Below are 57,111 nucleotides of genomic sequence, written 5' to 3' on the forward strand. Positions count from 1 at the left end.
CTGCCCGAAAGGGTGACACCGGTTATCAGCGAGACCCCGCTGGTAGCAGCAGTATTCGGTGGTGCGGTAGTTCAGTCGGTTAGAATACCGGCCTGTCACGCCGGGGGTCGCGGGTTCGAGTCCCGTCCGCACCGCCACCCTCTTTAGGGGCGTAGTTCAATTGGTAGAGCACCGGTCTCCAAAACCGGGTGTTGGGGGTTCGAGTCCCTCCGCCCCTGCCAGAAATAAGAATCCTTTGCTTCGGCAAAGGATTTTTTTTGGTTTTTATTCAGCAGAAAGATCAAAAAGGCCGAAAATATCAGCCTCTTCTCTCTCTTCCTTCCTGAAACCCTAGCGCGCCAGCACTGGAAACTTAAGCAGCTGTCGAATATGCGCCTGCTGGTCGCTGTTTTGCAGCCATACCGCGTATAAAGGACGCACCGCAACGGGCGTATCAGGGATCACCATCAGATCGCTATACAGGCTATGCCAGTAGTCGGGCAAAAATGCGCATGCGCCCGTGGTGTAAAGCAGCTCTCGCGTAACGTGCGCTGAGGTCGTCGTTAACACCGGCACATCGTCGCCACCCGACAGGTAGCTTTCATGCTGATGAAAGTCCGCGCCCCATTCCAGCTTGATGTAATCATACTTTTCTCGCTTTTCTGTTTTGCGCGCACGAAACAGCGCCAGCGAAATATGGCCGATCTGCTGGCTGGTAAGCTCATCCATTTTAGGCGCTTCTGTCGTGACCAGCAGATCCAGCTGTCGTTCGTGCAGCTGCTTGACCAGCAGGTGCCGCTGCGCCACACGCGCCTCAAGATGCAGGCTCTCACGGTTCTCATAAAGGGTCTGCAGCCACGGCGTCAGATAGGCCTCCCATAGCGACGCGCTGGCACCTATCGACAGCTCATGATGCTGCTGCGTATGCGAGACCTCTTTCTTGGCCATCATCCAGGTACTCATCAGGCTTTCCGCATAGGGCAGAAGACGTTCTCCTGCCGACGTCAGCCGTATGTTATTGCGATGACGGGTAAAAAGGTTAACGCCCAGCTGATTTTCCAGCTGACGGATGCGAAAGCTGACGGCGGACTGTGTGAGATAAAGTGCTTCTGCAGCACGCCCGAAATGGCGAGTTCTGCTCACTTCCAGGAAAGTTTTAAGTAATTCCGTATCCACAGCTTTCTCCCAAAAAATGTTTGTCGTATAGATTTAAATGTTTTGTTTTACACTCTGTCAAGCCTATCTAATACTCCGCGCCATTAATAGCTCGGCCATAAGAGAATCAGGAGCGTGTAAGATGGCGGAAAGCTTCTCAACCACAAATCGTTTCTTTGATAACAAACATTATCCGCGCGGTTTCTCGCGGCATGGTGATTTCACCATTAAAGAAGCCCAACTGCTGGAGCGTCATGGTTTTGCTTTTAATGAACTCGATTTAGCAAAGCGTGAGCCGATCACTGAAGAAGAGCGTCTCTTCTTAGAAGTATGTCGTGGTCTGCGTGAGCCGCAAACCGAAGCTGAGCGAGTATGGTCTAAATACACTGCCCGCATTAAGCGTCCTAAGCGTTTTCATACGCTCTCTGGCGGCAAGCCGCAGATGGATACGGTTGAAGATTACAGCGACAGTGATGACTAAGCGGAATGGGGCAATCAGCCCCATTTTTATTCCAGACTGCGGTGCAGATGTATCAGTAACCGATCAATAGTGCGATAACCTAGCGCCTCCTGAAGGTGAATACGTAAAATCCTCTCTTCACCCGCCAGATCGGCAATCGTGCGCGACACCTTTAAAATACGCTGCCACGCCCGTACGGATAAACCTAACTGGTTAAGCACCTCCTCCAGCCACTCAGCATCTTCCCTGGCTATATCACACCACAACCTGATATCGACATTATTCATATGCGCATTGATCTTGCCTGCCCGCGCCATTTGCAATCTACGCGCCTTTATCACGCGCTCGGCGACGCTTGCTGAGCTTTCACCAGCGTCAGGGCGCTTGCTCAGCATTCCGCCCGGTAGCAGCGGAACCTCAATTGACAGGTCGAAGCGATCGAGAAAAGGACCGGAGAGCTTGCTCAGGTAACGCAGCACCTGTTGCGGCGAGCAGCGGTTATGCTGACCCTGATAATGTCCGGTTGGGCTGGGATTCATTGCGGCGATGAGCTGAAAGCGCGCCGGATAGGTTACTTTCGCTCGGGCGCGGGAAATAGCGATTTCGCCCGACTCAAGGGGTTCCCGCAGCGCGTCCAGCGCTCGCCGGTCAAACTCCGGCAGCTCGTCCAGAAACAGCACGCCGTTATGCGCCAGCGAAATCTCGCCAGGGCGAGGTAACGAACCACCGCCAGTCAGCGCATAGATAGACGCGCTGTGGTGAGGCGAACGAAAAGGCCGCTTACGCCACTCTCGCTGTAACGTAACCTTATCCACCAGGCTGGCGATAGCAGCGCACTCCAGCGCCTCTGTGTCGCTGAGCGGCGGCATAATGCCGGGCAGGCGTGTCGCCAGCATAGTTTTGCCTGTGCCGGGAGGCCCAATCAACAGCAGGTTGTGTCCGCCAGCCGCCGTAATCTCCAGCGCGCGACGGCCTTGCTCCTGACCAATGATATCGCTCAGGTCTTCTGCAGTCTGTTGAGCGCCCTCTTGTTGAGCATGCGCGCATGCGAGTTCAGCCTGATTTTGCAGATACGCACAGATCTCCAGCAGATGAGCGGCAACCAGCGTATCGCCATGCTCTATCAGACCGACATCCTGCTCATTCTCTGTAGAGAGGATAAGGCGCCGTCCGGCCCGCATCGCCGCCAGCGCGGCTGGAATCGCGCCCTGAACGCCGCAGAGCGCGCCGTTGAGGGCAAGTTCGCCCACGAACTCATGTTGCGACAGTTTCGCTTCAGGAAGCTGTTCAGACGCCACGAGAATAGCCAGCGCCATTGGCAGATCATAACGTCCGCCCTCTTTAGGCAGATCGGCAGGCGCCAGATTGATGGTGATACGCCTGGCGGGAAAACTGAATCCGCTGTTAATAATGGCGCTGCGTACCCGCTCGCGCGCCTCCTTCACCGTTGTTTCGGGCAACCCGACCAGCGTCAGCGCGGGCAATCCGTTGCTGATATGCGCTTCGATAGTAACCTGCGGCGCTTCTACGCCTATCGCCGCTCGGGTAAAGATTCTGGACAATGTCATAACCGCTCCTTAAGGCGGCGATTATGGCGCGGCTGGGACGAGGTCACGAGCCGGAATAGCTCATCTGTCGAAAGGTGCCGCAATAAAGCGGACAGATTCCCGGCCCGCTGCAATTTTTCTGGAGCCGCTTAGCAAATCGTACGCTTAACTGTTGCGACACGGGCGTGATGAATATTTATCAATCAAAAAATAAAGCTTTAATTACAGTCTGATATCTCATCCTCGCGTTAGGAGGCATAAAAAAATCAGATGGAAAAAGTTGTCATCCAACCCATAACTGTGATAACTCTGTAGGTATTACTTCGAACAAACGAAAAAACAGACAACAGATGAAAGCCCTTCTACAAGTGATTAGCCTAGTCGTGATTAGCGTGGTGGTGATTATTAACCCACCGTGCGGGGCTGCGCTTGCAGGAAGAAAGGCTTAGAAATCAAGGCCGGAATTCGAAAAACCCCCGCACCGAAAGGTCCGGGGGTTTTTTTTGACCGGAGTAAATATCAGCTAATTACCGAGGAGCAAACAATGAGCAGTAGCATAAAATTCTGTTGTTCCCCTAAGGATACAGGAGAATAACCATGACAGGTGCACAGTGGGTAGTTCAGGCTTTACGCGCGCAGGGTGTCGACACAGTATTTGGCTATCCTGGCGGCGCCATCATGCCAGTGTACGATGCGCTCTACGATGGCGGCGTGGAACACCTACTGTGTCGTCATGAACAAGGCGCAGTGGTTGCGGCGATTGGCTATGCCCGCGCAACCGGCAAAACCGGCGTCTGCATTGCCACATCTGGCCCTGGCGCGACCAATTTAATCACTGGCCTGGCCGATGCGATGATGGATTCAGTGCCGGTAGTCGCGATCACCGGACAGGTCTCTTCGGCGTTTATCGGCACTGACGCCTTTCAGGAGATCGACGTATTAGGCTTGTCGCTGGCCTGCACCAAACACAGCTTTCTGGTTGAGTCGCTGGATGATTTGCCTTCCGTCATGGCGGAAGCGTTCGCCATCGCTCAGTCAGGCCGCCCTGGCCCGGTACTGGTTGATATTCCTAAAGATATTCAAATTGCCAGCGGTGAGCTGACGCCGCATCTGCTGCAGGTCGAAGAGCCAGCTTCGCATTCACCGCAGCATATCGAAGAGGCGCGCGCGCTGATGGCGCGGTCGCACAAGCCAATGCTCTATATCGGCGGCGGTGTGGGTATGGCGCAGGCCGTTCCCGCGCTGCGCGCCATGGCGCAGGAGACCGGCATTCCCATGGTCGCCACGCTGAAAGGTCTCGGCAGCGCATACAGCGAAAGCGATGTCTACCTCGGCATGCTGGGCATGCACGGCACCAAGGCCGCGAATCTCGCGGTTCAGTCCTGCGATTTGCTGATTGCCGTCGGCGCGCGTTTTGACGACCGCGTAACCGGCAAGCTCGACACCTTCGCGCCGCATGCCAGCGTGATCCATATCGATATCGACCCGGCCGAGCTGAATAAACTGCGTCGCGCGCACGTCTCGCTGCAGGGCGATCTGAATCAGGTACTGCCCGCGCTGAGCATGCCGTTGCAGATCGAGGCCTGGCGCGAAGAGGTGAAGGCGATGAAAGCGGCGTTCAGCTGGCCCTATGACCATCCCGGCGAGGCGATCTATGCGCCGCTGCTGCTGAAGCAGCTCTCCGATCGCAAGCCGGAAAGCGCCGTCATCACCACTGACGTCGGCCAGCATCAGATGTGGGCCGCGCAGCATATGGACTTCAGCGCGCCGGAGAATTTCATCACCTCGAGCGGCCTTGGCACTATGGGCTTCGGCCTGCCGGCTGCGGTAGGCGCCCAGGTCGCCCGCCCCGATGACACCGTGATCTGCGTAACCGGTGACGGCTCCATCATGATGAATATTCAGGAGCTGGGCACCATTAAACGTAAAAAATTGCCGGTGAAAATTCTGCTGCTGGATAACCAGCGCCTCGGCATGGTGCGCCAGTGGCAACAGCTCTTTTTCGACGGTCGCTATAGCGAAACTATTCTCACCGACAATCCCGATTTTCTGACGCTGGCCAGCGCGTTTGATATCCCAGGCCAGCGTATTAGCCGTAAAGATGAGGTCGACGCCGCACTTGATGCTCTGCTGAACAGCGAAGGTTCTTACTTCCTGCATGTTGCGATTGATGAGCATGAAAACGTCTGGCCACTGGTGCCGCCTGGTGCCAGCAATGCAAACATGATGGAGAAAACCGTATGAACCAGCACCAATTGTCTATCGAAGCTCGCTTCCGCCCTGAAATATTGGAGCGCATTTTACGCGTCGTCCGCCATCGCGGTTTTCAGGTCTGCGCCATGAATATGGGCGCAGTGGCTAACAGCGAAAACATCAATATCGAAATGACCGTTGCCAGTCAGCGCTCCGTCGATTTACTGTCTTCGCAGTTAAGCAAACTGATGGATGTCGCTTGCGTCCAGATCCAACAACATGCAACACAACAAATCCACGCCTGTTCGTGAAAGGAAAATAAGAATGAGTACCAAGAAAGCAGACTTTATTTGGTTCAATGGGGAGATGGTTAAATGGGAAGACGCCAAGGTCAGCGTCATGTCTCATGCGCTGCACTATGGTACTTCTGTGTTTGAAGGCGTGCGCTGCTACGACTCGCACAAAGGCCCGGTGGTGTTCCGTCACCGTGAACACATGCAGCGTCTGCACGACTCAGCCAAAATTTACCGTTTCCCGCTGAAGTACAGCGTAGAAGAGCTGATGGAAGCGACCCGTAAAGTCCTGCGCGACAATAATCTGAAAAGCGCCTATATCCGTCCGCTGGCCTTTGTCGGCGACGTCGGCCTGGGCGTGAACCCGCCAGACGGCTACACCACCGACGTCATCATCGCCGCCTTCCCGTGGGGCGCGTATCTGGGCGCCGAAGCGCTGGAGAACGGCATCAACGCGATGGTCTCCTCATGGAACCGCGTTGCGCCGAACACCCTGCCGACCGCAGCGAAAGCGGGCGGCAACTATCTCTCTTCTCTGCTGGTGGGCAGCGAAGCGCGTCGTCACGGTTATCAGGAAGGCATCGCGCTGGACACCAACGGCTATATCTCTGAAGGCGCGGGCGAAAACCTGTTTGAAGTGAAAGACGGCATTCTGTTTACCCCGCCGTTTACCTCATCTGCACTGCCGGGCATCACGCGCGACGCCATTATTAAGCTGGCGCAGGATCTGGGTATCGAAGTGCGCGAGCAGGTGCTGTCCCGCGAATCACTTTACCTGGCAGACGAGATCTTTATGTCCGGCACCGCCGCGGAGATCACGCCGGTGCGCAGCGTTGACGGCATCCAGGTGGGCGAGGGCAAACGCGGTCCGGTGACCACCCAAATCCAGAAAGCCTTCTTCGGCCTGTTTACTGGCGAAACCGAAGATAAATACGGCTGGCTGGATCAGGTTAACGCATAACAAGACAGTAACGCGGGCGCAGCAGTGCCCGCGTCATTTTTCAGACTGGAGTAAACAGAGCATGCCTAAGTACCGTTCCGCCACTACCACTCACGGCCGCAATATGGCGGGTGCCCGCGCCTTGTGGCGCGCGACAGGAATGACCGACGCCGACTTCGGCAAACCGATTATCGCCGTGGTCAACTCATTCACCCAGTTCGTGCCGGGCCATGTCCATCTGCGCGATCTCGGCAAGCTGGTCGCCGAGCAGATTGAAGCGGCGGGCGGCGTGGCTAAAGAGTTCAACACCATTGCGGTGGATGACGGTATCGCCATGGGCCATGGCGGCATGCTCTATTCGCTGCCGTCGCGCGAGCTGATCGCCGACTCAGTGGAATATATGGTTAACGCGCACTGCGCCGACGCCATGGTCTGCATCTCCAACTGCGACAAAATCACGCCGGGGATGCTGATGGCGTCGCTGCGCCTCAATATTCCGGTCATCTTCGTTTCCGGCGGCCCAATGGAAGCGGGGAAAACCAAACTTTCCGATAAAATCATCAAGCTCGATCTGGTCGATGCGATGATTCAGGGCGCGAACCCGAACGTCAGCGATGCCGACAGCGAGCAGATTGAACGTTCCGCCTGCCCAACCTGCGGCTCCTGTTCCGGCATGTTCACCGCCAACTCCATGAACTGCCTGACCGAAGCGCTGGGCCTGTCGCAGCCGGGTAACGGCTCGCTGCTGGCGACCCACGCCGACCGCAAGGATCTCTTTATCAATGCCGGCAAACGCATCGTTAACCTGACCAAACAGTATTACGAGCAGGATGATGCGCGCGTACTGCCGCGCAATATCGCTAACAAAGCCGCGTTCGAAAACGCCATGACGCTTGATATCGCCATGGGTGGTTCTACCAACACCGTTCTGCACCTGCTGGCCGCCGCGCAGGAAGGCGACATCGACTTCAATATCTCCGACATCGATCGTCTGTCGCGCAAAGTGCCGCATCTGTGCAAAGTCGCGCCGAGCACGCAGAAATACCATATGGAAGATGTGCACCGCGCCGGTGGCGTAATCGGCATTCTCGGCGAGCTGGATCGCGCTGGTCTGCTGCATACCGACGTGCGCAACGTGCTGGGCCTGAATCTGCGCGAAACGCTGGATCAGTACGACATCATGCTGACCCAGGACGAGGCGGTGAAAAAAATGTTCCGCGCCGGTCCGGCGGGCATTCGCACGACGCAGGCTTTCTCGCAGGATTGCCGCTGGGATACGCTGGATAACGATCGCCAGGAGGGCTGTATCCGCACGCGCGAATACGCTTTCTCGCAGGATGGCGGCCTGGCGGTGCTCTACGGCAATCTGGCCGAAGATGGCTGCATCGTAAAAACGGCTGGCGTGGACAAAGAGATCCTCACCTTTAAAGGCCCGGCTAAAGTCTACGAAAGTCAGGATGATGCGGTTGAGGCGATCCTCGGCGGCAAAGTGGTCGCGGGCGACGTCGTGGTGATCCGCTACGAAGGGCCGAAAGGCGGGCCGGGCATGCAGGAGATGCTCTATCCGACCACCTATCTGAAATCGATGGGCCTCGGCAAAAGCTGCGCGCTGATCACCGACGGTCGCTTCTCCGGCGGTACCTCTGGCCTGTCGATCGGCCACGCCTCGCCGGAAGCAGCCAGCGGCGGTACGATCGCGCTGGTTAAAGATGGCGACATCATCGAAATCGATATCCCGAACCGCGGTATTAAGCTGGCAGTGCCGGATAACGAACTGCATGCGCGCCGCGAAGAGGAAGAAGCGCGTGGCGATGCGGCCTACACGCCGCACGGTCGCGAGCGTCAGGTTTCATTCGCGCTGCGCGCCTACGCATCCCTCGCCACCAGCGCCGACAAGGGCGCGGTGCGAGACAAGAGTAAGCTGGGAGGCTAACCGATGGCTGAGGCTCAACCGCTACCTGCGTCGCCCTGCGGCGCGGAATATTTGCGCGCAGTGCTGCGCTCGCCCGTGTATGAAGTCGCACAGGTGACGCCGCTGCAAAAAATGGAAAAAATTTCATCGCGTCTCGGCAACACCATTCTGGTGAAGCGCGAGGATCGTCAGCCGGTGCACAGCTTCAAGCTGCGCGGCGCCTACGCGATGATCGCCGGACTGAACGAAGAGCAGAAAGCGCGCGGCGTGGTGACGGCATCGGCCGGCAACCATGCGCAGGGCGTGGCGCTCTCCGCCAGCCGGCTCGGCATTAAATCGCTGATTGTGATGCCGGTGACCACGGCGGACATCAAGGTTGATGCGGTGCGCGCATTTGGCGGTGAGGCTTATCTCTACGGCGCTAACTTCGACGAGGCGAAAGCCAAAGCGATCGAGCTGGCGGAGCAGCAGGGCTACACCTTCGTGCCACCGTTTGACCATCCGGCGGTGATCGCTGGTCAGGGCACGCTGGCGATGGAGCTGCTGCAGCAGGATGCGCATCTCGATCGCGTCTTTGTGCCGGTCGGCGGCGGCGGCCTGGCGGCGGGCGTGGCGGTGCTGATCAAACAGCTGATGCCGCAAATCAAGGTTATCGCGGTGGAGTCGCAAGACTCCGCCTGCCTGAAAGCGGCGCTGGAGGCTGGCGAGCCGGTGGATCTGCCGCGCGTCGGGCTGTTTGCCGAAGGCGTGGCGGTTAAGCGCATCGGTAACGAAACCTTCCGCCTGTGTCAGGAGTATCTCGACGACATCATTACCGTCGACAGCGATGCTATCTGCGCGGCGATGAAAGATCTGTTTGAAGATGTACGTGCGGTCGCGGAGCCTTCAGGCGCGCTGGCGCTGGCGGGCATGAAGAAATATATCCAGCAGCACAACATCAAAGGTGAACGTCTGGCCCATATTCTTTCGGGCGCCAACGTTAACTTCCACGGCCTGCGCTACGTTTCCGAGCGCTGTGAGCTGGGCGAGCAGCGTGAAGCGCTGCTGGCGGTCACCATCCCCGAACAACAGGGCAGCTTCCTGAAGTTCTGCCAGACGCTGGGCGGTCGTGCGGTCACCGAGTTCAACTACCGCTACGCCGATGCCGATAACGCCTGCATCTTCGTTGGCGTGCGCTTAACGCGCGGGTTAGAGGAGCGCAGCGAGATTATCAGCCAGCTGACGCAGGGCGGTTATCAGGTTATGGATCTCTCTGACGACGAGATGGCGAAGCTGCACGTGCGCTATATGGTGGGCGGACGTCCGTCGAAGCCGCTGCGCGAACGCCTCTACAGCTTTGAATTTCCGGAAGCGCCCGGCGCGCTGCTGAAGTTCCTGCAAACGCTCGGCACGCACTGGAATATTTCACTGTTCCACTATCGCAGCCACGGCACCGATTACGGCCGCGTGCTGGCAGCCTTTGAAATCGGCGACAATGAGCCACGCTTTGAATCGCATCTGACCGAGCTGGGTTATGAATGCCACGATGAGGCCAATAACCCGGCGTTCCGCTTCTTCCTCGCCGGTCAGTAATTACAGCAGGTGCCAGAAGGCATGAATCAGCGGCTCCCCGAGCCGCTTTTTTTGTACGCATACGCCCAGCTCCAGCGGCGCCACCGACTCCACATTCTCCAGCGTCAGCACGCGATTGCGCACCGGCTCCGGGCTGTTCTCCAGCACCACGTCCGGCAGCAGCGCGATGCCGCAGCCGAGCGCCACCATCGAGACAATCGCTTCATGCCCGGAGACAGTGGCGTAAATTTGCGGATTCGGGATGCGGTGGCGGCGAAACCAGAGATCGATGCCGCGCCGCGCAGGCCCTTGATCGGGCAGGATAAAGGGGATTTTCGCCCAGTCGGGCGACTCCTGCGTCGCCTGGCTGCGCACCGGACAGGGCAGCGCCGGGGCGATTAAGACCAGCGGGATCAGGCCCAGCGGCGTAAAATCGATGCTGGCAGGCAGCGACTCAGGACGCCCGGCGATCGCCAGATCCGCCTCACCGGACTGCACCATTTCAATGGCGTCCGCGGCGTCGCCGGTTGTCAGCTTGATCTCCACCTGCGGATGCTCGGCGCGAAAGCGATCCAGAATCGGCGGCAGATGGCTGTAGGCGGCCGTCACCGAACAGAACAGGCGGAGTTCGCCGCTCAGCGACGGCCCGTTGAGATCCATGACGTGGCGCAGCTGCTGATACTGCAGCAGGGTCTGCTGCGCGAACTGGCGCAGACGTTCACCCGCTTCGGTCAGGGTAACGGTGCGGTTATCGCGCAGAAACAGCGCATGCCCTACATCCTCTTCGAGACGCTGGATCTGACGCGAAAGCGTTGACGGGCTGACGTGCATAGCGCGCGCAGTACGGCCAAAGTGGCAGCTTTCGGCCAGATGAAGAAACAGCTTCAGATCGCGTAAATCCATACGGCTTAACCTCTCGCGTAGCGTTGCAAATCCTGCAATGTGGCCTTGCTAATATATCAATTTAAGCAACAGATTTCCTGTCATATGATGGGGTCATTCGCGGCGCTGCAGTCAGCAGCCGCTACCAGACAAAAACAAACACAACATCTGACCGGAGTGCCCATGGCTAACTACTTCAACACACTGAATCTGCGCAACCAGTTAGCGCAGTTAGGCAAATGTCGCTTTATGGCGCGCGATGAATTCGCCGATGGCGCCAGCTTCCTGAAAGGGAAAAAAGTGGTCATCGTGGGATGTGGCGCACAGGGCCTTAACCAGGGCCTGAACATGCGTGATTCCGGTCTGGACGTCTCTTATGCGCTGCGTGCCGAAGCGATCGCCGAGAAGCGCGCTTCCTGGCGCAAGGCTACCGAGAACGGTTTTAAAGTGGGCACCTATGAAGAGCTGATCCCGCAGGCCGATCTGGTGGTTAACCTGACGCCAGACAAACAGCACTCAGCTGTAGTGCAGGCCGTACAGCCGCTGATGAAAGAGGGCGCGGCGCTGGGCTACTCACACGGCTTTAATATCGTTGAAGTGGGCGAAACCATTCGTAAAGACATTACCGTCGTGATGGTTGCGCCGAAATGTCCGGGCACCGAAGTGCGTGAAGAGTACAAGCGCGGTTTTGGCGTACCGACCCTGATCGCCGTTCATCCGGAAAACGATCCGAAAGGCGAAGGCATGGCGATCGCCAAAGCCTGGGCGGCAGCAACCGGTGGCGACCGCGCGGGCGTGCTGGAATCTTCTTTCGTTGCAGAAGTGAAGTCTGACCTGATGGGCGAACAGACAATTCTGTGCGGCATGCTGCAGGCTGGTTCGCTGCTCTGCTTCGACAAGCTGGTGGCGGAAGGTCACGATCCGGCTTACACCGAAAAACTCATTCAGTTCGGCTGGGAAACCATTACCGAATCACTGAAGTTTGGCGGCATTACGCTGATGATGGATCGCCTCTCTAACCCGGCTAAACTGCGCGCTTACGCGCTGTCAGAGCAGCTGAAAGAGATTATGGCGCCGCTGTTCCAGAAGCATATGGACGATATCATCTCCGGCGAGTTCTCATCCGGCATGATGGCTGACTGGGCCAACGACGACAAAAACCTGCTGACCTGGCGTGAAGAGACCGGCAAAACCGCGTTTGAAACCGCGCCGCAGTTCGAAGGCAAAATCGAAGAGCAGGAGTACTATGATAAAGGCGTTCTGATGGTAGCGATGGTTAAAGCGGGCGTTGAGCTGGCGTTTGAAACCATGGTTGACGCGGGCATTATCGAAGAGTCTGCTTACTATGAATCACTGCACGAGCTGCCGCTGATCGCCAACACCATCGCGCGTAAGCGTCTGTATGAAATGAACGTGGTTATCTCCGATACCGCAGAGTACGGCAACTATCTCTTCTCCTTCGCTGCGGTGCCGCTGCTGAAAGAGTTTATGACTACGCTGCAGCCGGGCGACCTGGGCAAAGCAATCGAAGGCACGCAGGTTGATAACGCGCAGCTGCGCGACGTTAACGAAGCGATTCGTCAGCATCCGATCGAAGCGGTGGGCCGTAAACTGCGCGGCTACATGACCGACATGAAGCGTATCGCGGTCGCGGGCTAATTCACGCTCCCACACTTTTCAGCACAGAAAAACCCCGGCTTGCCGGGGTTTTTCACATCAGGCGTTTATGCCTTTCATGCCCTCTTCTGAATAGCGCTCGCCTTGCACCTGAATGCGCTGGCGGAGATCGTTCAGCAGCCTGACGTCCGCCTCGTCCAGCACCACCTCCGCCGCCATTGCGTTTTCGACCAGGTACTGAACGTGTTTAGTGCCCGGGATCGGCACCAGTTTGTCGTACTGCGCCAGCAGCCAGGCGAGCGCAATCTGACCTGGCGTACAGCGGTACTTCTCTGCCAGCGGGCGCACTGCGTTCAGCAAGGCGGCATTGTGATCGAGACTGGCCTGCTGGAAGCGCGCGCTGTTTTTGCGGAAGTCTCCCTCCGCGAAATCGCTGTTGCGGAGATATTTGCCGGTGAGGAAACCGCGGCCCAGCGGCGAATAGGCGACCAGCCCAATATCCAGCGCTTTAACCGCTGGCAGGATCTCCTCCTCAATGTCGCGCGTCCACAGCGAATACTCCGTTTGCAGGGCGGTAACAGGATGAACGGCGTGCGCGCGGCGTAAGGTTGCGGCTGAGACTTCGCACAGCCCGATATGCTCTATTTTTCCCTCGTTTACCAGGCGGCTCAGGCAGGCCATGCTCTCTTCGATGGGCGTATCCTGACTTATGCGGTGAAGATAAAAGAGATCGATACGCTCAACGCCAAGCCGCTTAAGGGAGTCGTGGCAGCAGCGCGTAATATAGTCAGGCCGGTTATTGATGGTGCGGCTATAAGCCTCATCGGGCGCGCGTTCTATGCCGCATTTGGTGGCGATCTTAAACCTGTTTCGCGTGGCGCTATCCAGCCCGGCCAGAAAACGCCCTGTGAGCTTTTCATTGTGTCCGCGGCCATACTGGTCCGCCGTATCAATAAAGGTCTGGTCCAGCTCGACGAGTTTATGCAAAAGCTGTAGCGACTGCGCATCATCCGTAGCGCCATAGAATTCACTAAGCCCCATCGCGCCATAGCCGATAGCGCTGACCTCAAAATCTTTTGCTAAGTAACGCGTTTTCATAATCCCTCCTGTTGTCCTGACCTGATTCTTTCACCAGGCGCAGCAGCAGGGAATTGCCCTTTTTGTGATGCGGAAAAGGTATCAGCAAGGCGGGGAGGGATCGCTGGCGCTCAGGATGTCCAGCGCCTGCAGAAGCGGTAAACGCTCGTCAGAACGGCGCGTCGCGGCATAGATATCGATATTCAACTGCTGCGCCTGATCCTCGGACAGCGCGCGGTAGCACAACCCTTCCTGGCTAAAAACGCATTTTGACTGAGGCAGCAGGGCAAACCCTTTACCGCGGGCGATATGCGCCAGCATCGTCAGCGAATCTTCCGGCTCTTTGCGCTTTTTCAGCGGCGTTTTCAGCTTAGCGAAAGCTTTTTCACACTTATCGTAGAAGGAGGGGTTGGCGCTTCTGGAAAACCAGAACAGCGGCAGATCGCTGACGTCATTCAGCGAAACCTTCTCCTGCTGGCTGGCGGGATGCGTCGCCGGCAGAGCGATAGACAGCGGCTCGCGGCAGAGCCAGTGATAGCGCACGCTCTCCTGATGATTTGCGCCTTTTTCTCCGGTCAGCACGATATCCAGCGTATTTTGCGTCAGGCACTGCAATAGCTGGGCTGAGGAGAGATCGGGAGAATCAATTTCATCGCCGACATCCAGCTGCGTCAGTCGCGCTCCGACAGGCTGTATGCGCGTAAAGTCCAGCGTTTGGGTGAGGCCGATACGCAGACGATCCTGACAGGAAAGGGAGTCGGCGCTGAGAGCGTTAAGCGCCTCAAGAATTTTCTCCGCTCTGACAACCAGCACGCGTCCAGCCTCGGTCAGGCTGACCGCGTGGGTGCTGCGGCTGAACAGCTGCTGGTGGAGCAGAGACTCCAGGCTCTTAATCTGGCGCGTTAGCGGCGGCTGGGTCATGCTGAGGCGTTCGGCGGCCCGGCGAAAGTTAAGTTCATGCGCGACGGCCAGAAAACACTGAAGTTGTTTAACGCTGGGAAGGTTGCTGCTAATCAGGTGAGCTGTTGTCGCCATGGTTCGTTTCCTGCATACCGAAGTCACAGGCACTATAACATGACGATAAACCCGGTCTGAGCCGGGTTTATCTGTTTGTCTTACACCGCTTCGTAGAGCGTCTGATGGCGCGTCTCTTTACAGGCGATCAGCGAAATCAGCGTCAGCGTCGCCATCGCTGCCAGGTAATAACCTACCGCCTGCAAACCGTAGCTAGCGTTCAGCCAGGTAGCGATATAAGGCGCAACCGAGGCGCCGAGAATCGAAGACAGGTTATAGGAGAACGAGGCGCCGGTATAACGCACTTCGGTCGGAAACAGCTCCGGCAGCAGCGCGCCCATCGGGCCAAAGGTCAGCCCCATCACGCTCAGGCCGAGCAGCAGGAAGGCCATCACCAGCGCCTGCGATCCAGAACCCAGCATCGACGGGAAAAGGAAGGCGAAGGCGATAATCATCAGCGTAATGACGATCATGGTTTTACGGCGACCAAAGCGATCCGCCAGCAGACCGGCGATCGGCACCATCACGCCAAAGCCGATAACCGCCACCATCAGCATCCACAGGAAGCTGTTGCGCGTGAAGCCGAGACCCGCAGGCGCAGGCGCAGTGCCGTAGCTCATCGAGTAGACCGTCATAATGTAGAACAGCGTATAGGTCGCCAGCATGATAAAAGTGCCGAGGATGGTCGCCTTCAGATGCTGGCCAAGCAGCGTGCCGATTGGGATGCGCACCTGTTTTTTCTCTTTCTGCACCTTCGCAAATACCGGGCTTTCATGCAGCGAGACGCGCACATAGAGGCCGATAATGACCAGCACCGCCGAGAGGATAAAGGGTACACGCCAGCCCCACTGCATAAACTGCTCGTCGGTCAGCAGCCAGGAGAGCAGCAGAAAGGTGCCGTTGGCGAAGAAGAAGCCGATCGGCGCGCCAAGCTGCGGGAAGGAGCCATAGAGCGCGCGCTTTTTCGCCGGGGCGTTTTCCGTCGCCAGCAGCGCCGCGCCGCCCCATTCACCGCCAAGGCCGAGACCCTGACCAAATCGCGCCAGCGCCAGCAGTAGCGGCGCCGCGACGCCAATTGACTGGTAGCCCGGCAGCAGGCCGATGATCACAGTAGAGACGCCCATGGTCAGCAGCGAAGCTACCAGCGTCGCCTTACGGCCTACGCGATCGCCGAAGTGGCCGAAAAGGGCGGAGCCGATCGGGCGCGCCACAAAGGCGATGGCGAAGGTCGCCAGCGACTGTAGCGTCGCCACGGTGTTATCGCCCTGCGGGAAGAAAATATGTGGAAAAACAATTACCGCCGCCGTGGCGTAGATATAAAAATCGAAGAATTCAATGGCCGTACCGACCAGTGAGGCCACCACGACTTTGCCGCGAGAATTCACTGGCGTATCGTCTTGTGACTTTTTCAGAGGTTCTGTGATGGAGGCTTGCATAACTGTTTCTTAATTGTAAATAGAGACCAGGAATATTACGCACCTGTCATGCTGCATTCAACGGTGATAAACCGCGCCAGAACGGGCTTTTTCGGCGAAAAAGTGAATAATTTGTGTCGAAATGGAATGCGTGGATTAAGGCAGGGAGAAGCCCGACTTTTGCAGCGGGAATCTCTATAAAACGGGTAAATAAAAGTGACCCTTCAGCTATTCATCCTGCTGGTTGCATAATAAATAGCCGAAGGGGAAAATTTTCCGCTGATGTTAACGTTTTGTCACACCCGGCGATGCGAGCCGCGACCCGCTTCCGGCAGTTGCGGATCGTCCTTATATTTAGCCGTGGCGATCCAGGCGGCGCAGAAGAGCGTTAAACGGGCAAAAAAGTAGAAGAACGCCATCAGACCGAGTACGGAGCCAAAGGCTGCGCCGGAGGGCGACGAGGCCAGCTTCGGCAGCGTCATCGTCATAATAAACTTGATTAACTCAAAGCCGATCGCCGCCAGCAGCGTGCCGCGAAACAGCGCTTTTTTACGCGGCTTGTGGCGGGGCAATATCCAGAAAATCCACAGGAAAAGGAGATAGTTCGCCAGAATCGAAATGGCCAGCGCTATCGCCGTCATTGCCGGGCGCAGCCACTCAATATCTGCCAGCCCCAGCGCGTTGACGATAGCCGTCTGCGCCGCCCCGGCGATAGAGGTCAGCGACAGGGTGATCACCAGCGCCAGCATCAGGCCGATCAGTGAGATCAGGTCGCGCAGATACTTTTTCCAGAACTTCTCCTGATCGTCCGGCTTACGCTCCCAGACATCGCGCGACTGAGCGCGCACCGCTTCGCGCAGGTTGCCCATCCAGTTAATGCCGGAGTAGAGCGCCAGCAGCAGACCGGTGATGCCGACGGTCGCGCGCTGCTGGATCGCCGTATTTACCGTATTCTTCAGCGTAGTGGCGAGCGTAGGATCGCTAATGCTGTTAACGATCTTATTGATCAGCTGCGACAGCAGATCCTGGTTTGACGCCAGCACGAAACCCACCGCGGCGAAAGAGACCATCAGGATCGGGATAAGCGACAGGAAAGAGAAGTAGGTAATGGCCGCGCCAAACTGGCTCCCCAGACGATCGTTAAAGCGCTCCAGCGCGCGAATAAAGTGCGCCACCGCCGGAATGGCCTGAAACCAGGCGGCAAAGCGCGATACGCGACGAATCGACCCGTCAACGGTCTTATTGCCGGTCTGAATATCGATCAGCGGTTTGGCTTGTTCGGGATTAGTTGGGTTTTCCTGTTTGTCCGTCATAGACAGTTATCATCCTGCTTAACTTGAAAAGGCAATTATAGCCGCTCAGGTGACATACTCCTGTAGTACCTGACTCAGCCATTCCATAAACACGCGTACGCGACGCGCCACATTGCGCCGGTGAGGGTAGAGCAGCGAAATCGGCATTGGCTTCGCTGGGAAGGCGTGCAGCACCTCTACCAGCTGGCCGGACTCCAGCAGCGGATAGATGCCCATCGCTGGCACCTGAATAATGCCCAGTCCGGCCAGGCAGGCGGCGCGATAGGTTTCGGTGCTGTTGACCGTCACTACGCCGCCGGTCTGCACGTAATGGCACTGTTTGCCGTCGAAATACTCAAAGCCGGGCGAAGGCTGGCCGAGCTGCTGCGTGTAGTGCACCATGGCGTGCGACGACAGCTCCTCCAGCCGCGTCGGCATGCCGAAGCGGGAAAGGTAGCCAGGGCTGGCGCAGTTGATCAAGGTATAGGTGCCGATTTTCCGCGCAATCAGGCCGGAATCCTTTAACTCGCCGACGCGTATAACGCAGTCGAAGCCTTCACGAATAACATCCACCATGCGGTCGCTGCTGCTGAGCTCGATTTCTACGCCGGGGTAGTGCTGTAAAAACTCCGGCAGGCGCGGCAGGATAAAGCCGGTTGCCATCGCGACAGACATATCGACGCGCAGCTTGCCGCTCAGCGTAGCGGGATCGTGCTGGAACAGGCTGTCCATATCCTCGATCATCGACAGCAAATCGAGGCAGCGGTCGTAGTAGACCAGCCCGTCCTGCGTAAGCTGCACGCGGCGCGTGGTGCGATGCAGGAGCCGCGTCCCCATCTGATTTTCCAGCGCCTGTAGCTGGCGCGACACGCTACCTTTCGGCAGGCCTAAGCTCTCCGCCGCGCGGGTAAAACTGCCCATCTCCGCAACCCGCACAAAAACCTGCATTGCGTGAATTTTGTCCATGTTGTTCACCGATTGTTGTTGTAAGTGAAACAGTGCTGCGTATTCCCAAGCGTTTATAGATCAATTATTCGGGAATATCCTGATTTGGTGTTCAATTTTGCAACAGGATCGAAACATGACTCATAAAATTGCATTGATTACAGGCGCGAACCGCGGTTTAGGCAAGAATGCAGCGTTAAAACTGGCTGCAAAGGGCGTCGATATCCTGTTTACCTGGCGCAGCCATAATGAAGAAGCGGAGGCGCTGGTGAAAGAGATCGAGGCGCTCGGCAGCCGCGCAGTCGCGCTAAAGCTGGATGTCGGCGACAGCCGCCAGTTCGACGGCTTTGTCGCGCAGGTCAAAGAGGCGCTGAAAAACAGCTGGCAGCGGGAGCGCTTTGATTACTTAGTCAACAATGCCGGACATGGTCACTATAAGCTATTTAGCGAGACCACAGAGGAGGAGTTCGACGCGCTGGTTAACGTCCATTTTAAAGGCCCCTATTTTCTGACCCAGAAGCTGCTGCCGCTGATCAACGACGGCGGACGGATACTGAATATCTCCAGTGGCCTGACGCGCATCACCTATCCCGGCTCCGGCACCTATGCCGCTATGAAGGGCGCGATGGAAGTGCTGACGCGTTATCAGGCGAAAGAGCTGGGTGAACGCCGCATTCGCGTCAATATCCTGGCGCCGGGCGCCATTGAGACTGACTTCGGCGGCGGGCGCGTGCGCGATAACAAGGAAATCAACGATACCATCGCGGCCTTTACCGCGCTGGGGCGCGTAGGCCAGCCGGATGATATCGGCGACGCCATCAGCGCCATCCTCAGCGACGAAACCGGCTGGATCACGGCGCAGCGCATTGAAGCGTCGGGCGGTCAGGCGCTATAGGTACTGCTTGCAGGCGCGCGGTTGCCCCGCGCGCCTTTGCAATCGAGTGGCGGCACCGGAACCGCAGCGTTGAGGCTACAGCGCGATGGTGCCGTCAATTACCGTAACGGTTTTTCCGCCGACCCAAATCGTGTCGCCCTCGTAGCGCACCGCCACGCGGCCCTCACGCTGAATCGCCGTACCCTGGCGCGTCCGGTAATCCCGCAACTGCCCCTGGGCGGCAAAATAGCGCGCCAGGCAGGCGTTGGCGCTGCCGGTAATGGGATCTTCCGTCAGGCTGCCGTTCTCCACCAGCAGGCCGCGCACCTCATACTGCTCGCTCTCGCCATTCGGCAGCGGGCCGAACGGCATAACGCCGCTAACGCCTGCATGAGCGATAAGGCGCTGCAAATCGCTGACGGCAGGCTGAATCGCCAGCACCGCGTCGGCGCTAATCATCGGGATCAGCAGCCAGCGAATGCCCATATCGACAACGGCGGGCGTTTGCGTGGTATCGAACAGTTCGCAGTTCAGCGCATTGCCCATTAACGCGTCGGTGAAGGGCGTAATGCTCGCCTCTGGCGCGGCAAACGCCAGCGACCCGTCGGCGGCGATGCTGACCGTCACGTTGCCGACGCCGCACTCCTGCACGATCTCACCCGGATTTTTCGTCGGCCAGCCCGCTTCCAGCAGCGCGTGCGCCGTTCCCAGCGTAGGATGACCGGCAAATGGCAGCTCCCCTTCAACGGTAAAGATGCGCACGCGATAGTCAGCCTGCGGATGCTGCGGCGGCAGTACAAAGGTGGTCTCTGACAAATTGGTCCAGCGGGCGATGGCCAGCAGCTGGTCGTCGCTCAGCCCCTGCGCATCCATAATCACCGCCAGCGGATTGCCGTTAAAGGCTGATGAGGTAAAGACATCTACTTGCTTAAAGGCGACGTTCATTACTGCTCCTTTCTCAACAGGGCATTTCCACGCCCGAAATTTGCGTTTATTGCCTGACAGGGTTATCAATATGTTAACAATCCCCGCAGGAGACCATTATGCTGAAAATCCTTGGGCGCGACTCGTCAATCAACGTGCGTAAAGTGCTCTGGCTTTGTGACGAGCTGGATCTCGACTATGAGCACGAGGAGTGGGGCGCAGACCCTGACTCGCTGCGTAAACCGGAATTTCTCGCCCTTAACCCTAACGCCCTGATCCCTGTACTTATTGATGACGACTTCGTCATGTGGGAGTCAAACGCCATCCTGCGCTACCTGGCTAATGCCTATGAAGGCGACTGGCTCTATCCGCAAAATCCGCGCGCCCGCGCGCCGGTCGATCAGTGGATGGACTGGCAGTCCACCGAACTCAATACCTCGTGGCGCTACGCTTTTATGTCGCTGGTGCGCAATTCGCCCGCACATCAGGATCCGCGCCTGCTGGCGGCGGCCTGCAAAGGGTGGGCGCACACTATGGGCATTCTCAACCAGCAGCTGGAGAAAACCGGGCGCTATGTCGCAGGCCGCAACTTTACCCTGGCAGATATCGGCGTCGGGCTGGCGGTAAACCGCTGGTATTAAACCCCGCTGGATCATCCCAGCCTGCCTGCGGTGCGTAACTACTATGAGCGCCTTACCGAACGCCACCCTTACACGGTCTGGGGACGTAACGGCAAACCCTGATCGATCCCAGGCGCCACTCCCGCCAGCTCACAGGCGACAGCGCCGGTGCGCTTCAGCGCCCAGGTATAGCGATCGTCAAAGGGGTAGCAGCAGGAGAGGCGCAACGCATGGTTATAGCGCTCGCTTAGCGAATAGAGCGCGCCAGGCGTGACGCAGATCTGCTCCTGCAGCAGGCGGTGAAACATCGCCACGGTATTAACCTGTTCCGGCAGCTCCACCCAAAAAACAAACCCGCCGCGCGGCAGCGTCGCGCGCGTGCCCTGTGGAAAATGGCGGGCGATCAGGCCGCGCGCCTCATCCATATTGGCGGCATAGCGGCGACGCAGCGTGCGCAGGTGGTGATCGTAACCGCCGTTGGCGAGAAATTCCGCCAGGGTTTCCGACAGCAGCCGGGATTCCGCCATGGAGGAGACCGCTTTCAGACGCGCAATCGCCTCATGGAAACGGCCTGCCGCAATCCAGCCGATACGAAAGTCGGGCGCGACGGTTTTGGTAAAGCTGGTGCAGTAGATCACCCAGCCTTCGCTGTCGAACGACTTCACGGCAGGCGAGAGCGGCCAGTCGAGCTGGAGTTCGTCATACAGCCCGTCTTCCAGTAGAGGAACGTTGTAAGTATTAACTAACTTCGCCAGCCGCTGTTTATTCTGTCGCGACATGCAGCAGCCCAGCGGATTTTGCGCGCTCGGCATAGCGATTAGCGCCTGAATGCGCTTCTCCTGCAGCAGCATCTCCAGCGCGTCGAGCGAAAGCCCGTGTTGTGGATCGGTAGGAATCTCCAGCGCCTTCAGCCCCAGCGACGCCAGCAGCGGAAAAAGAAAGAAGTAGGTCGGCGACTCCAGACCAACGCAGTCGCCCGGCTGGGTCACCGCACGCAGCGCCAGCTGTAGCGCCTCCATACAGCCGTGGGTCAGGGTGATCTCTTCGCTGGTCAGCGACACGCCCGCATGCAGCGCACGACGCGCTATCTCCTCCCGTAAGCGCTCACTACCAGGTGGAAGCGCATAGCGCCCGATCAAATCGGGGTTGCGCCGCAGCAGCGAGGCGGTAATGCGGCTCAGACGCGCCGAGGGATAAAGTTCGCTATCCTGCGGGCAGGCCAGCGAAATATTGACGTAATCGGGATGATTCTGCGCGGCGAACACCTGATCGATCAGGTCGAGCTTTTCGCTGCTCGGATCTTTAATGCGCGCGCGGTGTGCTACAGGTCGCGTCAGGGCGGGCAGTACGCTGCGCACATAGTAGCCGGACTGGGGACGCGCCTCGATCAGGCCGCGGTCTTCCAGCAGCTGCCAGGCGTTCAGTACGGTATTGATGCTGATTTGATGAGTCTGTGCCACCCGGCGAATTGCGGGCAGGCGTTTGCCAGGCTTCAGCGTGCCCTGATGGATCGCCTCAGCGAAACTGTCAGCAAGCTGGTAGTAGAGTGGCTGATCGTCAGAGAAAGCAAGGGACACAAAAGCCTCCACGAGTCATGGGTACAATAGTTAAAATTGCAAACTGTAACCATGACAATAGTGATTTTGTGTCTCTGTTACCAATCCTTTTCACGCTCTAGCATAGAGGCCTGTTTCTTAAACGAGAATGCCGACATGCTCGATCCCTCCTTTTTCAGCTACGTCACCGTTATGTCTATTACGCCCGGCCCGAACAATCTGCTGCTGGCGACCTCCGGGGTTAATTTCGGCCTGCGGCGCACGCTGCCGATGATTTCCGGCGTCCTGCTTGGCTGCCTGCTGCAAACCGCGCTGGCGGTGCTGGCGCTGGAGTGGCTGCTGAGCTGGATGGGCGCCGTCAGAGTGCCGCTGACGGTGGCAGGTTGTGCTTATCTGCTCTGGCTGTCGTGGAAAATCTGGCGCGCGGACGCCCCGGCGCAGCGGGAAAAGGCGCATCCAATGACCATCGCAGGCGCCATCAGCTTTCAGGCGGTAAATCCTAAAGCCTGGCTGATGGCGACTAACGTGGCGCTGCTCTGGAGCGCGCAAAGTGGTCTGCTGCCGGTCATACTCGGCTTCGCGCTGGTGAACCTGCCCTGCATTCTTATCTGGGCGGCGCTGGGCGACCGGCTGGGCCTGCATCTGCAAACGCCGTGGAAGCGTCGTCTCTTCAACAGCGTGATGGCGCTGTCGCTGGTCGCCACGACGTTATGGATGCTGGTGGACGCGCTGCGTTAATCCGGCGCGCCGGAGCCGGTCTGCGACGGCCATTTCCAGTTGCGCACTTCCGGCACGTCTTCGCCATACTCGCGTACGTAGCGATGATGTTCGGCGATGCGCTCCTGCAAATCATCCAGCAACTCCGGATGCCGGTCCGCCAGACCCGGCACGCGCAGAATCGCCTCCTGCGCCAGATGATAGCGGTCCAGCTCGTTAAGCACCGTCATATCGAAAGGCGTGGTGGTGGTGCCTTCTTCATTGAAGCCGCGCACGTGGAAATTACGGTGGTTTTTACGCTGATAGGCGAGGCGATGCACCAGTGTCGGGTAGCCATGGAAGGCGAAAATCACCGGCTTATCGAGGGTGAACAGCGCGTCGAATTCCTCTTCGCTTTTGCCGTGTGGGTGCTGCTCCTGGGTCTGTAGCGCCATCAGATCCACCACATTCACCACGCGAATTCGCAGGTCGGGCAGATAGTCGCGTAGCAGATCCACCGCCGCCAGCGTCTCCAGCGTGGGGACGTCACCCGCGCAGGCCATGACCACATCAGGCTCCTCGCCCTGCGGCGTGGTGCCTGCCCAGCGCCATTCGCCCATTCCCGCTTCGCAGTGCGCAATAGCGCTCTCCATATCCAGCCACTGCGCCGAGGGCTGTTTGCCCGCCACAATCACATTGATGCGGTCCCAGGTGCGCAGGCAGTGATCGCCGACCCACAGCAGCGTATTGGCATCGGGCGGCAGATAGATGCGCACGATATCCGCCTTTTTATTGGCGACGTGATCGATAAAGCCGGGATCCTGATGGCTGTAGCCGTTGTGATCCTGCCGCCAGACATGCGAAGAGAGCAGATAGTTAAGCGAGGAGACCGGCTTGCGCCAGCCGAGCTTGCGCGTCACCTTCAGCCATTTGGCATGCTGATTGAACATCGAATCGACAATATGGATAAAGGCTTCGTAGCAGTTAAACAGGCCGTGTCGGCCAGTCAGCAGATAGCCTTCGAGCCAGCCCTGGCACTGATGTTCGCTAAGGATTTCCATCACGCGACCATCGCGCGCCAGCTGCTCGTCGTAGGGTTTAACCGGCTCCAGCCAGGTGCGGCTGGTGACATCGAAGACCGGCGTCAGGCGGTTCGAGGCGGTTTCATCGGGGCCGAACAGGCGGAAGTTATGCTGATTGCGCGCAAAGATCTCCGCCAGATAGCGGCCAAACTGCTCGGTGGCCTGCGCCAGCTGCGAGCCAGGCTCTTTCACATCAAAGGCGAAGTCGCGAATATCGGGCGTATTAAGCTCGCGGCGCAGTAATCCGCCGTTGGCGTAGGGCGAGGCGCCCATGCGTTTATCGCCCTGCGGTGCCAGCGCGCGTAGCTCAGGTTTCAGGCGACCCTGCTCGTCGAACAGATCGTCCGGCTGATAGCTACGCAGCCACTGTTCCAGAATCTGGCGATGCCCCGCATCTTCGCGGCAGGCCGCCACCGGCACCTGATGGGCGCGCCAGAAATCCTCTACTTTTTTCCCGTCGACTTCCTGCGGGCCAGTCCAGCCTTTGGGACTGCGCAGAATAATCATCGGCCAGCGCGGAATGCCGTCCTGCTCTCCGCCCGTACGCGCCGCCTGCTGGAAAGCGGCGATTTTATCAAAGGCATTTTCCAGCGTGTCGGCCATCTGTTGATGCATCTTCTCTGGTTCATGGCCGCTGACGAACAGCGGTTCATAGCCATACCCGCGGAATAGCTGTTGCAGATCGTCATCGCTGGCGCGACCCAGAATGGTCGGGTTAGCGATTTTATAACCGTTGAGATGCAGGATCGGCAGCACTGCGCCGTCGCGCTGGGGATTGAGAAACTTAATGCCATGCCAGCTTGACGCCAGCGGGCCTGTTTCCGCCTCGCCGTCGCCGATCACGCAGGGCACGATCAGATCCGGATGATCGAAGGCCGCGCCAAACGCGTGCGACAGCGAGTAACCCAGTTCGCCGCCTTCGTTGATCGATCCCGGCGTTTCTGGCGCGGCGTGGCTCGGAATGCCGCCGGGAAAGGAGAACTGCTTGAACAGGCGCTGCATGCCTTCGGCATCGTCGCTGATATGCGGATAAATTTCGCTGTAGCTGCCTTCCAGCCAGGTATTCGCCACCATACCCGGCCCGCCGTGGCCCGGCCCGCAGATATAGATAAGATTCAGGTCGCGCTGGCGAATAATGCGGTTCAGGTGGGCGTAGATAAAATTGAGGCCCGGCGTGGTGCCCCAGTGCCCCAGCAGACGAGGCTTAATATGTTCCGGCTGCAGCGGCTCGCGCAGCAGCGGGTTCGCCATCAGGTAAATTTGCCCGACGGAAAGGTAGTTGGCGGCGCGCCAGTAGCGATCCAGCAGTTGCAACTCACTGGCAGCGGTCGATTGTGACATCGGGCATTCTCCTGGTTAGCGAAACGGTGAAAGGTAAAAGCGTTTCATTAACCCTAATAGAGAATCCACAACTCGACCAGGCGACGGGCAAGGATGCCGGGCGCGCAGAAGCTAACAACGCAAGGAATATTAGCCGACGAGTAAAGCGGCCCGCGCTATAGAGAATATGAAAAAGGAGATCGGGACAGGGATAGCTCTTAGCGATCGGCTGGGCACCGTCGCCGCAAAAAAAAGCCTCGCTAATGCGAGGCTTTTCCGTCAAAACGCTTTACTTACCCACGACGTGGGCGGTTTCGCGTCCTTCATCGTTCGCCGCGCCAGGCGTAACCGGCGAGTAGGCGAGCTTCAGGATGCGGCTGGTATCCGCCAGCACTTTCTCCGTCAGCGCCACGTCGCCGTTGAGCTTGCGGCCCCAGGAAGGCACGACGGCGCGAATGCGGTTCTGCCATTCAGTCGAGGCCATTTGCTCCGGCCAGGCTTTCGCCATCAGCTCCAGCATAATAGGTGCTGCGGTCGATGCGCCCGGTGAGGCGCCGAGCAGGGCGGAGATAGAGCCATCCTGCGAGGTAACCACTTCAGTGCCGAGTCGCAGCACGCCGCCCTCTTTGGCATCTTTTTTAATGATCTGCACGCGCTGTCCAGCGGTAACCAGACGCCAGTCGTCCGGATGCGCATCCGGCACGTAGGTGCGCAGCGCCTCCATGCGATCGGCGTCGCTCTGCAGCACCTGATCGACCAGATATTTCACCAGATCGAAATTCTTCAGCCCGACGTTCATCATCGGCAGCAGGTTGCCGCTGTTCATTGAACCGAACATATCCAGCAGCGAACCCTGTTTCAGGAACTTAGTCGAGAAGGTGGCGAATGGGCCAAACAGCAGCACTCTTTTACCATCCAGCACGCGCGTATCGACGTGCGGCACCGACATCGGCGGCGCGCCAACCGAGGCTTTGCCGTATACCTTCGCCATATGCTGGCGTACCACGTCTGGATTCTCGGTGACGAGGAAGGAGCCGCCTACCGGGAAACCGGCATAACCGCTGACTTCCGGAATGCCGCTTTTCTGCAGCAGCGGCAGCGCCGCGCCGCCCGCGCCGATAAAGACGTTTTTCGCCGTCAACACGCGTTTCTCGCCGGTGGCCAGCGCATGCAGCGTGACCTGCCAGCGGCCGTCGCTCAGGCGCTTAAGATCGTGCACTTCCTGACGCAGACGCAGGCGGAAGCCAGGGTGCTTCTCCAGCGAAGCGATCAGCTGGCGCGTCACTTCGCCGAAGTTGACGTCAGTGCCCATTTCCGTCCAGGTCGCCGCCACTTTCTGTCGGCGATCGCGTCCTTTCATCACCAGCGGGATCCACTCGGCAATCTGCTGCGGATCTTCAGAGTAGGCCATGCCGCGGAACAGCGTGCTTTTCTGCAGCGCCTGATAGCGCTTGCGCAGGAAAGCCACGTTCTCTTCGCCCCAGACAAAGCTCATGTGCGGCGTGCTGTTAATAAAACGTTCAGGCGAATGAAGACGACCCTTCTGAACCTGATACGCCAGGAACTGACGGGAGATCTGGAAGGATTCATTGATCGCCAGCGCTTTGCTGATGTCGATGCTGCCATCCGCCTTTTGCGGCGTATAGTTTAGCTCCGCCAGCGCGGCATGGCCGGTACCGGCGTTATTCCAGCCGTTGGAGGACTCTTCCGCTACGCTATCGAGACGCTCGACCATTTCAATGGTCCAGTACGGCTCCAGCTCCTGTAGCCAAGCGCCTAAGGTCGCGCTCATCACGCCAGCACCAATCAGCAGCACATCAACGTCTTTACGCTCGGACATCTGTGGTTTTTCCATGCCAGTGGCGCTCATTGCGAGCGTAAGGCTTAAAGCTGTCTTGCACATGAGGCGACATCTCCTCTCTCTGTTGACCTGATGCTCAACAGGTTCGCAGGCGAAATAGCCGCGCTTCTTGGGAGCGCGTTGCGCTATTTCTCAAAGGTTAAGACTCAGGTTCGTTTAAGCGGGATGCAGGTTAACTGCACGTTATGCTTTGTCCATTGAATATAACATTCTCGCCTCTGAATTAAACATTTGTTTATTTTTTAAATGCAGAAATGATTCAGCATAAGAATTAATCATCTCAGGCGGGTGGCTATAAGGAATTTTTTACCGAAAAGTCAGCAGGTTAACCGAATATGATGTTGCGTAAATGCACAATGACAGTGCAAGACGGGAAATGGAGAAGAATTCGCCTTATTTTATAAGTTTTTGATTTGAATGATTTAAGCAAAAAATGAACGATAAAGAATTTTTTATGAGGCGGGCTTTTTCAGCCGATTCTGTAAAAATAATGTTACATTTTTGTGATTACTGGCTGCCCGCTTCGGCACAAAAGCCGCCACGGGCAGGTCAAAGGATCAGGCGCGAAACCAGCGGCGATAAATAAAGCGGATGACGTAAAACTCGATGGTGCCCAGCAGCAGGAACCATACGCAAAAAATCAGGGTGTAAAGCTGGTTGATATCCTGCAAGTGCAGCCGTTGCGTCAGGCTTTTAGCCATCGTCAGGCCGAAATTCGGCGCGGGCAACAGCAAAGCAGAAAGAAAGCCAAGCAGCAAAATGCCGCCGGGAATAATCAGGGATTCAAAGGGGTTTTTCATCAGCAGGTTCCGCATTAATCAGCGCGGCTATTTTCCGGCAATCTTCGCCAGGGTTCAATCCCCGTGGTTGCTGCTGGGCTGAGCGCTGTTTTTTGCCTGAGAAAAGGCTTAAGTACCATTAACTTAGCAGCAAAAGATAGCGAACGATAAAAGTTATAGCCTTTGCTATACTTAAACCCATGATTTTCTTGTCTTTTTATCCGGCAGGATGCGTGTTAGACTGCGCGCTCTTTTAGCCGACTTAACCTTTATTGCGGTAAAAAGCGGGTTTCTGAACGCTTTTAGCCCTGACATTAGCCATTATGACTTTTATCGCAACCCTGATCCTTGCCTTCGGAATGTCGATGGACGCGTTTGCCGCTGCGTTAAGCAAAGGCGCGGCGTTGCATCGTCCCGGATTCAAAGAAGCGCTGCGCACCGGTCTGATTTTTGGTGCCATTGAAGCGCTGACGCCGTTAATTGGCTGGGCCGCAGGGCTGGCCGCCAGCCGTTATGTGATGGCCTGGGACCACTGGGTCGCCTTCTTTCTGCTGGCGTTCCTCGGCGGCCGTATGATGATGGAAGGTTTCCGGCAGACGGCGACGGCTGAGGCGTGCGAAGCGCCCCAGCGCCATGGCTTTATGGTGCTTGCAACCACTGCGGTCGCCACCAGTCTCGATGCGCTGGCGGTCGGCGTCGGTCTGGCCTTCTTGCAGGTTAATATCATCGCGACGGCGCTAACCATCGGTATGGCGACGACCATCATGGCGACCACGGGTGTGCTGATTGGCGGCTTAGTCGGTCCTGTACTGGGCAAGTGGGCGGAAGTGCTCGGCGGGCTGGTATTGATTTCGATTGGCTGCACCATCCTTATTCAGCATCTCAATCTCTTCTCCTAACGGCAGACAGAGAAAATTAATGTCGTTTTTGTGATCTGGTTCAAAATTTATTGCCTGTAAAATGCACAAAAGCTATACTTTGACTGCATTTATTCAACAAATTTTGAATCAGGTGATTTATGAAACGCTTAGTAAAATATGTCTTCCGCGCTTACGTTGAAACCTTCAAATACGTCCCCCCAGGCGCAATGTACTAATCTGCCGCCAGCGACCCCTTGCTATCGCGGTCAGGTAAGAGTCCGTGATTATCATCTCGCTTCAGACCGCGCTGGGCTTTCTCTGTATTATGCGGTTTGCGCTCCGCCGACAGATCGGATGAGCGAAAGTTTGTACGATTTTTATCTTATCTTTTGCTAACCTGCGCGCGAATTTTCCTATAACAACGAGGCAGTAATGCAGCTTTGCAGTTTTTATCTTCCTGACCAGGCAAGAAAAAGTTTCGGCATCGTGCTTGAAAACGGCGTGGTAGATGTCGGATTGCGCCTGGGCGCGCAGTGCCCGGATTTGAAAACCTTTCTTGAACGTTCTTCCATGGCTGACCTGGCCGCTTTCCGCGAGATGCCGGCTGATTACGCTTTCTCCGCGCTGCAGTTTCTGCCGGTAATTGAAAATCCAGGAAAAGTCTTCTGCGTCGGGATGAACTATGCCGATAAGCGCAAAGAGTTCTCCGAGACCCTGGACGCCCCAACGCTGTTTATTCGCTTCGCCGACTCGCTGACCGGACACGACCGGCCGCTGCTGAAGCCAGCGACCACCAGCGAGTTTGATTATGAGGGCGAGTTGGCGGTGATTATCGGCAAACCTGCGCATCAGGTAAAAGCGGCGCAGGCGCTGGAATATGTTGCTGGCTACAGCTGTTTTATGGATGCGACGGTGCGCGACATGCAGTTTACCTGGTTCACCGCCGGGAAAAACTGGCCGCAGACCGGCGGTTTCGGGCCGTGGATGACCACTGCCGAAGCAGTCGGCGATCCGCAGGCGCTGGCAATTAAAACCTTCCTGAACGGTCGCGAAGTGCAGAACGACACTACCGGCAGCATGGTGCACAAGGTGGCGAATATCATTGAATATATTTCCGCCTTTAGCCCGCTCTCGCCGGGCGACGTCATTTTCACCGGCTCGCCGGGCGGCGTCGGTAAGAAACGCACGCCGCCGCTGTTTATGTTCAGCGGCGACGTGGTAGAAGTGGAAATCGAAAAGATTGGCCGCTTGCGCAACGTGATCGCCTGATCCCGCTGCTGGCTGCGATTATCTCCGATCGCAGCCTCTTCTTTTGTACCGCACCACAACTTTCCCCCGTCTCGCCTGCTGGTCACGCTTTCGCCGCCTACACTGAAGTGACACAACCATTTTCAGGAGTGGGTAATGAGGCGGAAGGAAAAACCGACGCGCTGGAAAAGCGGCGCGCTGCTGGCCGGGCTAGGGCTGGGCACAGCGGCAACCTTATGGGGCGTTCAGCAATGGCGGCGTTTGAAACAGACGCCGCCCGTTTCGCCGCGTAGCCACCATGCGGGGCTGGCTGGCTATTTTCAACAGGTCGGCGAGTGGCGCATGTTTACCCGCGTCACGCCCAACGACGCACCCGGCCTGCCGCTGGTGCTGGTACACGGGCTGGTGATGTCGGGCCGCGCGATGGAGGAGCTGGCGCTGGCGCTCGGCAATAACTACCGCGTACTGGTGCCGGATCTGCCTGGGTTCGGCGCCAGCACTTTGCCGCCTTCGGCGCCGACGCTGTCGGTCGACGAACAGGCCGACGCGTTGTGGGAGTGGCTGCAGCACAACCAACTGTCGCGCGCTATCTGGATAGGCAACTCCTTTGGCTGCCAGATCCTCGCCGCGCTGGCGGTCAGGCATCCTGACGCCGTGGCAGGGTTAGTGCTGCAAGGGCCAACGGTAGATCGTCACGCCCGCAGCCTGGTGCGTCAGGCCTGGCGCGACTGGCGCAACGGCCGTCTTGAGCGGCACCGCTCGCCCGCATCGCTGGCGCGCATCGATTATGCCAAAGCCGGACTCTGGCGCGCGCTGAAAACCATGCGCATGATGATGCACGATCGTATCGAACAGCGGCTGGCTTACGTCAACGCGCCGACCCTGCTTCTGCGCGGCTCGCGTGATTCGGTTTCGCCTGCGCGCTGGGTAGAAGAGCTGGGCGCGCTGCTGTCGCGCGGCGAGATAATGACGCTGCGCGGCGGCACCCATACGCTGCACTACGTTTATCCCTGGAGTTTCTGCCACGCCATTCGTCCCTTCCTGGCGCGCATTCAGCAGGAGAATCAGCATGAGTAAACCACCGAAGGGCATCGCCCGCTTCGACTCTGCCGCCGCCATGCTGATGGCGCTGGCCCACGCCCTGCATGACAAACCCTTCGACAGCCCAAGCCAGTCGCCGATGCTGGATCGCCTGCTCCCTTCGCTCAATCGTCTGCCGACCCGGCTGAAAGAGTGGGGTTACGCCATTGGCGGCATGGCGGAGGGGATCAGCGAAGCGCAGGCTGGGGATCTTGACGTCGAAGGTATTGCCGAGTGGATGGTAAGCGAATACCCGGAGCGTGACTATCCTGCGGCTTTTATCGGTTCTTCGAACGGCGCGCTGACGCATCTTGCCGCCGCGATGGGCGTGCCCTGGCTGCCGCAAACCTTTCTCTGTCCGGTGCGTTCGCTCAATAACGATCCTGACGACGCGCAGGCGGGTTTCGAACAGGGCAAAGCGGTGGCGGCGGCGCTGCTGGCCGCCTGGCCGCGTCTGGCGGTACACCACATGCAGGATCCGAATCAGGACAGGCTGATGCTCGATCAAATGAGCTACTTCCGTCTGAAGCTGCGCGCGCTGCCGCTGGCGTTCAATGAGTTCCTGATGCGCAGTTTGCCCGATAAAAGTACGCTGTTCGTCAACCACTGCACGCGCCAGTGGCCGGTGACGCGCACCAGCGATCGCTCTTTCTTTCAGTTCGGTGCGCTGGGCGGCGCGACGGAGAAAGAGTATCTGCAGGGCGGCGGGCGCGTAGAGGGATTTCTGGCGCGTTACGGCAGCGATCGCAGCCGCTGGAATGCGCCTGCGCCAACCGACAATGTGCCGGAGGCGGAGTGGGGGCTGGATGAATATATCAAAGCGCCGTTGAAAAGGATGGCGGCTGACCGGAACTGGCAACTGCTGGAGATACGCTATCAGGATCCTGAAGCGTTGAGCTTCGTGGTGGCGGAAATCTACCGCGACTGGTATCTGGCGGCGGGGATACACGCCACGCGTCTGACGGTCGATAGTTTCCTGCTGATGGACCCCTGGTGCACCATGCGCCAGCATGCCATTCCCTTCTGGCTGGTGTTCGGCACCGAGCCATCAGCGGCAACGCTGTCGCGTTTTCTGGATCGTCAGCCGCGCTATCGCGATATCGATATGATGCTCTTTTCTCATGGTACGGAGAGCATCGGCATCGCGCCTGTCGAACGCTGGCGCCAGCTGCTTGACCGCGCCACGCACGCCGGGGATTTTGTCGGCGTGGATACCGAGCGTTTCCCACACGATTTCGCCACCTTTGCCCGTTTCGACACTGCGCTGCGGGAACGCGCGCCGCTCTTTGCGCCGCCGCCGCCGCTCAGCGTAGAGAAGGTGATCGCCGGCATTGAGCGCTATGGCGCGCGCCACGGCGTGACGCTGCATAAGCTGAACTAGCCGGGCGAACGCCCGGCTCTGTTATTACGCGCCGTCGGTAATGGGCTTACGCACCAGGACCAGATAGGCGAGGGCGCCAGCGACGGCGATACCTGCGCAGATCATCAGCGCGAGGCTGAACGACTTAGTGGTATCCAGCACCCAGCCGGTGATGACCGGCGCAAAAGAGGCGAATACAAAGCTGGCGAAGTTCTGGATACTGCCCACCGACGCGGTCATGCGCGCCGTAACATTAGCGTGGATCAGCCCCCAGCAGGAGGTGCCAGCAAAGTGGATGCAGAACAGCGCCATACCGATCAGCGTTACGGCGCTGGTGGTGTCGGTGGCGCGCGTCACGAAGGCGGTAAAGGCTGCCGACAGCAGCATGCCGGAGATAATGCAGACCTTACGCGTTTTTACTGCGTCAAAGCCGCGACGCACCAGCGCATCCACTGCATAGCCGTTGAGCAGCATGCCCGCTGCACCAAACAGGAACGGAATCGCCGCCAGCAGGCCGGTGCTTTTCAGATCCAGATGGTAAGTGGACTGCAGATAACCTGGCAGCCAGGCGATATAGAGCCAGGCGGTATAGTTGATGCCGCTGAAACCGATCATCATGCCCCACATGGTGCGCTGCTTAAACAGGCCGCGCCATTCGGCAAAGCTCAGCGGCTCCTTGCGCGACGCGACGCTTCCCGCCTGCAGATAATGGATCTCTTCTGCGCTGAGGGTATTGTTGTCGCGGTCGCGATAAAGCATGTACCAGCCAATCGCCAGGAACATGCCGAGCACGCCAATGGTAATAAACATGCCGCGCCAGCCGAACGCCAGCATCATCGCGGCCAGAACCGGCGGCGCCACTGACAGCCCAATCATCGAGGCGGCGTTAAAGAAGCCCATCGGCATGCCGCGATCTTTAATGTTGAACCAGTCGTTGATGACCTTTACGCCGCATGGGTTCATTGGCGCTTCGCCGATGCCGAGACCGATACGCACCAGAATAAACTGGGTAAAGTTATGCACCAGCCCGGCGGCTGCCTGAAACAGCGACCAGAAAAACATCCCGATGCCTAACATAATGCGCGGGCCTTTACGATCCAGCAGCGCGCCGCAGGGCAGCTGCGCCAGACCATACGCCAGCGAAAAGGCGGAGAGCAGCATGCCGATCTCCGTGGCGTTCAGACCCAGCTCCTCGCGGATCGTCATGTTGGCGACCGAGAGCGAACTGCGGTCAAGGTAGTTGATGATGGCTGCGCACAGCAGCAGCAGCATGGCGGTGATCTGAATCTTGCGAATGCGCGGCGAGCGCACGATATCGCTGCGCGCGGGCACATACTCCTGCCCATCGGCAGCCGGGTTTTTAGCATCGCGGGTTGAGGTATTTTCCATGGCTTACTCCCGTAGCGGGGTCGTTATCGTTATCTGATGTCAAAGAACATAGCGGCCCAGCGGCCCGCCATGAGTTTCAGTCGAGACTAGAAGCAATGCAGCCATGATGTTGCGAAGTTGTTTCTGATTCGTGCGGAAGCTAATGCTTTGTGGTTTTTAATCGGTTTTTAATTGTACTGGCGAATAGAGCGCGCCATTGACGAGCGCGACGTGGCGAGATGGTTATGCAATGCCAGCAGCGCATCGACATCCTGGCGGCTGATAAGCGCGGAGAGCAAGGCCATATGCTCCTCCAGCGCCACGATATTGCGCTGCTTGAGATCGCGCTCATCCCACTGATAGTGCGAATGAAAAATAACGGAGATGATCTCCAGCGAGTGGTTGAAAAAGGGGTTGTTGGCGGCGGAGAGGATCAGCGAATGCAGCTCTTTATCCAGCGCGGCGAACTGGCGGTAATCGCTGGCGATGGTATCGCGCAGCGCGCGGTGGCGATCCAGCAGATCGCGCGCCTGAATCCAGCGCTCATCCTGCGACGGCAGGTTCAGAAAACGCGTCAGCGCATGGGTTTCCAGCATTTCGCGCAGCTCAAACAGCTTGTCGGCGTAGTCGAGCGTAAATTTCTTCATGCGCCAGCGGCCGCGCTTTACCGGCTCCAGCAGATCGTAACGCATAAAACGCAGCAGAAACTCGCGCACCACCACCGGACTGACCTTAACCCGCTGCGCCAGCTGTAGTTCGCTAAAGGCGTCGCCGGGCGCGAGCTGGCGCAGGTTAATCATCTCGAAAAACGCCTGTTCAAACTGGCTTGCCTGCTGCTCGATCGGCGAGGACAACTCGCTGAATCCATCCTCGTCCTGCGGCTGACGCACAATTACGTAAGTACCCGCGACCTTCTCCAGCACGCCGCGCTGCTCCAGATAGTGCAGCGTATGGCGCACCGTGGTGCGGCTAATATTGAACATCTCTGCCAGCGCCGCCTGCGCCGGCAGCGGCGAACGAATATGGTGCTGGGCGATCCCTTCCAGCATCTGGTTGATAACGTTCTGGCGCAGATTCAGGTTTCGGCTCACGGATGCTCTCCGGGTTTTTATTCATTAAAAACCATTCAAATCCCAAAAAAAACGTCACGCCTCACAGATCGCGCGGGCAAAACGGCCAGTCTGTGATCAATTCGTCATAAAGGCGGCAGGACAACAGGAGAATTCCCATGACGACAATGAAAAGCCTGGTCATCGCTGAACCGAAGAAAATGGTCTGGACCACGCGTGAGCAACCTGCGCCTGCGGCGGGCGAAGCGCTGATTAAAATCATCACCGCCGGTATTTGCGGCACCGATATCCACGCCTGGGCGGGTAATCAGCCTTTCTTCAGCTATCCGCGCGTGCTGGGACATGAGCTGTGCGGCGAAGTGGTCGCGCTGGGCGAAGGGGCGCAGGGCGTTGAGCCTGGCCAGCGCGTGGCGCTGATCCCCTATATCTCCTGTTTGCGCTGCGACGCCTGCCAGAGTGGGAAAACCAACTGCTGCGAAAAAATTTCAGTGATCGGCGTGCATCAGGATGGCGGCTTTTGTGAGTTCCTGGCGGTTCCCGCCAGCAATCTCTTGCTGGCAGAAGAGGTCGCGCCGGAAGCCGCTGCGCTAATTGAGCCGTTCGCTATCAGCGCGCATGCGGTGCGCCGGGCGCAAATCACGGCAGGCGAACATGTGCTGGTGGTGGGCGCAGGGCCGATCGGTCTGGGCGTGGCGGCGATTGCGGCGGCGTCAGGCGCCAGCGTGGCGGTCGCGGACACCAGCGAATTCCGCCGCGCGCATGTCGCGAAAGAGCTGGGTCTGGCGGCGCTCGATCCCGCGCGCGAAGATTTTTACGACGCGCTGCGCGCGCAGTTCAACGGCAGGCTGGCGCTGAAGGTGATCGACGCGACCGGCAGCCCGGCAGCGATGAACAACGCGGTCAATCTGATGCGCCACGGCGGCACCGTGGTCTATGTCGGTCTGCACAAAGGCGATCTGGTTATTCCAGACAGCGAGTTCCATAAAAAAGAGGCTACCCTGATGGGCAGCCGCAATGCGACGCGCGAAGATTTCGACCGCGTGCGCGATTTAATGGCGAGCGGCAAGCTGCGCGCCGAGATGATGCTCAATGCCCATTTCGCCTTCTCGACGCTGGCGGAAAGCTTCGAGCCACAGGTGATCAACAACCGTGAGCTGATTAAAGGCGTTATTCACTTCGACCGCTAAGCGTGCGCAGGAAATGGTCGCGCACCTGCGCGGCATTAACCCCCAGCGCCACGCGCTGGGCGGGCACATTGCGAAACGGATCTTCCCGTGACGCCAGCGCGCTGAGCTTGCGTACCGTCTGGCCGCGCGCGATGCCTTCGGTAATGACGCGCAGCGGGCCTTCCGCCAGCTGAAACGCCTCCGGCTGGCAGAGCCAGGCGATCGCCAGCGTGTCGTGCAATGCCATGCCGTCGAAGCCCTCTTTTTGCAGACTATAGGCAAGATAGGGCCGCACAATGGCGTTGAGTACCGGCTGGTTAAGCTGCCGCACCTCCTGACCGCTGATCAACACCTTATGCGTTACGTCGAGCGGCATGACCACCACCTTCAGCGCCGAGCTGAGCACCTGGTCGGCAGCGTGCGGATCTTTCCAGATATTAAATTCGGCGAAGGGCGTGACGTTGCCGCTATGGCCGTCGGTACCGAACGCGCCGCCCATTATCACCAGCTCTTTCACCAGCGGAATGATGTCGGGTGCCTGATTGATGGCGCTGGCAATATTGGTCAGCGGGCCGATAGCTACCAGCGTAATTTCATGCGGCTGTGCGCGCACGCTGTCGATAATAAACTGCACCGCGCCTGGCGCCATGTCGCTGTACGCGTTATCAAACGCATCGCCTAAGCCATCTTCACCATGCAGTTTCGCCGGTTCGCTGGGCGCCAGCGCCAGCGGGCGGGCGCAACCGCGATAGATCGGCGCGTCAATCTGCATCTTTTCACAAAACAGGCGGGCGTTCTTTACCGCCTGACCCACCGCCACGTTGCCAAACACCGTAGTGATGCCCAGCAGCCGCTGCGTCCGCGCTGCGTAAGCCAGCGCAAAGGCGTCGTCTACGCCGATGTCGGTATCGAAAATCAGAGTACGCATGAATTCTCCTGCGGAGCGGGATATTGCCTGAAAAAGCAACAAAACAGTTGCTCATGGTTTTTTAGAGTCTAAATCTGGTCCATCAGAAGTGTAGGTAATGAACCGACGGCCCTGATTCGACGCGCGCTGGATGAGTTCGAACAACGCGTAGCGCCCTGTCCGGAAGGCTGTCCGATCTGTAGCGAACTGCTGGCCTCAGGCATCAGCCGCTATCGCGAATGTTATACCAGCGAAGGCTATCGTATCCTCTACTCGCTGGCGCTGCCGAATGTCTTCGTTCATCTGCTGCTCTCGTCGCGGCAAAGCATTCAGAATCTGCTTTTTCGTCGTCTGCTGCTCACCTGACCCGCTTGTCTCTCCTGGTGCATCGTCGTATTATCAACGCCTTAAGGTGATGGCGTTCCACCTTTCCCAACCGCCTGCTGGCGATCCCAGCGGCTGATGACGCCTGACATTAACCCTAATCCTCTCGCAGGCGTTACTGGTGTGTCAGGCTGTTTCTCTCTCCGCCACGACCCTGCGCGATTGCCGACTACAGGAGCAAATCATGTTGAAGTCGTTGTTCGCCGTTATGCTGGGCGGCGCTGCAGGCTGTACGCTGCGCTGGCTAATCTCGCTGCGCTTTAATGCGCTGTTTCCCAGCCTGCCGCCGGGTACGCTGCTGGTTAATCTGGCTGGCGGATTTATTATCGGCGCGGCGCTGGCCTGGTTTATCAAATATCCCCACCTCGACCCCGCCTGGAAGCTGCTTATCGTCACCGGCTTATGCGGCGGCCTGACGACTTTCTCTACTTTTTCGGCAGAAATTCTCATGTTGCTACAATCAGGAAAGTATTTGTGGGCGATGGCGAGCGTGCTGGTGCACGTCACCGGATCGCTGCTGATGACCTTTGCCGGCTTTGCGCTGGTGAATGCGCTCGGCTAAGCAACGCAAATACCGGCCACAGAGGCATTCCGCGTCTGTCGCAACCGATTATTCCGGACGATTAAGGAGGACGTTCATGACTCAACCTGCATTCCTTAACCTGGTGCTGTTAAGCGGTGAACCTGAACAGAAACTACAGGCCGCGCGCGACGCGGGATTCGATCAGGTCGAAATCTGGCGTGAAGATGTCGAGGCCTGTCAGGGCGGCGCTGCGCGTCTGGCGCAGCAGGGCCTGGGTTTTACCAACCTGCAGGTGCTGCGCGACTTCACCGGTGCGCCCGGCGAGCTACGCCTGCAAAAACGGGACGAGCTGCGCCAGTTTATCGACATGGCGAAAGCGCTGGGCTGCGACACCATCCAGGCGCCCGCCACCACCCGCGATGACTGTATTGCCGAACAAATCGACGAAGATCTGCGCTGGATGGCCTCGGAAGCGGCGCGCTTCGATATGCGCATCATGTATGAGCCGATGGCGTGGTGCAGCGTCGATAATACGCTGCCGCAGGCGTGGGAGCGCCTGCGTCGGCTGGATCAGCCTAATATCGGGCTGGTGGTGGATCTTTTCCATATCTGCGCGCTGGGCGGCGACGCTTCGCATCTCGATGGCATTCCCGCCGAACGGATTTATGAGGTGCAGCTGTGCGATATGGCAGTTCAGCCGCCGCCGCAGGATAAGCAGGCGATCATGAAACTCGCTAAGCATCAACGCCAGCTGCCTGGCGCTGGCATCATTGATATCGGTAGCTTCGTCGATAAGCTGAAAAGCGCAGGCTATCAGGGGCCGGTGGGAATTGAGGTGTTCAATGACGATCTGAAACGCCTGCCGCCGCATGAGGCAGCGCAGCAGGCGTATGCGGCGTTAAGGCGTTTCTGGCCTTAATCCTGTAGACACTGAGCGATAAAGGCGGCGGCACGCATCGCCCCCTGTGGCGAAATGGTGTGCTCCGTTCTGGGTTCAAGCTGAAGCTCAAGGGGCACGCCAGCGGCTTTCAGACGCTGCGCGGCTGATTCGCTCTCGCGCCACGGCACTACCGCATCGGCGTGACCGTGGATCAGCAGCGCAGGCGTCTGTTCTGAAGGCGACAGCGGCTCATCAAATGCCAGTCGACCGGAAAAAGCGACCACGCCCGCCAGCGGGAAGCGGCCTGATGCCAGCGCGTCGAGCGCCATAATCGATCCCTGCGAAAATCCGACCAGCACCACCTTTTCCCAGGCGTCGCGCAGCGCATGCCGGGCGAGAATCGCCTCCAGCGTTGCGTCAAAGGCTGCGCGGGCGGCGCGAACGCGCGCCGGACGATTCTCTGGCGTCACCCCGTCAAGGCTGAACCACTCAAAGCCTGCGCCATGCGGGAAGGGAAAGGGCGCATCAGGCGCTGCGAAGATGACGTCCGGCAACAGCGGCGCCCAGTGATGCCCCAGCGACGCTAAATCCTCGCCGTTGCTGCCGACGCCATGCAGAAAAATCACTAACGCTTTCGCCATCCGCTTCTCCTTAAAAACCGTATTCGCTCATATCGGCCCCTGTCGGCACGATGCCGTTGGGATTGAGCGCCTTAATGGAATAGTAGCCCTGTGGTTCGATATTCACCCTCTTACGCGTGCCGGAAGCCGACAGCATGCCCTTGAGATAGCGGTTGAGCAACGGATAGTCATGCCTCCGGCGCTGATAAGATTTAAACAGGCCGCAGCAGAGATCAAACTTTCGGTCCAAACGAGCCGATCCATAAAGCGCCTCTACAGCTGGAATCGCCAACGTGCAGGCTCTTAGCCGTCGGTTGAGCGCGTCACGCTTTCCCATTCGGCGATACTGCGTTCAAGGCTGCGCAGTTTGTCGCGCACCAGCTGCAGCGCGTCGCTGCCCAGCAGCAGGTGCGACGGCGGCGCGGGATGCTCCAGTAAGCTGAGGATCGCCAGCGCTGCTTTATGAGGATCGCCGTTCTGTCGGCCGCTTTTAGCGATGCGCGCTTCACGTACCGGATCGAAGAGCGCATCGTAATCGCGAATAACGCGTGCGCTACGCACCATGGAGCGACCTGCCCAGTCAGTGCGAAACGAACCGGGCGCCACGGCGGTTACGGCGATATTAAATCCGGCCAGCTCCTGGCTCAGGGTTTCCGAAAAGGCTTCCAGCGCGAATTTACTGGCGCAGTAGTCGCTGATGCCGGGCAGCGTAATAAAGCCGCCCATCGAAGTGATATTGATAATCCCTCCGCGTCGACGTGCGCGAAAAAGCGGCACCAGCGCCTTCATCATCGCCACCGCGCCCCAGACGTTAACCTCAAACTGATGGCGCATTTCCGCCAGCGTTGCCTCTTCGAAAATACCTTCGTGGCCATAGCCTGCGTTGTTGATAAGCGCATCGATCGGGCCGTGTGCCTTTTCCAGCGCCTGCACCAGCGGGGCGATACGCTCTACATCGGTGAGGTCGAGGATCGCGCCGTGGGCGCGCGCCGGATCCAGCGCCGTAAAGGCATCCAGCGCCTGCTGGCTGCGTACGGTGCCAAAAACGCTGTGGCCCGCCGCCAGCGCAGCCTGTGCCAGCGCCTGACCGAAGCCGCTGCTGACGCCGGTGATTAGGATCTTTTTCATTCGTTTTCCTCTTTAAGGGGGTGCTTCAGATTGCGCCCGCCGCGACAAAAAGAGGATGCCTGTTCATCTGCCATCCTTGCCTGAAACGCTGATTTTCACACTCAGCAGAAGGAAATTGCGCCCGAACTGTGCATAATCCTCGCATGAACGCTGAATCTCTACGCCTGCTCGCCGCGCTTGCGCCGCAGGAAGGCTACAACCTGACGCCGCTGCCCGACGTGCGGCTGCTGCGATCCAACCGTCCGCTGAGCCGCACGCCGGTGCTCTACGATCCGGGCATCGTCATCGTGCTGCAGGGCCGCAAACGCGGCTATTTCGGCAATCGCGTTTACTGTTACGACGCGCAGCACTACCTGGCAGTATCAGTGCCAGTGCCCTTCACCATGGAGACGGATGCCAGCGCGGAGGCGCCGCTGCTTGCGATCTATATGCACCTCGATCTGCCGGTAGCGGCGGAGCTGCTGCTGCAGATGGAGCAGGCGGGCGCGACGGTGTCGCAGCAGCCGGCCGGAATGCTGTCCACGCCGCTCAGCGACGCGCTGCAGCGCTCGGTGACGAGGCTGCTCCATGCCCTGAGCGATCCGCTGGAGGCGGCGCTGCTCGGCCCGGCGCTGGTGCGTGAAATCTACTTCCACGTGCTGAGCGGCGAGCAGGGAGGTGAACTGCGCGCCGCGCTGGCGCAGCAGGGCGCCTTCGGCAAAATCGCCCAGGCGCTGCGTCATATTCATCAAAACTATGCGCAGGCGCTGGATGTCGCGCAGCTCGCCAGCTGTGCGAGGATGAGCCACGCGACTTTTCACGCCCATTTTCGCGCCATCACCCAGACGTCGCCGATGCAGTACGTTAAGTCGATTCGTCTGCACCAGGCGCGGCTGCTGATGGTGCGCCAGCAGATGACCGCCGCCGCGGCCAGTCTTGCCGTGGGTTACGAAAGTCCATCGCAGTTCAGTCGCGAATTCCGACGGCTGTTCGGCCTGTCGCCAGGCGAAGAGGCCAGGCGACTGCGTAACAGCTTCGCGCTGCCGCCCGCCCAGCCGAACGCGCTTTTCGTCGCTTCACATTAGGTGCCGTCGCCCTTTCGCTGTGCGGCAAAACCTGCTTGACTAACCTTTCGCCCGTTTTGGCCTGGAGTTCTGCATGTCTTTGCTTCACCTTGCTTCGCTGGCGGATGTCGATGCCGCTGAATGGGACGCACTGTTGCCCGACGATCAGCCCTTTTTACGTCATGCCTTTCTGCTGGCGCTGGAGGAGAGCGGCAGCGTGCGCGCTGAGAGCGGCTGGCAGCCGGATCACCTGCTGTGGCGGGAAGCGGGCGCGCTGCGCGCCGCCGTACCCGGCTACCGCAAACGCAACTCATGGGGCGAATATGTCTTCGATCACGCCTGGGCGGACGCCTGCCAGCGCGCGGGCATTCGCTACTATCCAAAATGGCTGGGCGCGATCCCCTTCAGCCCGGTGACCGGCGCGCGCGTGCTGGGCGAAGCGCAGGCTGCCGCGCAGCTGCTCGCCGCGCTGCCGGAGAGGCTGCACAGTCAGGGACTGAGCAGCGCCCATATCAATTTCACCGACGCGCGCGCCGATGCGCTGCTGCGTCAGCAGCCGGACTGGCTGATGCGGCTCGGCTGCCAGTATCACTGGCATAATCGCGGCTATCGTGATTTTCAGGACTTTCTCGATACCCTGATGTCGCGCAAGCGCAAACAGCTGCGCAAAGAGCGCGAGCTGGTGGCGCAGAGCGGCTTTGAGTTTATCTGGTATCGCGGCGATGAACTGCGCGAGGATCAGTGGGACTTCATTTACACCTGCTACGCCAATACCTATGCGGTGCGCGGTCAGCGGCCCTATCTGACGCGTGACTTTTTCAGCCTGCTGGCGGCGCGGATGCCGCACAGCATTCGCGTGGCGATAGCGCACCTGCAAAATCAACCAGCGGCGATGGCTTTCTGTCTGGTGGATGGCGAGACGCTATACGGACGCTACTGGGGCTGCCTGGCGGAGTTCGATCGCCTGCATTTCGAAACCTGCTTCTATCAGGGCATGGACTACGCCATCGCGGCTGGCCTGAAGCGCTTCGACGCCGGTGCGCAGGGCGAGCATAAGCTGGTGCGCGGTTTTGAACCGCAGATCACCACCTCATGGCACTATCTGACGCATCCAGGCCTGCGCGATGCGGTGGCGGATTTTCTTCAGGAAGAGCGGGAAGGCGTGCGCGCCTGGGCTGATGAAGCGCGCGACGCCTTGCCGTATCGACGCGGCGATTAATGATCGCCGACAAAGCCGCTGGTCTGGTGCCGCCACAGCCGCGCATAGAGACCGTTGTGCGCCAGCAGCTCGCTGTGGTTGCCCATTTCGACGATATGTCCCTTATCCAGCACGATTAGCCGATCCATTTTGGCGATGGTCGACAGGCGGTGCGCGATGGCGATAACCGTTTTACCCTCCATCAGCGCGCCCAGACTCTCCTGAATCGCCGCTTCCACCTCAGAGTCGAGCGCGGAGGTCGCCTCATCCATGATTAAAATCGGCGCATTCTTCAGCAGCACGCGCGCGATAGCGATGCGCTGGCGCTGTCCGCCAGAAAGCTTCACGCCGCGTTCGCCAACGTGCGCATCCAGTCCGGTGCGCCCTTCGGCATCGGAGAGGCGCGGAATAAATTCGTCGGCGCGCGCGCGATGAATCGCCGCCTGCAGCTCCTCTTCGGTGGCGTCAGGGCGACCGTAGAGCAGGTTGTCACGAATCGATCGATGCAGCAGCGAGGTGTCCTGAGTAATCATGCCGATCTGGCCGCGCAGGCTCTCCTGCGTCACCTCGGCGATATTCTGATCGTCGATGGTGATGCGGCCGCCGTTCAGGTCATAGAGGCGCAGCAGCAGATTAACCAGCGTCGACTTACCGGCGCCGGAAGGGCCGATCAGGGCGATCTTCTCGCCGGGCTTGATATGCAGGTTAAGACGGTTAATCACCTGATGGCCGCCGCCGTAGTCAAAGCGAATATCCTCATAGCGGATCTGACCCTGCGTCACCTCCAGCTTTTTCGCCTGCGGCGCGTCCTGCACGCTGAGCGGCTGGGCGATGGTATTGATACCGTCCTGCACCGTACCGATATTTTCAAAAATACCGTTCACCACCCACATGATCCAGCCGGACATATTGACCAGACGAACCACCAGACCAGTCGCCAGCGCGATGGCGCCGACGCTGATCAGCGACTGGCTCCACAGCCACAGCGCCAGGCCGGAGGTCGAGACGATCAGCAGGCCATTCAGCGACGAGAGCGTAACGTCCATGCTGGTCACCATGCGGCTCAGACGATAATTTTTGTCGGTCTGCTCCTGCAACGCTTCACGCGCGTAGCGCTTTTCCAGATCGTGATGCGCAAACAGCTTGATGGTGGCGATATTGGTGTAGCCGTCGACGATGGTGCCCATCAGCTTCGAGCGCGCCTGCGACGCCACCACGGAGCGCGCCTTTACGCGCGGCACAAAGTAGCTCAGCGAGGCGATATAGGCAGCTATCCACAGCACCAGCGGGATCATCAGTCGCCAGTCCGCTTCCGCAAACAGCACCAGCGACGTTATCGCATAGATCAGCACATGCCAGATGGCGTCTACCAGCTGCACCGCGGAGTCGCGCAGCGCGTTGCCGGTCTGGGTGATGCGCTGGGCGATGCGTCCGGCAAAGTCGTTGTGGAAGAAATTGAGGCTCTGGCGCAGCACGTAGTTATGCTGCTGCCACTGGATCATGCTGGTCATGCCCGGATTGATGCTCTGATGCACCAGCATATCGTGCAACGCGATAAAGACCGGGCGCAGGATCAGCGCGACAAACGCCATCCACAACAGAATGGGCCAGTGCTCGGCGAACAGCGTGGCGGGCGTCGCGCTGTTGACCAGGTCGATAATGCGACTCAGGTAGCTAAACAGCGCCACTTCAATCAGCGCCGATACCAGCCCGACAACCAGCAGCGCCGCAAAGCTTGGCCACACCTGACGCAGATAGTACAAATAAAAGGGGCCGATGCGGCCTGGCGGCGAATCGGATGGAGCATCCTGGAAAATATTGATAAAACGTTCGAAACGGCGATACAACATAACGACTCTCTTTGCGCCTGGGGAGAGTAAACAGCTTAGTGCAACTTAAAAGGGATTACCGATATGGAATTGATCATTCGCGGTCGTGAACCCAGTGATGCCGCTGGGTTTCAGCGTCTTTACAGCCACCCTGACGTCTATCGCTGGACCACGCAGCTGCCGTTCCCCAGCGTGGCGACATGGCAGAAAAAGTTCGAACGTATGGATAGCGAAGGCTATATCGGTTTCGTCGCCGAGCTTGACGGAAAGATGGTCGGCGAACTGACCCTGTTTGTCGAAAACCGACCTCGTACCCGCCACGGCCTGAGCTTCGGCATCGGCGTCGATCCCGCTTTCAGCGGGCGCGGAATCGGCGAACGTTTAATACGCAGCGGTCTTGATTACGCCTTTAACTGGCTGGGCGTGACGCGCGTAGAGCTGGAGGTATTTCACGATAATGAGCGCGCGCGGCGGCTGTACCAGCGCATCGGCTTCGAACAGGAGGGCGTACGCCGCAAGGCCTGCCTGCGCGATGGCGAATATCACGACATTATTCTGATGGCGCTGCTGCGGGGGGAGTAAGTAAAAGCAGAGGGCGGGAGAAAATGTTCGTCTCTTTTTGCGTTTTTTACCGTGAACCGCTGCGTTTCATAGCGTAGCCGGCCATGATTTCCTGGAGCTGGCGCACATTCCCCATGCGCCAGCCAGCCTTTGTCCCGCTTATGTGCGGTGCCGCAAGCTGCTTTGTGAAGGCCGCCAAAATCAGTACCAGTTAGCGCGCATGATTTCACCATTCGCCCAATGACCAACCCTTCGCCTGCTACCTATATTTCCTCAACAGGGCGTTCAACGCAGCATTCCTGATCATTTTTCCGGAGCAGCACGCTCCTTTTTGAGGAATAGACCTGATGATAAGAGAGCACTCTGCCGCCGCGCGGCCCACCCGCGTGCGTATCTGGATCCTCTGCCTGATCCTGTTTCTTTCCGTGGTGGCCTACGCTGACCGTTCGATCCTGTCGATCTCAGGATCGGCGATCAAGGATGAGTTTGGTCTGTCAGCGATCCAGCTCGGCCTGATCCTCGCCGCGTTTAGCTGGGCCTATGTGATCGGTCAGATCCCCGGCGGGCTGCTGCTCGATCGCTTCGGCGCGAAGAAAGTCTATGGCGTCACGCTGGCGCTCTGGTCGATTTCAACTATTGCGATGGGCTTCGTCGGCGAGTTCGCGGGCGGGATGACCGCCGCGCTGGTATTGATGTTTACGCTACGCTTTGCGCTGGGACTGATTGAAGCGCCGAGTTTCCCCGCCAACGCGCGGGTGGTGATTATGTGGTTCCCCAGCGCCGAACGCGGACGCGCCTCGGCGCTGTTCAGTACGGCGCAGTACTTCGCCGTTGCGATCTTCTCGCCGCTCTCCGGCTGGCTGGTATCGCGCTTCGGCTGGGAGTGGCCCTTCTTCGTGCTGGGCGGCATCGGCGTGCTGGCGGTGTTTGTCTGGGCAGCCTATATGCGCGAGCCGCGCCACCATCCCGGCGTATCAGAAAGCGAGCTGCGCCATATCGTTGACGGCGGCGCCCTGGTTGATATCGACGCGTCGCAAACGTTGCAGGCGCGTCCGCCGGTAAACCGGGCGATGTTCAAAACGCTGCTCTCCAGCCGTATGCTCTGGTGCGCCTACCTCGGCCAGTATTGCACCATCGCGCTCAGCTATTTCTTTATTACCTGGTTTCCTATCTATCTGGTACAGGCGCGCGGCATGAATATTCTTGATGCCGGCTTCGCCACTATCGCGCCTGCGCTGTTCGGCTTTCTTGGCGGGATCAGCGGCGGCTACATCTCTGACATGCTGATCAAGCGCGGCTGGAGCATCTCCTGGGCGCGTAAAACGCCCTATATTGTCGGCATGCTGATGGCGGCGTCGCTGATTATGGCGGCGGTGATACCGAGCAACGTCGGCATTATCGCCATTATGTCCTTCGCTTTCTTCGGCAAGGGCGTGGCGGCGGGCGCAGGCACCTGGACGGTGATCAGCGATACCGCGCCGAAAGAGGCGGTGGGGCTGGCGGGTGCCATCTTCAACGGCATCGGCAACATTGCTGGCTTCGTGACGCCGCTGCTGTTTGGCGTAATCGTCGGACTGACCGGCAGCTACAGCATCGGGCTGGTGTTTGTCGGCGCGCACTGCGTGGTCGCCGCGCTACTGTTCCTGTTCGTGATGGGGCCGATCAATCGCGTCGGCGAGGCGCAGACTCAGGAGGCAACGCGCGAGGCGCAAAAAGAGGCGCGTGGCATTAAGGCAGTATAAATTTCCCGCCGGGTCGGCGCGCGCTGCGCCGACCACTTAAATCCCCACTGAAGAAAATTTGCTCATTTGCCGATACTTCTCTACCAGGAGTGATCCTAAGGAGAGATATCTTGCTCAAGCAAATCACTGTCGACGAGCTGCGACCCGGAATGTTTATCCATAAGCTCGAGGTCTGGTGGATCAAAGATACGCGCATCCATAATCAGATGCTGGTGACCGATCCGCGCCAGATCGAAATGTTGCGTAAAGAAGGGATCCAGCAGCTCTGGATCGATCTGAATAAGTCTGTGCAGGCGCCTGCCGCGCCGCCGCCTGCCAAAAAGCCCATCGACCTTACGCCCTTTTTTCAGGAGTTGGACCAGGCGCAGAAGATTTTCCAGCAGGGCAAACCGCAGGTCATGGCGATGTTCAACGAGGCGCGCCTCGGTCATGGTCTCAATCTGACGGGGATGCTGGAGCTGGTGGATGAAATCGCCGGCTCTATCCGGCGCGAGCCGACCGCCCTGTTGAGCGTGGCGCGCCTTAAAAACCATGACGATTACACCTGGCTGCACTCCATGGCGGTCTGCGGCCTGATGATTAACCTGGCGCAGCAGCTTGGCCTGGATAATAAACAGGTGCTGCGCGTCGGCATGGGCGGGCTGCTTCATGACGTCGGTAAGGCGGCGGTGCCGCTGGAGATCCTCAATAAACCCGGCAAGCTCACCGATGACGAGTTTGAAGTCATGCGTCAGCATCCGGTTACCGGCGCGCAGATGCTGATGGAGGCGAACGCAGATACCGATCTGCTGGATATCGCGCTGCATCATCATGAAAAGTATGACGGCAGCGGCTATCCGCACCGACTAAAAGGAGAGGAGATCTCGCTCTACTCGCGTATGGCCGCCGTGTGCGACGTCTATGACGCGCTTACCTCTACGCGCGTCTACCGCAAGGGCTGGTCTCCCGCCGAAGCGATGCACAATATGCTGAGCTGGCGCGGCCACTTCGATAATCAGATCCTGCACACCTTCGTGCGCGCCATCGGCATCTATCCGGTGGGTTCGCTGGTGCGGCTGGCATCAGGGCGCGTGGCGCTGGTGGTAAAAGCGGGCGAGCGCTCGCTGATTAAGCCGGTGGTGCACGCCTTCTGGTCGCTGCACGCCCAGCGCGAAGTGAAGCCGGAACGTATCGATCTCGGCGACAGCTTCTGCACCGACAGCATCATCGGCGCAGAAGAGGGTCTACTGTGGGGAAGTGCCGATCTTAACCGCGTCTGGGCGCTGGCGAGTTAAAAATCAACGCTGGCGCGCAGCACGATCTCGCGCGGATCGCCTACAGCGACGCGCAGGTTATTGCCGCTCGACGGATAAAAGGTTTTATCAAACAGGTTGTTGACGTTGACCTGCCACTTCACGCGGTAGCCGCTAAGCGGCATCTGCCAGGCGATAAAAGCGTCCGCCACCGTGTAATCATCCAGATAAAAACTGTTGGCTGCATCGCCGGGACGGCGACCGACGTAGCGCGCGCCGACGCCTGCGCGCAGATCGTCCGCCGCCAGCAGGCCGGTGGTGCCGAAATCGTTGGTCAGAAACAGCGCGGCGGTATGGCGCGCCGTATTAGGCATGGCGTTGCCGTTATTCTGCGGATCGGCGGTGACGCGCGCGTCGGTCCAGGCGTAGCTGCCCACCAGGCTGAGCGAGTCGGTCAGCTTGCCCGCCAGATCCAGCTCGACGCCCTGCGAACGCACTTTTCCAGCGGTGCGCGTTACGGTCTCGCCATCCACCAGTTCATCCACCATCACGTTGCGCTTCTGAATATCAAACAGCGCCAGCGTGCCGGTAACGCCGTTGGGCAGATCGATCTTGCCGCCCACTTCCCAGGCCTTGCCCAGCTCCGGCGGCAGCGAGCCGATCTCGGTGGCGACAGAGGAGTTGGGCTTAAAAGATTCGGTGTAGCTGGCGTAGAGGCTTGACCAGCTGTTGAGGTTGTAAACCACGCCTGCGCGCGGCACCAGTCGGCTGTCGGAGCTGCGGGTGCGGGTGACGAACGGGCGGCCTTTGCCTGCCATTACGTCAAAGCTGTCGTAGCGCAGGCCGCCCAGCAGCAGCCAGTCGGGCGTCAGGCGGATCGCATCCTGTAAAAAGAGGCCGCGGCTGTCGATATTCTCGCGCTGGTCGCTGTCGGCGGCGCTCACCGTCGAGGTCGACGACATCTCGTCATAAACCGGATGCCAGATATTAAAGCGGGTGTTTTTCTTGCCGCGCAGCATGTCACCGCGGAAGGTGCGGTCAGCTTCGTAGTCGAATCCCGCCATCAGCTGATGGTTTACGCGGCCCCAGTCGACATCACCATTCAGCGTCAGCTGCACCATCTGCGAACGGCTCTGCGCGTCGCCGGTGGCATCGGCCTGGCGCGTCAGCACGCCGGTATCGGCATTAAAGGCGGTGGCGCGCGCCTGGTGGTCGCTGTAGGTGTTGCGCGTAAAGCTGTAGTTGAGATGCGCCGTCCAGCTGTCGCTCAGGTTTTGATCGGCGGCCAGCGTCAGAGTGTCCTGATCGCCACGCGTGGCGTTGAAACGCTCGTCGAAACGCTCTTCCCGCGGCGTATCCACCGGCCTGCCGGTTTTCGGGTTAATGACTGTGCCGCGATCGAAAGGCACCAGATACTCCATATGTTCCCAGGCGACGCGCAGAGTGGTGCTCTCACCAAACCACATCAGCGACGGCGCGATAGTGGTCTGGCGGGTGCGACCGAAGTTACGCCAGTAATCCGTCTCGTCGTGATCGACGATAAACCGGCCCGCGAAGCCGCTGGTGCCGAGCGGGCCGGTGACGTCGAGCTGACCACCGCCGCCGCCAAAGCTGCTGTTGCGTCCCTCCAGATGCACCTGCGGCGTCAGCAGCGGCTTCTTGCTGATGACGTTGACTAGGCCGCCCGGTTCGTTCATGCCGTAAAGCATGGAGGAGGGGCCTTTCAGCACCTCGACGCGCTCGCTGGTGGGCGTAAAGTTGCGTGCCTGAATCGAACGCACGCCGTCGCGCAGAATGGAGCCGTCGCGGTTATCGCCGAAGCCGCGCTTAATCAGCGCATCCTGAGTGCCGCCCAGCGTATTGGCCTGGGTAATGCCGCTGACAAATTTCACCGCGTCGTCGAGATCCTGCGCGTCGCTGTCCTGCAACACCTGCTGCTGCACCACGGTCACGTTCTGCGGCGTGTCTAGAATTTTTGCCGGCGCGCGCGTGGCGGTCACGCTGCTGTGCGGCTGATAGCCGCTCTCCTGCGACGCTGCGTCTTGCGTCACCAGCAGCGTGGATTCCTGCGCGTGCAGGCTGCCGGAAAGCAGCGCGCCGCCCAGCAGGAGGGAAGAAACGTTTTTCATTGAGGTAACTGGCTCCAGAAGGTCCCTGATAAATTCAGCGGCAGGAAGCGCTGATAAAGTTGTTCAAGCGTGCGTTGTGGATCGAGGTCGGTAAAAAGCTGCGGATAGAGTGCCTTAGCGAACACCTCCACCGCCACGACGTGCCACGGGCTGAGGTAGAAGTTGTGCCACAGGCCCCAGGCGCGATGGTTTTTCACCGCCTCAAGCTGGCTGAGTACCGGCTGCGCGGCCAGCAGCTTTTGCAGGCTGAGCGCCGCCTGGTCTGCGCTTACCTGCGGGCCGAGCTGCAACGTTTTGTCGTTGTTCGCATCCGCCATGCCGGTCGCGATATAAACCTGCGGCGGCTGAGCCAGCACCTGTTCGGGATTGATCTCGCCGAAAACGCCTTTTACCGCGCCCGCCGCAATATTATCGCCGCCCGCAAAAGCGAGCAGCTGGCCGAGATTGCCGTTGACCGCCGTGGTGCAGCAGGTGTCGCGGCGGCCCAGGTGCAGGTGCAGCATGACGCGGGTTTTCGGCCCGTGATAGCTTGCCAGCCGGGCGCGAACGGCCTCCATATGCTGCTGATAAAAATCGATAAACGCCTGCGCACGCTGCGGCTGGTTGAACACCTCGCCAAGGATTTTCAGGCTTGGCACCGTGTTGTTGAGCAGATCGACGCGCAGGTCGACATAGATCACCGGCACATTGACCTGCTGCATCAGCTGGCGGAAATGCGCCTCTCCCGCGCCGCTTTTCGCCAGGCGCGGCAGAATAATCAGATCGGGTTTGAGCTTAAGCACCTGCTCAGGGTTGAGATCGCGCAGCGCGCCGCTGCCAAGCTGCGGCACCGCCTTTATCGCCGGAAAAGCGGTGGTGAACTGCTGCCAGCTTTGGGTGTCATACTTCGCCATATCCGCAGGCCAGCCTGCGATCTGCGCCGCCGGGTTGCCGGGCACGATCAGCGCCAGGGTATAGAGCATGCGGCTTTCGCCCAGAATTACCCGCTGCGGATGGTCAGGGAGGGTGACGCGCTGACCGGTAATATCGACGATTGATTTGGCGAAAGAGGCGCAGCTGCACAGCAGTAACATCAGGGAAAAAAGAAAACGCATCTCAATTATTTCACAAGGAAATAGAAATGATAATGAAAATCAATCGTCTTCACAACGTTAAGGTGACCGTTACGCCGCGCCGCCGGGTTTTATAACTAAAAACAGCAGGGATGCGCGGTCATCCGCCTGTTTTATCGCCATTTTTATAACTTTTTTACGCCCGCCCCGCGCAATTTAACCGCTTCTTTATATCGATACGCGCAGGCTAACGCGAAACCCTGATCCCTCTGGAGGTCGCTGTGAGCGTGGGCGTGATAACCGGCATCGTGCTGGTGTTTTTATTACTGGGCTACCTGATCTATGCCTTGCTGAATGCGGAGGCGTTTTGATGGCCGCCAATGCGTTTTTACTGATTGCCGTTTTTTTACTGGCGCTGATGGTGCTGGCGCAGCCGCTTGGACGCGGGCTGGCCGCGCTGATCGCCGATAAGCCTTTGCTGGCCGGATTCGAGCGTCCGCTCTGGCGTCTGCTGGGCGCAGACGCGCCTGCAATGCGCTGGCCGCAATATCTGCTGGCGATTCTGCTGTTTAACCTGCTCGGCCTGCTGCTGCTGACGGCGATCCTGCTGTTGCAGGATCGGCTGCCGCTCAATCCGCAGCATTTGCCCGCGCTGAGCTGGCATCTGGCAATTAACACCGCAGTGAGTTTCGTCACCAATACCAACTGGCAGTCATACGGCGGCGAAAGCACGCTGAGCTATTTCAGCCAGATGGTCGGCCTGACGGTGCAGAACTTTGTTTCAGCGGCGACCGGCATCGCAGTTGCGTTCGCCCTGATCCGCGGCTTCGCCAGCCGCGCGGCCGATAAGCTCGGCAACGCCTGGCGCGATCTGACGCGCATTACGCTCTATCTGCTACTGCCGATCAGCCTGCTGATGGCGCTGCTGTTCGTCAGCCAGGGCAGCATTCAAAACTTTTTGCCGTACCACGAGATCACCACGCTGGAAGGGGCGAAGCAGACGCTGGCTATGGGGCCGGTGGCGTCGCAGGAGGCGATCAAGATGCTGGGCACCAACGGCGGCGGTTTCTTTAACGTCAACTCGGCGCATCCGTTCGAGAACCCCAACGCGCTGACTAACTTTGTACAGATGCTGGCGATATTTCTTATCCCGACGGCGCTCTGTTTCGCCTTTGGCTATGCGGTGCGCGATCGCCGCCAGGGCCATATGCTGCTCTGGGCGATGTCGCTGATGTTCGTGGTGGCAGTGGTGACGGTGATGTGGGCGGAAACGCGCGGCAACCCGCACCTGCTGGCGCTCGGCGCGGACAGCGCCCTTAACATGGAGGGCAAAGAGACGCGCTTCGGCATTCTTAACTCCAGCCTGTTTGCGGTGATCACTACCGCTGCGTCGTGCGGCGCGGTTAACGCGATGCATGACTCCTTCACCGCGCTGGGCGGCATGGTGCCGATGTGGCTGATGCAGCTGGGCGAAGTGGTGTTCGGCGGCGTTGGCGCGGGTCTTTACGGCATGCTGCTCTTTGTGGTGCTGGCGGTGTTTATCGCCGGGCTGATGATTGGCCGCACGCCGGAATACCTCGGCAAAAAGGTTGACGTGCGCGAAATGAAGATGACCGCGCTGGCAATTCTGGTGACGCCGACGCTGGTGCTGCTCGGCACCGCGCTGGCGATGATGACCGACGCGGGCCGCGCCGGGATGGCGAATCCGGGCATTCACGGCTTCAGCGAAGTGCTCTACGCGGTCTCGTCCGCCGCTAACAACAACGGCAGCGCCTTTGCCGGCCTGAGCGCCAACACGCCGTTCTGGAACCTGCTGCTGGCGTTCTGCATGCTGGTCGGCCGCTTCGGCATCATTATTCCGGTGATGGCGCTGGCGGGCAGCATGGCGGTGAAAAAGGCGCAGCCGGTAGGCAACGGCACGTTGCCGACCCACGGCCCGCTGTTTATCGCGCTGCTGATCGGCGCGGTGCTGCTGGTGGGCGCGCTGACCTTTATTCCCGCTCTGGCGCTGGGCCCAGTCGCCGAGCATCTGCAACTTCTTCAGGGTACGCACTCATGAGTCGTCAACAACAGGCGCTGAACGGCGCACTGATGCGCGTCGCGCTGCTCGACGCGCTGAAAAAGCTGGATCCGCGCGTACAGTTTCGCAATCCGGTGATGTTCGTGGTCTGGCTCGGTAGCCTGCTCACTACGCTGCTGGCGCTCGGCATGGCGGGCGGCTGGCTCGACGGCCGCGCCAGCTTTACCGGCGCCATCGCGCTCTGGCTCTGGTTTACCGTACTGTTCGCCAACTTCGCCGAGGCACTGGCGGAAGGGCGCAGCAAGGCGCAGGCGAGCAGCCTGAAAGGCGTCAAGAAAACCAGCTTTGCGAAAAAACTGACTGAGCCGCGCCACGGCGGGCAGTGGCAGCAGGTCTCCGCCGACAGCCTGCGCAAAGGCGATATCGTGCTGGCGGAGGCGGGCGACATTATTCCCTGTGACGGCGAAGTGCTGGAGGGCGGCGCCTCGGTGGATGAAAGCGCGATTACCGGTGAATCCGCGCCGGTGATCCGCGAGTCGGGTGGTGACTTTGCCTCGGTCACTGGCGGCACGCGCATCCTCTCCGACTGGCTGGTGATCCAGTGCAGCGTCAATCCGGGCGAAACCTTTCTCGATCGCATGATCGCCATGGTAGAGGGCGCGAAGCGGCGGAAAACCCCCAACGAGATCGCGCTGACCATTCTGCTGGTATCGCTGACTATTGTGTTTCTGCTGGCCACCGTCACGCTGTGGCCCTTCTCGGCGTGGGGCGGCTCGCCGGTGAGCGTCACGGTGCTGGTGGCGCTGCTGGTCTGCCTGATCCCGACGACGATTGGCGGCCTGCTCTCCGCCATCGGCGTAGCGGGCATGAGCCGCATGCTGGGCGCCAACGTCATCGCCACCAGCGGCCGCGCGGTGGAGGCGGCGGGCGACGTCGACGTGCTGATGCTGGACAAGACCGGCACTATTACGCTCGGCAATCGCCAGGCGACGCAGTTTCTGCCCGCGCCGGGCGTCAGCGAAGAGCAGCTGGCCGATGCGGCGCAGCTCGCCTCGCTGGCGGATGAAACGCCAGAGGGCCGCAGCATCGTGGTGCTGGCGAAACAGCGATTCAACCTGCGCGAGCGTGACCTTAACAGCCTGGGCGCGAGCTTTATTCCCTTCTCGGCGCAGACGCGTATGAGCGGCGTAAACGTGCAGAACCGCCTGATCCGCAAAGGCGCAGTGGACGCCGTAAAACGTCATATCGAAGCCAACAGCGGTCGTTTCCCCACGGAGGTCAACGCGCTGGTGGAAGAGGTGGCACGCGCAGGCGGCACGCCGCTGGTGGTATCGGAAGGGGCGAAGGTGCTGGGGGTGGTGGCGCTAAAAGATATCGTCAAAGGCGGTATCAAAGAGCGCTTCGCCGAGCTGCGCAAGATGGGTATCAAAACCGTGATGATTACCGGTGACAACCCGCTGACCGCGGCGGCGATCGCAGCGGAAGCGGGCGTGGATGACTTTCTGTCGGAAGCGACGCCGGAAGCCAAACTGGCGCTGATCCGCCAGTACCAGGCGGAAGGCCGACTAGTGGCGATGACCGGCGACGGCACCAATGACGCCCCGGCGCTGGCGCAGGCTGACGTGGCGGTGGCGATGAACTCCGGCACCCAGGCGGCAAAAGAGGCGGGCAACATGGTGGATCTCGACTCGAACCCCACCAAGCTGCTGGAAGTGGTGCACATCGGCAAACAGATGCTGATGACGCGCGGGTCGCTCACCACCTTCAGCATCGCCAACGACGTCGCTAAATATTTCGCCATTATTCCGGCAGCCTTCGCGGCGACCTATCCGCAGCTTAATTTGCTGAACGTGATGCATCTGCATTCGCCGTCGTCGGCCATTCTCTCTGCGGTGATCTTTAACGCGCTGGTGATCGTCTTCCTGATCCCGCTGGCGCTAAAAGGGGTGAGCTATCGGCCGCTGAGCGCGGCAGCGCTGCTGCGACGCAACCTGCTGATCTATGGCGTGGGCGGGCTGCTGGTGCCCTTTATCGGCATTAAAGCCATCGACCTGCTGTTAGTGCTGCTGGGTCTGGCATAAGGAGAAAAATATGAGTCAGTTACGTCCGGCAATGTTAGTTTTACTGCTGCTCACGCTGGTGACCGGCGTGGGATATCCTTTGCTTACTACCGGCCTGGCACAGTGGCTGTTTCCGGCGCAGGCCAGCGGATCGCTGATTGAAGAGCGCGGTTCGGCGCTGATCGGGCAGAACTTTACCCGGCCTGGCTATTTCTGGGGACGTCCGTCTTCGACCGGCGACGCGCCTTATAATCCGCTGGCGTCGAGCGGCAGCAATCTGGCGGCAAGCAATCCGGCGCTGGATAAGGCGGTGGCGGAACGCGTCGCCGCGCTGCGCGCCGCCAACCCGCTCTCGCCGCAGGCGGTGCCGGTGGATTTGGTGACCGCTTCGGCCAGCGGGCTCGATCCGGCGATTTCGCCTGCCGCCGCGCGCTGGCAGGCGCCGCGCGTCGCCACCGCGCGTCAGCTGCCGCTGAAAAGGGTAGAGGAGCTGATCGACGCGAATACGGAGCGGCCACTGCTCGCCTTTAGCGGCGATCCTACCGTCAACGTGCTGCGGCTTAACCTGGCGCTGGATGCGCTGACTCAACCCTGAAGGACGTGATGAACGACGAACGTGAACGCCCCGATCCCGATGCGCTGCTGTTGCAACAGGCGGACAGCCATCGCGGCAAGCTGAAAATTTACTTCGGCGCCTGTGCGGGCGTAGGGAAAACCTACGCCATGCTGCAGGAGGCGCAGCGGCTGCGCGCCCAGGGGCTCGACGTGCTGATCGGCGTGGTAGAGACCCACGGCCGGGAAGAGACCGCCAGTCTGCTGCGCGGGCTTCCTGTGCTGCCGCGGCGCGCTACCGGCCGCTCGCGTCATGCCGAGTTCGACCTTGACGCGGCGCTGGCGCGTCACCCGGCCGTTATCCTGATGGATGAGCTGGCGCATACTAACGTGCAAGGGTCGCGCCATCCCAAACGCTGGCAGGATATCGACGAGCTGCTGGATGCGGGCATTGACGTGATCACAACCGTCAACGTGCAGCATCTGGAAAGTCTTAACGATGTGGTGGGCGGCGTGACCGGCATTCGCGTGCGCGAAACCCTGCCCGACCCCTTTTTCGACAGCGCCGATGAGATCGTGCTGGTGGATCTGCCGCCGGACGATCTGCGCCAGCGCCTGAAAGAGGGCAAAGTCTATGTCGGCGATCGCGCGGAACGCGCCATCGAAAACTTTTTTCGCAAGGGCAACCTGTTCGCCCTGCGCGAGCTGGCGCTGCGGCGCACCGCCGACCGCGTGGACGATCAGATGCGCGCCTGGCGCGACCAGCAGGGACGCGACCGCGTCTGGCACACGCGTGACGCCATTCTGCTCTGCATCGGCGACGATACCGGCAGCGAAAAACTGGTGCGCACCGCCGCGCGGCTGGCGGCGCGGCTCGGCAGCGAATGGCACGCGGTTTATGTAGAGACGCCGCGCCTTAACCGGCTGCCGGAAGCGCGGCGGCGCGCCATCCTGAAAACTCTTCAGCTGGCGCAGGAGCTGGGCGCGGAGACCGCCACGCTCTCCGATCCCGATGAGGCGCAGGCGGTATTGCGCTACGCCCGCGAACATAACCTGGGCAAGATCGTTACCGGTCGTCGGCCGCTGCGGCGCTGGCATCGCGACAGCTTCGCCAC

At 59.2% G+C, this 57,111-nt stretch carries 49 protein-coding genes, 2 tRNA genes, 2 pseudogenes and 1 riboswitch (1 of these 54 only partly in view); of the genes and pseudogenes, 31 read left to right on the forward strand and 22 right to left on the reverse strand.

The window, feature by feature from the left end; genetic code table 11:
• The first annotated feature begins 60 nt into the window (after positions 1–60).
• Both MHZ89_RS16865 and MHZ89_RS16870 read left to right on the forward strand, forming a co-directional pair.
• A tRNA-Asp gene (locus MHZ89_RS16865) sits at positions 61–137 on the forward strand.
• 8 nt (positions 138–145) lie between these two features.
• Positions 146–221: transfer RNA gene (locus tag MHZ89_RS16870), tRNA-Trp, on the forward strand.
• Positions 222–330: 109 nt separating this feature from the next.
• Here MHZ89_RS16870 and hdfR read toward each other — a convergent pair.
• On the reverse strand, positions 331–1,155 hold the full coding sequence (gene hdfR, locus MHZ89_RS16875) for an HTH-type transcriptional regulator HdfR (RefSeq protein WP_081136806.1): 825 nt from the start codon (positions 1,153–1,155) through the stop codon (positions 331–333).
• Between the two features lie 121 nt (positions 1,156–1,276).
• Between hdfR and MHZ89_RS16880 the strand changes: the two genes are divergently transcribed.
• Positions 1,277–1,615, forward strand: a complete 339-nt coding sequence (locus MHZ89_RS16880) for a DUF413 domain-containing protein (protein WP_120457015.1) — start codon at positions 1,277–1,279, stop codon at positions 1,613–1,615.
• Positions 1,616–1,641: 26 nt separating this feature from the next.
• Here MHZ89_RS16880 and MHZ89_RS16885 read toward each other — a convergent pair whose 3' ends face one another.
• Positions 1,642–3,162 (reverse strand): YifB family Mg chelatase-like AAA ATPase, encoded by a 1,521-nt coding sequence (locus tag MHZ89_RS16885; RefSeq protein ID WP_311783967.1) that lies wholly within the window; start codon positions 3,160–3,162, stop codon positions 1,642–1,644.
• A 329-nt stretch (positions 3,163–3,491) separates the two neighbouring features.
• Between MHZ89_RS16885 and ilvL the strand changes: the two genes are divergently transcribed.
• From ilvL to ilvA, 6 genes are all read left to right on the forward strand, one after another.
• Positions 3,492–3,590, forward strand: a complete 99-nt coding sequence (gene ilvL / locus MHZ89_RS16890; protein WP_120457371.1) for an ilv operon leader peptide — start codon at positions 3,492–3,494, stop codon at positions 3,588–3,590.
• A gap of 148 nt (positions 3,591–3,738) precedes the next feature.
• Positions 3,739–5,385, forward strand: a complete 1,647-nt coding sequence (gene ilvG, locus MHZ89_RS16895) for an acetolactate synthase 2 catalytic subunit (protein ID WP_311783968.1) — start codon at positions 3,739–3,741, stop codon at positions 5,383–5,385.
• On the forward strand, positions 5,382–5,645 hold the full coding sequence (gene ilvM / locus MHZ89_RS16900; protein WP_120457021.1) for an acetolactate synthase 2 small subunit: 264 nt from the start codon (positions 5,382–5,384) through the stop codon (positions 5,643–5,645). The genes ilvG and ilvM overlap by 4 nt, the downstream gene beginning before the upstream one ends.
• 13 nt (positions 5,646–5,658) lie before the next feature.
• Positions 5,659–6,588, forward strand: coding sequence for a branched-chain amino acid transaminase (locus MHZ89_RS16905; RefSeq protein ID WP_120457023.1), 930 nt, complete (start codon positions 5,659–5,661; stop codon positions 6,586–6,588).
• 61 nt (positions 6,589–6,649) lie between these two features.
• Complete coding sequence (gene ilvD / locus MHZ89_RS16910; protein ID WP_311783969.1) at positions 6,650–8,500, forward strand: dihydroxy-acid dehydratase; 1,851 nt, start codon at positions 6,650–6,652, stop codon at positions 8,498–8,500.
• 3 nt (positions 8,501–8,503) lie between these two features.
• On the forward strand, positions 8,504–10,051 hold the full coding sequence (gene ilvA, locus MHZ89_RS16915; RefSeq protein WP_311783970.1) for a threonine ammonia-lyase, biosynthetic: 1,548 nt from the start codon (positions 8,504–8,506) through the stop codon (positions 10,049–10,051).
• Here the strand turns inward: ilvA and ilvY are convergent, their stop codons facing one another.
• Positions 10,052–10,933 carry an HTH-type transcriptional activator IlvY gene (gene ilvY, locus MHZ89_RS16920; RefSeq protein WP_311783971.1) on the reverse strand — a complete coding sequence of 294 codons (882 nt, stop codon included), beginning with the start codon at positions 10,931–10,933 and terminating at the stop codon, positions 10,052–10,054.
• 162 nt (positions 10,934–11,095) lie between these two features.
• On the opposite strand from ilvY, the gene ilvC reads away from it, so the two are divergent.
• Complete coding sequence (gene ilvC, locus MHZ89_RS16925; RefSeq protein ID WP_311783972.1) at positions 11,096–12,571, forward strand: ketol-acid reductoisomerase; 1,476 nt, start codon at positions 11,096–11,098, stop codon at positions 12,569–12,571.
• A 57-nt stretch (positions 12,572–12,628) separates the two neighbouring features.
• Here the strand turns inward: ilvC and MHZ89_RS16930 are convergent, their stop codons facing one another.
• The 5 genes from MHZ89_RS16930 to MHZ89_RS16950 form a co-directional block, all read right to left on the reverse strand.
• Entirely contained in the window at positions 12,629–13,627 is a 999-nt protein-coding gene (locus tag MHZ89_RS16930; RefSeq protein WP_311783973.1) for an aldo/keto reductase, read from the reverse strand.
• Between the two features lie 81 nt (positions 13,628–13,708).
• The gene (locus MHZ89_RS16935) at positions 13,709–14,641 is read right to left on the reverse strand and encodes a LysR family transcriptional regulator (protein WP_311783974.1); all 933 of its coding nucleotides are present in this window, start codon (positions 14,639–14,641) and stop codon (positions 13,709–13,711) included.
• Positions 14,642–14,721: 80 nt separating this feature from the next.
• Positions 14,722–16,056 carry an MFS transporter gene (locus MHZ89_RS16940; protein WP_311783975.1) on the reverse strand — a complete coding sequence of 445 codons (1,335 nt, stop codon included), beginning with the start codon at positions 16,054–16,056 and terminating at the stop codon, positions 14,722–14,724.
• A 275-nt stretch (positions 16,057–16,331) separates the two neighbouring features.
• Positions 16,332–17,348 carry an inner membrane protein YhjD gene (gene yhjD / locus MHZ89_RS16945; protein ID WP_311783976.1) on the reverse strand — a complete coding sequence of 339 codons (1,017 nt, stop codon included), beginning with the start codon at positions 17,346–17,348 and terminating at the stop codon, positions 16,332–16,334.
• Between the two features lie 45 nt (positions 17,349–17,393).
• On the reverse strand, positions 17,394–18,293 hold the full coding sequence (locus MHZ89_RS16950) for a LysR family transcriptional regulator (RefSeq protein WP_311783977.1): 900 nt from the start codon (positions 18,291–18,293) through the stop codon (positions 17,394–17,396).
• A 115-nt stretch (positions 18,294–18,408) separates the two neighbouring features.
• Between MHZ89_RS16950 and MHZ89_RS16955 the strand changes: the two genes are divergently transcribed.
• Entirely contained in the window at positions 18,409–19,167 is a 759-nt protein-coding gene (locus MHZ89_RS16955; protein WP_311783978.1) for an SDR family oxidoreductase, read from the forward strand.
• Between the two features lie 75 nt (positions 19,168–19,242).
• Here the strand turns inward: MHZ89_RS16955 and MHZ89_RS16960 are convergent, their stop codons facing one another.
• Entirely contained in the window at positions 19,243–20,091 is an 849-nt protein-coding gene (locus tag MHZ89_RS16960; protein WP_311783979.1) for a PhzF family phenazine biosynthesis protein, read from the reverse strand.
• 98 nt (positions 20,092–20,189) lie between these two features.
• On the opposite strand from MHZ89_RS16960, the pseudogene MHZ89_RS16965 reads away from it, so the two are divergent.
• A pseudogene (locus MHZ89_RS16965) lies at positions 20,190–20,813 on the forward strand (glutathione S-transferase family protein).
• Here the strand turns inward: MHZ89_RS16965 and MHZ89_RS16970 are convergent.
• Positions 20,780–22,267: a PLP-dependent aminotransferase family protein gene (locus MHZ89_RS16970; RefSeq protein WP_311783980.1), complete on the reverse strand. Its 1,488-nt coding sequence runs from the start codon at positions 22,265–22,267 to the stop codon at positions 20,780–20,782. The pseudogene MHZ89_RS16965 and the gene MHZ89_RS16970 overlap by 34 nt on opposite strands.
• A 135-nt stretch (positions 22,268–22,402) precedes the next feature.
• Between MHZ89_RS16970 and MHZ89_RS16975 the strand changes: the two genes are divergently transcribed.
• A complete protein-coding gene (locus MHZ89_RS16975; RefSeq protein ID WP_311783981.1) occupies positions 22,403–22,984 on the forward strand; it encodes a LysE family translocator in 582 nt (193 codons plus the stop codon).
• Here the strand turns inward: MHZ89_RS16975 and MHZ89_RS16980 are convergent.
• The 3 genes from MHZ89_RS16980 to MHZ89_RS16990 form a co-directional block, all read right to left on the reverse strand.
• Positions 22,981–25,365, reverse strand: a complete 2,385-nt coding sequence (locus MHZ89_RS16980; protein WP_311783982.1) for a phosphoketolase family protein — start codon at positions 25,363–25,365, stop codon at positions 22,981–22,983. The genes MHZ89_RS16975 and MHZ89_RS16980 overlap by 4 nt on opposite strands.
• Before the next feature lie 268 nt (positions 25,366–25,633).
• Positions 25,634–27,247 (reverse strand): malate dehydrogenase (quinone), encoded by a 1,614-nt coding sequence (gene mqo, locus MHZ89_RS16985; protein WP_311783983.1) that lies wholly within the window; start codon positions 27,245–27,247, stop codon positions 25,634–25,636.
• Positions 27,248–27,762: 515 nt separating this feature from the next.
• Positions 27,763–28,005 (reverse strand): DUF1158 domain-containing protein, encoded by a 243-nt coding sequence (locus MHZ89_RS16990; RefSeq protein ID WP_311783984.1) that lies wholly within the window; start codon positions 28,003–28,005, stop codon positions 27,763–27,765.
• 302 nt (positions 28,006–28,307) lie between these two features.
• Between MHZ89_RS16990 and mntP the strand changes: the two genes are divergently transcribed.
• The 5 genes from mntP (at position 28,308) to MHZ89_RS17010 (ending at position 32,553) form a co-directional block, all read left to right on the forward strand.
• On the forward strand, positions 28,308–28,883 hold the full coding sequence (gene mntP, locus MHZ89_RS16995) for a manganese efflux pump MntP (RefSeq protein WP_311783985.1): 576 nt from the start codon (positions 28,308–28,310) through the stop codon (positions 28,881–28,883).
• 119 nt (positions 28,884–29,002) lie between these two features.
• Positions 29,003–29,080, forward strand: coding sequence for a stress response protein AzuC (azuC, locus tag MHZ89_RS22705; protein WP_120457375.1), 78 nt, complete (start codon positions 29,003–29,005; stop codon positions 29,078–29,080).
• Positions 29,081–29,276: 196 nt separating this feature from the next.
• A complete protein-coding gene (locus tag MHZ89_RS17000; protein ID WP_311783986.1) occupies positions 29,277–30,113 on the forward strand; it encodes a fumarylacetoacetate hydrolase family protein in 837 nt (278 codons plus the stop codon).
• Between the two features lie 135 nt (positions 30,114–30,248).
• Positions 30,249–31,169 carry an alpha/beta hydrolase gene (locus MHZ89_RS17005; RefSeq protein ID WP_311783987.1) on the forward strand — a complete coding sequence of 307 codons (921 nt, stop codon included), beginning with the start codon at positions 30,249–30,251 and terminating at the stop codon, positions 31,167–31,169.
• Positions 31,162–32,553, forward strand: coding sequence for a hypothetical protein (locus MHZ89_RS17010; RefSeq protein WP_311783988.1), 1,392 nt, complete (start codon positions 31,162–31,164; stop codon positions 32,551–32,553). Before MHZ89_RS17005 ends, MHZ89_RS17010 begins: the two co-directional genes overlap by 8 nt.
• A gap of 24 nt (positions 32,554–32,577) precedes the next feature.
• Here MHZ89_RS17010 and MHZ89_RS17015 read toward each other — a convergent pair whose 3' ends face one another.
• Both MHZ89_RS17015 and MHZ89_RS17020 read right to left on the reverse strand, forming a co-directional pair.
• The gene (locus MHZ89_RS17015; protein WP_311783989.1) at positions 32,578–33,921 is read right to left on the reverse strand and encodes an MFS transporter; all 1,344 of its coding nucleotides are present in this window, start codon (positions 33,919–33,921) and stop codon (positions 32,578–32,580) included.
• A 167-nt stretch (positions 33,922–34,088) separates the two neighbouring features.
• Positions 34,089–34,991, reverse strand: a complete 903-nt coding sequence (locus tag MHZ89_RS17020) for a GntR family transcriptional regulator (protein ID WP_120457064.1) — start codon at positions 34,989–34,991, stop codon at positions 34,089–34,091.
• Between the two features lie 137 nt (positions 34,992–35,128).
• Here MHZ89_RS17020 and MHZ89_RS17025 point away from each other — a divergent pair, with 137 nt between their 5' ends.
• Positions 35,129–36,157: a zinc-binding alcohol dehydrogenase family protein gene (locus MHZ89_RS17025; protein ID WP_311783990.1), complete on the forward strand. Its 1,029-nt coding sequence runs from the start codon at positions 35,129–35,131 to the stop codon at positions 36,155–36,157.
• On the opposite strand, the gene MHZ89_RS17030 is transcribed toward MHZ89_RS17025, so the two are convergent.
• On the reverse strand, positions 36,138–37,064 hold the full coding sequence (locus MHZ89_RS17030) for a nucleoside hydrolase (RefSeq protein ID WP_311783991.1): 927 nt from the start codon (positions 37,062–37,064) through the stop codon (positions 36,138–36,140). The two genes, MHZ89_RS17025 and MHZ89_RS17030, sit on opposite strands and share 20 nt — an antisense overlap.
• Before the next feature lie 381 nt (positions 37,065–37,445).
• Positions 37,446–37,522, forward strand: a riboswitch (Fluoride riboswitch).
• A gap of 89 nt (positions 37,523–37,611) precedes the next feature.
• On the opposite strand from MHZ89_RS17030, the gene crcB reads away from it, so the two are divergent.
• A complete protein-coding gene (gene crcB, locus MHZ89_RS17035) occupies positions 37,612–37,989 on the forward strand; it encodes a fluoride efflux transporter CrcB (protein WP_126689855.1) in 378 nt (125 codons plus the stop codon).
• A gap of 76 nt (positions 37,990–38,065) precedes the next feature.
• On the forward strand, positions 38,066–38,869 hold the full coding sequence (locus tag MHZ89_RS17040; RefSeq protein WP_311783992.1) for a sugar phosphate isomerase/epimerase family protein: 804 nt from the start codon (positions 38,066–38,068) through the stop codon (positions 38,867–38,869).
• Here MHZ89_RS17040 and MHZ89_RS17045 read toward each other — a convergent pair.
• From MHZ89_RS17045 to MHZ89_RS17055, 3 genes and pseudogenes are all read right to left on the reverse strand, one after another.
• Positions 38,866–39,471 carry a dienelactone hydrolase family protein gene (locus MHZ89_RS17045; protein ID WP_311783993.1) on the reverse strand — a complete coding sequence of 202 codons (606 nt, stop codon included), beginning with the start codon at positions 39,469–39,471 and terminating at the stop codon, positions 38,866–38,868. The two genes, MHZ89_RS17040 and MHZ89_RS17045, sit on opposite strands and share 4 nt — an antisense overlap.
• Before the next feature lie 10 nt (positions 39,472–39,481).
• Positions 39,482–39,673 (reverse strand): annotated as a pseudogene (locus MHZ89_RS17050) (glutathione S-transferase family protein); the annotation flags it as partial.
• Between the two features lie 80 nt (positions 39,674–39,753).
• On the reverse strand, positions 39,754–40,578 hold the full coding sequence (locus MHZ89_RS17055; RefSeq protein ID WP_311783994.1) for an oxidoreductase: 825 nt from the start codon (positions 40,576–40,578) through the stop codon (positions 39,754–39,756).
• 143 nt (positions 40,579–40,721) lie between these two features.
• On the opposite strand from MHZ89_RS17055, the gene MHZ89_RS17060 reads away from it, so the two are divergent.
• Together MHZ89_RS17060 and MHZ89_RS17065 are read left to right on the forward strand one after the other, a co-directional pair.
• Positions 40,722–41,642 (forward strand): AraC family transcriptional regulator, encoded by a 921-nt coding sequence (locus tag MHZ89_RS17060; protein WP_311783995.1) that lies wholly within the window; start codon positions 40,722–40,724, stop codon positions 41,640–41,642.
• Positions 41,643–41,715: 73 nt separating this feature from the next.
• The gene (locus tag MHZ89_RS17065; protein WP_311783996.1) at positions 41,716–42,840 is read left to right on the forward strand and encodes a GNAT family N-acetyltransferase; all 1,125 of its coding nucleotides are present in this window, start codon (positions 41,716–41,718) and stop codon (positions 42,838–42,840) included.
• On the opposite strand, the gene MHZ89_RS17070 is transcribed toward MHZ89_RS17065, so the two are convergent.
• Positions 42,837–44,669: an ABC transporter ATP-binding protein gene (locus tag MHZ89_RS17070; RefSeq protein WP_311783997.1), complete on the reverse strand. Its 1,833-nt coding sequence runs from the start codon at positions 44,667–44,669 to the stop codon at positions 42,837–42,839. The genes MHZ89_RS17065 and MHZ89_RS17070 overlap by 4 nt on opposite strands.
• 63 nt (positions 44,670–44,732) lie before the next feature.
• Between MHZ89_RS17070 and MHZ89_RS17075 the strand changes: the two genes are divergently transcribed.
• The 3 genes from MHZ89_RS17075 (at position 44,733) to MHZ89_RS17085 (ending at position 48,225) form a co-directional block, all read left to right on the forward strand.
• Positions 44,733–45,230 carry a GNAT family N-acetyltransferase gene (locus MHZ89_RS17075; RefSeq protein WP_311783998.1) on the forward strand — a complete coding sequence of 166 codons (498 nt, stop codon included), beginning with the start codon at positions 44,733–44,735 and terminating at the stop codon, positions 45,228–45,230.
• A 326-nt stretch (positions 45,231–45,556) separates the two neighbouring features.
• Positions 45,557–46,951, forward strand: a complete 1,395-nt coding sequence (locus tag MHZ89_RS17080) for an MFS transporter (protein ID WP_311783999.1) — start codon at positions 45,557–45,559, stop codon at positions 46,949–46,951.
• A gap of 110 nt (positions 46,952–47,061) precedes the next feature.
• Positions 47,062–48,225, forward strand: a complete 1,164-nt coding sequence (locus MHZ89_RS17085; protein ID WP_311784000.1) for an HD-GYP domain-containing protein — start codon at positions 47,062–47,064, stop codon at positions 48,223–48,225.
• Here the strand turns inward: MHZ89_RS17085 and MHZ89_RS17090 are convergent.
• Entirely contained in the window at positions 48,222–50,312 is a 2,091-nt protein-coding gene (locus MHZ89_RS17090; RefSeq protein WP_311784001.1) for a TonB-dependent siderophore receptor, read from the reverse strand. The two genes, MHZ89_RS17085 and MHZ89_RS17090, sit on opposite strands and share 4 nt — an antisense overlap.
• A complete protein-coding gene (locus tag MHZ89_RS17095) occupies positions 50,309–51,406 on the reverse strand; it encodes an ABC transporter substrate-binding protein (protein WP_311784002.1) in 1,098 nt (365 codons plus the stop codon). The genes MHZ89_RS17090 and MHZ89_RS17095 overlap by 4 nt, the downstream gene beginning before the upstream one ends.
• Before the next feature lie 239 nt (positions 51,407–51,645).
• On the opposite strand from MHZ89_RS17095, the gene kdpF reads away from it, so the two are divergent.
• The 5 genes in view from kdpF to kdpD are tightly spaced (at most 10 nt apart) and all read left to right on the forward strand, a layout consistent with a single transcriptional unit that may run on beyond the window.
• Positions 51,646–51,735, forward strand: a complete 90-nt coding sequence (gene kdpF, locus MHZ89_RS17100) for a K(+)-transporting ATPase subunit F (RefSeq protein ID WP_033753373.1) — start codon at positions 51,646–51,648, stop codon at positions 51,733–51,735.
• Positions 51,735–53,423 carry a potassium-transporting ATPase subunit KdpA gene (gene kdpA, locus MHZ89_RS17105; RefSeq protein WP_311784003.1) on the forward strand — a complete coding sequence of 563 codons (1,689 nt, stop codon included), beginning with the start codon at positions 51,735–51,737 and terminating at the stop codon, positions 53,421–53,423. The genes kdpF and kdpA overlap by 1 nt, the downstream gene beginning before the upstream one ends.
• The gene (gene kdpB / locus MHZ89_RS17110; RefSeq protein WP_311784004.1) at positions 53,420–55,465 is read left to right on the forward strand and encodes a potassium-transporting ATPase subunit KdpB; all 2,046 of its coding nucleotides are present in this window, start codon (positions 53,420–53,422) and stop codon (positions 55,463–55,465) included. Before kdpA ends, kdpB begins: the two co-directional genes overlap by 4 nt.
• A 10-nt stretch (positions 55,466–55,475) precedes the next feature.
• Positions 55,476–56,039 (forward strand): potassium-transporting ATPase subunit KdpC, encoded by a 564-nt coding sequence (gene kdpC / locus MHZ89_RS17115; protein WP_311784005.1) that lies wholly within the window; start codon positions 55,476–55,478, stop codon positions 56,037–56,039.
• 8 nt (positions 56,040–56,047) lie between these two features.
• Positions 56,048–57,111, forward strand: the 5' end (the start) of a protein-coding gene (kdpD, locus tag MHZ89_RS17120; RefSeq protein WP_311784006.1) for a two-component system sensor histidine kinase KdpD. 1,609 nt of this gene lie beyond the right edge of the window; only the first 1,064 of its 2,673 coding nucleotides appear in the window; it begins with the start codon at positions 56,048–56,050; the stop codon falls past the right edge of the window.

Origin of the sequence: Pantoea sp. ACRSB, from assembly GCF_022346905.1 — a bacterium.
Lineage (GTDB): Bacteria > Pseudomonadota > Gammaproteobacteria > Enterobacterales > Enterobacteriaceae > Pantoea > Pantoea piersonii.

Coding starts and splice junctions, on each gene's coding strand:
- MHZ89_RS16880 (WP_120457015.1), top strand. CDS start 1,277: ATGGCGGAAAGCTTCTCAACCACAAATCGTTTCTTTGATAACAAACAT.
- MHZ89_RS16885 (WP_311783967.1), bottom strand. CDS start 3,162: ATGACATTGTCCAGAATCTTTACCCGAGCGGCGATAGGCGTAGAAGCG.
- ilvL (WP_120457371.1), top strand. CDS start 3,492: ATGAAAGCCCTTCTACAAGTGATTAGCCTAGTCGTGATTAGCGTGGTG.
- ilvG (WP_311783968.1), top strand. CDS start 3,739: ATGACAGGTGCACAGTGGGTAGTTCAGGCTTTACGCGCGCAGGGTGTC.
- ilvM (WP_120457021.1), top strand. CDS start 5,382: ATGAACCAGCACCAATTGTCTATCGAAGCTCGCTTCCGCCCTGAAATA.
- MHZ89_RS16905 (WP_120457023.1), top strand. CDS start 5,659: ATGAGTACCAAGAAAGCAGACTTTATTTGGTTCAATGGGGAGATGGTT.
- ilvD (WP_311783969.1), top strand. CDS start 6,650: ATGCCTAAGTACCGTTCCGCCACTACCACTCACGGCCGCAATATGGCG.
- ilvA (WP_311783970.1), top strand. CDS start 8,504: ATGGCTGAGGCTCAACCGCTACCTGCGTCGCCCTGCGGCGCGGAATAT.
- ilvY (WP_311783971.1), bottom strand. CDS start 10,933: ATGGATTTACGCGATCTGAAGCTGTTTCTTCATCTGGCCGAAAGCTGC.
- ilvC (WP_311783972.1), top strand. CDS start 11,096: ATGGCTAACTACTTCAACACACTGAATCTGCGCAACCAGTTAGCGCAG.
- MHZ89_RS16930 (WP_311783973.1), bottom strand. CDS start 13,627: ATGAAAACGCGTTACTTAGCAAAAGATTTTGAGGTCAGCGCTATCGGC.
- MHZ89_RS16935 (WP_311783974.1), bottom strand. CDS start 14,641: ATGGCGACAACAGCTCACCTGATTAGCAGCAACCTTCCCAGCGTTAAA.
- MHZ89_RS16940 (WP_311783975.1), bottom strand. CDS start 16,056: ATGCAAGCCTCCATCACAGAACCTCTGAAAAAGTCACAAGACGATACG.
- yhjD (WP_311783976.1), bottom strand. CDS start 17,348: ATGACGGACAAACAGGAAAACCCAACTAATCCCGAACAAGCCAAACCG.
- MHZ89_RS16950 (WP_311783977.1), bottom strand. CDS start 18,293: ATGGACAAAATTCACGCAATGCAGGTTTTTGTGCGGGTTGCGGAGATG.
- MHZ89_RS16955 (WP_311783978.1), top strand. CDS start 18,409: ATGACTCATAAAATTGCATTGATTACAGGCGCGAACCGCGGTTTAGGC.
- MHZ89_RS16960 (WP_311783979.1), bottom strand. CDS start 20,091: ATGAACGTCGCCTTTAAGCAAGTAGATGTCTTTACCTCATCAGCCTTT.
- MHZ89_RS16975 (WP_311783981.1), top strand. CDS start 22,403: ATGCTCGATCCCTCCTTTTTCAGCTACGTCACCGTTATGTCTATTACG.
- MHZ89_RS16980 (WP_311783982.1), bottom strand. CDS start 25,365: ATGTCACAATCGACCGCTGCCAGTGAGTTGCAACTGCTGGATCGCTAC.
- mqo (WP_311783983.1), bottom strand. CDS start 27,247: ATGTGCAAGACAGCTTTAAGCCTTACGCTCGCAATGAGCGCCACTGGC.
- MHZ89_RS16990 (WP_311783984.1), bottom strand. CDS start 28,005: ATGAAAAACCCCTTTGAATCCCTGATTATTCCCGGCGGCATTTTGCTG.
- mntP (WP_311783985.1), top strand. CDS start 28,308: ATGACTTTTATCGCAACCCTGATCCTTGCCTTCGGAATGTCGATGGAC.
- azuC (WP_120457375.1), top strand. CDS start 29,003: ATGAAACGCTTAGTAAAATATGTCTTCCGCGCTTACGTTGAAACCTTC.
- MHZ89_RS17000 (WP_311783986.1), top strand. CDS start 29,277: ATGCAGCTTTGCAGTTTTTATCTTCCTGACCAGGCAAGAAAAAGTTTC.
- MHZ89_RS17005 (WP_311783987.1), top strand. CDS start 30,249: ATGAGGCGGAAGGAAAAACCGACGCGCTGGAAAAGCGGCGCGCTGCTG.
- MHZ89_RS17010 (WP_311783988.1), top strand. CDS start 31,162: ATGAGTAAACCACCGAAGGGCATCGCCCGCTTCGACTCTGCCGCCGCC.
- MHZ89_RS17015 (WP_311783989.1), bottom strand. CDS start 33,921: ATGGAAAATACCTCAACCCGCGATGCTAAAAACCCGGCTGCCGATGGG.
- MHZ89_RS17025 (WP_311783990.1), top strand. CDS start 35,129: ATGACGACAATGAAAAGCCTGGTCATCGCTGAACCGAAGAAAATGGTC.
- MHZ89_RS17030 (WP_311783991.1), bottom strand. CDS start 37,064: ATGCGTACTCTGATTTTCGATACCGACATCGGCGTAGACGACGCCTTT.
- crcB (WP_126689855.1), top strand. CDS start 37,612: ATGTTGAAGTCGTTGTTCGCCGTTATGCTGGGCGGCGCTGCAGGCTGT.
- MHZ89_RS17040 (WP_311783992.1), top strand. CDS start 38,066: ATGACTCAACCTGCATTCCTTAACCTGGTGCTGTTAAGCGGTGAACCT.
- MHZ89_RS17045 (WP_311783993.1), bottom strand. CDS start 39,471: ATGGCGAAAGCGTTAGTGATTTTTCTGCATGGCGTCGGCAGCAACGGC.
- MHZ89_RS17055 (WP_311783994.1), bottom strand. CDS start 40,578: ATGAAAAAGATCCTAATCACCGGCGTCAGCAGCGGCTTCGGTCAGGCG.
- MHZ89_RS17060 (WP_311783995.1), top strand. CDS start 40,722: ATGAACGCTGAATCTCTACGCCTGCTCGCCGCGCTTGCGCCGCAGGAA.
- MHZ89_RS17065 (WP_311783996.1), top strand. CDS start 41,716: ATGTCTTTGCTTCACCTTGCTTCGCTGGCGGATGTCGATGCCGCTGAA.
- MHZ89_RS17070 (WP_311783997.1), bottom strand. CDS start 44,669: ATGTTGTATCGCCGTTTCGAACGTTTTATCAATATTTTCCAGGATGCT.
- MHZ89_RS17075 (WP_311783998.1), top strand. CDS start 44,733: ATGGAATTGATCATTCGCGGTCGTGAACCCAGTGATGCCGCTGGGTTT.
- MHZ89_RS17080 (WP_311783999.1), top strand. CDS start 45,557: ATGATAAGAGAGCACTCTGCCGCCGCGCGGCCCACCCGCGTGCGTATC.
- MHZ89_RS17090 (WP_311784001.1), bottom strand. CDS start 50,312: ATGAAAAACGTTTCTTCCCTCCTGCTGGGCGGCGCGCTGCTTTCCGGC.
- MHZ89_RS17095 (WP_311784002.1), bottom strand. CDS start 51,406: ATGCGTTTTCTTTTTTCCCTGATGTTACTGCTGTGCAGCTGCGCCTCT.
- kdpA (WP_311784003.1), top strand. CDS start 51,735: ATGGCCGCCAATGCGTTTTTACTGATTGCCGTTTTTTTACTGGCGCTG.
- kdpB (WP_311784004.1), top strand. CDS start 53,420: ATGAGTCGTCAACAACAGGCGCTGAACGGCGCACTGATGCGCGTCGCG.
- kdpC (WP_311784005.1), top strand. CDS start 55,476: ATGAGTCAGTTACGTCCGGCAATGTTAGTTTTACTGCTGCTCACGCTG.